The organism is Streptomyces sp. NPDC031474 (assembly GCF_055581185.1).
In genome coordinates, this window is the sequence record NZ_JBVIJX010000038.1 from 1 (window position 1) to 46218 (window position 46218).

The 46218-nt window shown below is 68.8% G+C and carries 45 protein-coding genes and 1 pseudogene; 16 read left to right on the top strand and 30 right to left on the bottom strand.

Annotation, left to right across the window (positions count from 1 at the left end; all coding sequences use genetic code 11):
* Nucleotides 1-272 (bottom strand): FAD-dependent monooxygenase (locus ACZ5SK_RS45100; protein WP_468577849.1); only part of this gene is annotated, 272 nt, incomplete at its 3' end.
* Between the two features lie 106 nt (nt 273-378).
* Between ACZ5SK_RS45100 and ACZ5SK_RS45105 the strand changes: the two genes are divergently transcribed.
* The 4 genes from ACZ5SK_RS45105 to ACZ5SK_RS45120 all read left to right on the top strand — a co-directional run bounded on the left by ACZ5SK_RS45105 (nt 379) and on the right by ACZ5SK_RS45120 (nt 4053).
* Nucleotides 379-1026: a TetR/AcrR family transcriptional regulator gene (locus ACZ5SK_RS45105; RefSeq protein WP_334575739.1), complete on the top strand. Its 648-nt coding sequence runs from the start codon at nt 379-381 to the stop codon at nt 1024-1026.
* A 501-nt stretch (nt 1027-1527) separates the two neighbouring features.
* Entirely contained in the window at nt 1528-1722 is a 195-nt protein-coding gene (locus tag ACZ5SK_RS45110) for a ferredoxin (protein ID WP_334575740.1), read from the top strand.
* The gene (locus ACZ5SK_RS45115; protein ID WP_334575741.1) at nt 1719-2852 is read left to right on the top strand and encodes an NAD(P)/FAD-dependent oxidoreductase; all 1134 of its coding nucleotides are present in this window, start codon (nt 1719-1721) and stop codon (nt 2850-2852) included. The genes ACZ5SK_RS45110 and ACZ5SK_RS45115 overlap by 4 nt, the downstream gene beginning before the upstream one ends.
* A gap of 10 nt (nt 2853-2862) precedes the next feature.
* Entirely contained in the window at nt 2863-4053 is a 1191-nt protein-coding gene (locus ACZ5SK_RS45120; protein WP_334575743.1) for a cytochrome P450, read from the top strand.
* A gap of 416 nt (nt 4054-4469) precedes the next feature.
* Here ACZ5SK_RS45120 and ACZ5SK_RS45125 read toward each other — a convergent pair whose 3' ends face one another.
* Nucleotides 4470-5132 (bottom strand): response regulator transcription factor, encoded by a 663-nt coding sequence (locus ACZ5SK_RS45125; RefSeq protein WP_334575744.1) that lies wholly within the window; start codon nt 5130-5132, stop codon nt 4470-4472.
* On the bottom strand, nt 5129-6640 hold the full coding sequence (locus tag ACZ5SK_RS45130; protein ID WP_334575745.1) for a sensor histidine kinase: 1512 nt from the start codon (nt 6638-6640) through the stop codon (nt 5129-5131). Before ACZ5SK_RS45130 ends, ACZ5SK_RS45125 begins: the two co-directional genes overlap by 4 nt.
* Before the next feature lie 187 nt (nt 6641-6827).
* Here ACZ5SK_RS45130 and ACZ5SK_RS45135 point away from each other — a divergent pair, with 187 nt between their 5' ends.
* Nucleotides 6828-7709, top strand: a complete 882-nt coding sequence (locus tag ACZ5SK_RS45135) for a bifunctional methylenetetrahydrofolate dehydrogenase/methenyltetrahydrofolate cyclohydrolase (RefSeq protein WP_334581099.1) — start codon at nt 6828-6830, stop codon at nt 7707-7709.
* Between the two features lie 68 nt (nt 7710-7777).
* Here ACZ5SK_RS45135 and purU read toward each other — a convergent pair whose 3' ends face one another.
* The 11 genes from purU to ACZ5SK_RS45190 all read right to left on the bottom strand — a co-directional run bounded on the left by purU (nt 7778) and on the right by ACZ5SK_RS45190 (nt 18221).
* On the bottom strand, nt 7778-8635 hold the full coding sequence (gene purU, locus ACZ5SK_RS45140) for a formyltetrahydrofolate deformylase (protein ID WP_468158026.1): 858 nt from the start codon (nt 8633-8635) through the stop codon (nt 7778-7780).
* A 27-nt stretch (nt 8636-8662) separates the two neighbouring features.
* Complete coding sequence (locus ACZ5SK_RS45145; RefSeq protein ID WP_468158027.1) at nt 8663-9925, bottom strand: hypothetical protein; 1263 nt, start codon at nt 9923-9925, stop codon at nt 8663-8665.
* A 134-nt stretch (nt 9926-10059) separates the two neighbouring features.
* Nucleotides 10060-10320 (bottom strand): transposase domain-containing protein, encoded by a 261-nt coding sequence (locus ACZ5SK_RS45150; protein ID WP_457495232.1) that lies wholly within the window; start codon nt 10318-10320, stop codon nt 10060-10062.
* A 162-nt stretch (nt 10321-10482) separates the two neighbouring features.
* Nucleotides 10483-11310 (bottom strand): HpcH/HpaI aldolase/citrate lyase family protein, encoded by an 828-nt coding sequence (locus ACZ5SK_RS45155; protein ID WP_468577853.1) that lies wholly within the window; start codon nt 11308-11310, stop codon nt 10483-10485.
* Nucleotides 11307-12179 (bottom strand): HTD2 family dehydratase, encoded by an 873-nt coding sequence (locus tag ACZ5SK_RS45160; RefSeq protein WP_457495231.1) that lies wholly within the window; start codon nt 12177-12179, stop codon nt 11307-11309. The genes ACZ5SK_RS45155 and ACZ5SK_RS45160 overlap by 4 nt, the downstream gene beginning before the upstream one ends.
* A gap of 32 nt (nt 12180-12211) precedes the next feature.
* The gene (locus ACZ5SK_RS45165) at nt 12212-13576 is read right to left on the bottom strand and encodes an MFS transporter (RefSeq protein ID WP_334575751.1); all 1365 of its coding nucleotides are present in this window, start codon (nt 13574-13576) and stop codon (nt 12212-12214) included.
* Nucleotides 13577-13649: 73 nt separating this feature from the next.
* A complete protein-coding gene (locus ACZ5SK_RS45170; RefSeq protein ID WP_468577855.1) occupies nt 13650-15116 on the bottom strand; it encodes an aldehyde dehydrogenase in 1467 nt (488 codons plus the stop codon).
* Nucleotides 15117-15135: 19 nt separating this feature from the next.
* Entirely contained in the window at nt 15136-15735 is a 600-nt protein-coding gene (locus ACZ5SK_RS45175; RefSeq protein WP_334575754.1) for a thiamine pyrophosphate-dependent enzyme, read from the bottom strand.
* Nucleotides 15735-16271 (bottom strand): phosphonopyruvate decarboxylase, encoded by a 537-nt coding sequence (locus ACZ5SK_RS45180; protein ID WP_334575755.1) that lies wholly within the window; start codon nt 16269-16271, stop codon nt 15735-15737. The genes ACZ5SK_RS45175 and ACZ5SK_RS45180 overlap by 1 nt, the downstream gene beginning before the upstream one ends.
* Nucleotides 16272-16410: 139 nt before the next feature.
* The gene (locus ACZ5SK_RS45185; protein ID WP_334575756.1) at nt 16411-17217 is read right to left on the bottom strand and encodes an alpha/beta fold hydrolase; all 807 of its coding nucleotides are present in this window, start codon (nt 17215-17217) and stop codon (nt 16411-16413) included.
* Nucleotides 17218-17267: 50 nt separating this feature from the next.
* Nucleotides 17268-18221, bottom strand: coding sequence for a LysR family transcriptional regulator (locus ACZ5SK_RS45190; RefSeq protein WP_334575758.1), 954 nt, complete (start codon nt 18219-18221; stop codon nt 17268-17270).
* Between the two features lie 126 nt (nt 18222-18347).
* On the opposite strand from ACZ5SK_RS45190, the gene ACZ5SK_RS45195 reads away from it, so the two are divergent.
* From ACZ5SK_RS45195 to ACZ5SK_RS45210, 4 genes are all read left to right on the top strand, one after another.
* Nucleotides 18348-19547 carry a CaiB/BaiF CoA transferase family protein gene (locus tag ACZ5SK_RS45195; RefSeq protein WP_334575759.1) on the top strand — a complete coding sequence of 400 codons (1200 nt, stop codon included), beginning with the start codon at nt 18348-18350 and terminating at the stop codon, nt 19545-19547.
* A gap of 43 nt (nt 19548-19590) precedes the next feature.
* Nucleotides 19591-20760, top strand: a complete 1170-nt coding sequence (locus tag ACZ5SK_RS45200) for an acyl-CoA dehydrogenase family protein (RefSeq protein ID WP_361707730.1) — start codon at nt 19591-19593, stop codon at nt 20758-20760.
* Between the two features lie 100 nt (nt 20761-20860).
* Nucleotides 20861-21514 (top strand): transposase, encoded by a 654-nt coding sequence (locus ACZ5SK_RS45205; RefSeq protein ID WP_468158031.1) that lies wholly within the window; start codon nt 20861-20863, stop codon nt 21512-21514.
* 817 nt (nt 21515-22331) lie between these two features.
* Complete coding sequence (locus ACZ5SK_RS45210; RefSeq protein WP_334575764.1) at nt 22332-22577, top strand: hypothetical protein; 246 nt, start codon at nt 22332-22334, stop codon at nt 22575-22577.
* Between the two features lie 12 nt (nt 22578-22589).
* Here the strand turns inward: ACZ5SK_RS45210 and ACZ5SK_RS45215 are convergent, their stop codons facing one another.
* The 3 genes from ACZ5SK_RS45215 to ACZ5SK_RS45225 are packed head-to-tail and all read right to left on the bottom strand — an operon-like array spanning nt 22590 to nt 25779.
* Nucleotides 22590-23411 carry a carbohydrate ABC transporter permease gene (locus ACZ5SK_RS45215; RefSeq protein ID WP_334575765.1) on the bottom strand — a complete coding sequence of 274 codons (822 nt, stop codon included), beginning with the start codon at nt 23409-23411 and terminating at the stop codon, nt 22590-22592.
* Nucleotides 23411-24439, bottom strand: a complete 1029-nt coding sequence (locus ACZ5SK_RS45220; RefSeq protein WP_334575766.1) for a carbohydrate ABC transporter permease — start codon at nt 24437-24439, stop codon at nt 23411-23413. Before ACZ5SK_RS45220 ends, ACZ5SK_RS45215 begins: the two co-directional genes overlap by 1 nt.
* The gene (locus ACZ5SK_RS45225) at nt 24436-25779 is read right to left on the bottom strand and encodes an extracellular solute-binding protein (protein WP_334575768.1); all 1344 of its coding nucleotides are present in this window, start codon (nt 25777-25779) and stop codon (nt 24436-24438) included. The genes ACZ5SK_RS45220 and ACZ5SK_RS45225 overlap by 4 nt, the downstream gene beginning before the upstream one ends.
* 599 nt (nt 25780-26378) lie before the next feature.
* Here ACZ5SK_RS45225 and ACZ5SK_RS45230 point away from each other — a divergent pair.
* From ACZ5SK_RS45230 to ACZ5SK_RS45240, 3 genes are read left to right on the top strand one after another with little or no spacing between them, the layout of a single operon-like run.
* Entirely contained in the window at nt 26379-27896 is a 1518-nt protein-coding gene (locus ACZ5SK_RS45230; RefSeq protein ID WP_334575769.1) for an alpha-N-arabinofuranosidase, read from the top strand.
* Between the two features lie 48 nt (nt 27897-27944).
* Entirely contained in the window at nt 27945-30383 is a 2439-nt protein-coding gene (locus ACZ5SK_RS45235; protein WP_468577861.1) for an alpha-L-arabinofuranosidase C-terminal domain-containing protein, read from the top strand.
* 7 nt (nt 30384-30390) lie between these two features.
* Nucleotides 30391-30720, top strand: a complete 330-nt coding sequence (locus tag ACZ5SK_RS45240) for a hypothetical protein (RefSeq protein ID WP_468577863.1) — start codon at nt 30391-30393, stop codon at nt 30718-30720.
* Between the two features lie 42 nt (nt 30721-30762).
* On the opposite strand, the gene ACZ5SK_RS45245 is transcribed toward ACZ5SK_RS45240, so the two are convergent.
* Nucleotides 30763-31200: a hypothetical protein gene (locus ACZ5SK_RS45245; RefSeq protein ID WP_334575773.1), complete on the bottom strand. Its 438-nt coding sequence runs from the start codon at nt 31198-31200 to the stop codon at nt 30763-30765.
* Nucleotides 31201-31411: 211 nt separating this feature from the next.
* On the opposite strand from ACZ5SK_RS45245, the gene ACZ5SK_RS45250 reads away from it, so the two are divergent.
* The 3 genes and pseudogenes from ACZ5SK_RS45250 (at nt 31412) to ACZ5SK_RS45260 (ending at nt 34499) form a co-directional block, all read left to right on the top strand.
* On the top strand, nt 31412-32419 hold the full coding sequence (locus tag ACZ5SK_RS45250; protein ID WP_468577866.1) for a LacI family DNA-binding transcriptional regulator: 1008 nt from the start codon (nt 31412-31414) through the stop codon (nt 32417-32419).
* A gap of 679 nt (nt 32420-33098) precedes the next feature.
* The gene (locus ACZ5SK_RS45255) at nt 33099-33863 is read left to right on the top strand and encodes a LysR substrate-binding domain-containing protein (protein ID WP_468577868.1); all 765 of its coding nucleotides are present in this window, start codon (nt 33099-33101) and stop codon (nt 33861-33863) included.
* Nucleotides 33860-34499: pseudogene (locus tag ACZ5SK_RS45260) on the top strand (VOC family protein). The gene ACZ5SK_RS45255 and the pseudogene ACZ5SK_RS45260 overlap by 4 nt, the downstream one beginning before the upstream one ends.
* A 68-nt stretch (nt 34500-34567) precedes the next feature.
* Here the strand turns inward: ACZ5SK_RS45260 and ACZ5SK_RS45265 are convergent.
* The 11 genes from ACZ5SK_RS45265 to ACZ5SK_RS45315 all read right to left on the bottom strand — a co-directional run bounded on the left by ACZ5SK_RS45265 (nt 34568) and on the right by ACZ5SK_RS45315 (nt 43805).
* Nucleotides 34568-36280: a thiamine pyrophosphate-binding protein gene (locus ACZ5SK_RS45265; RefSeq protein ID WP_334575778.1), complete on the bottom strand. Its 1713-nt coding sequence runs from the start codon at nt 36278-36280 to the stop codon at nt 34568-34570.
* Between the two features lie 117 nt (nt 36281-36397).
* Nucleotides 36398-36706 (bottom strand): hypothetical protein, encoded by a 309-nt coding sequence (locus ACZ5SK_RS45270; protein WP_334575779.1) that lies wholly within the window; start codon nt 36704-36706, stop codon nt 36398-36400.
* A gap of 32 nt (nt 36707-36738) precedes the next feature.
* On the bottom strand, nt 36739-36951 hold the full coding sequence (locus ACZ5SK_RS45275; protein ID WP_334575781.1) for a hypothetical protein: 213 nt from the start codon (nt 36949-36951) through the stop codon (nt 36739-36741).
* A gap of 10 nt (nt 36952-36961) precedes the next feature.
* Nucleotides 36962-37780, bottom strand: a complete 819-nt coding sequence (locus ACZ5SK_RS45280; RefSeq protein WP_334575782.1) for an IclR family transcriptional regulator — start codon at nt 37778-37780, stop codon at nt 36962-36964.
* Nucleotides 37781-37791: 11 nt separating this feature from the next.
* Complete coding sequence (locus ACZ5SK_RS45285; RefSeq protein ID WP_334575783.1) at nt 37792-37947, bottom strand: hypothetical protein; 156 nt, start codon at nt 37945-37947, stop codon at nt 37792-37794.
* A gap of 211 nt (nt 37948-38158) precedes the next feature.
* A complete protein-coding gene (locus ACZ5SK_RS45290) occupies nt 38159-38311 on the bottom strand; it encodes a nuclear transport factor 2 family protein (protein WP_334575784.1) in 153 nt (50 codons plus the stop codon).
* 279 nt (nt 38312-38590) lie between these two features.
* Nucleotides 38591-40363: a CocE/NonD family hydrolase gene (locus tag ACZ5SK_RS45295; protein WP_334575786.1), complete on the bottom strand. Its 1773-nt coding sequence runs from the start codon at nt 40361-40363 to the stop codon at nt 38591-38593.
* A 156-nt stretch (nt 40364-40519) separates the two neighbouring features.
* On the bottom strand, nt 40520-41059 hold the full coding sequence (locus ACZ5SK_RS45300) for a YbhB/YbcL family Raf kinase inhibitor-like protein (RefSeq protein WP_334575787.1): 540 nt from the start codon (nt 41057-41059) through the stop codon (nt 40520-40522).
* A gap of 89 nt (nt 41060-41148) precedes the next feature.
* Nucleotides 41149-41277 carry a hypothetical protein gene (locus ACZ5SK_RS45305; protein WP_361707759.1) on the bottom strand — a complete coding sequence of 43 codons (129 nt, stop codon included), beginning with the start codon at nt 41275-41277 and terminating at the stop codon, nt 41149-41151.
* Between the two features lie 176 nt (nt 41278-41453).
* Nucleotides 41454-42941, bottom strand: a complete 1488-nt coding sequence (locus ACZ5SK_RS45310) for a carotenoid oxygenase family protein (protein WP_361707762.1) — start codon at nt 42939-42941, stop codon at nt 41454-41456.
* A 600-nt stretch (nt 42942-43541) separates the two neighbouring features.
* The gene (locus ACZ5SK_RS45315) at nt 43542-43805 is read right to left on the bottom strand and encodes a hypothetical protein (RefSeq protein WP_361707765.1); all 264 of its coding nucleotides are present in this window, start codon (nt 43803-43805) and stop codon (nt 43542-43544) included.
* 112 nt (nt 43806-43917) lie between these two features.
* Between ACZ5SK_RS45315 and ACZ5SK_RS45320 the strand changes: the two genes are divergently transcribed.
* A complete protein-coding gene (locus ACZ5SK_RS45320; RefSeq protein ID WP_361707767.1) occupies nt 43918-44388 on the top strand; it encodes a Fic/DOC family protein in 471 nt (156 codons plus the stop codon).
* A gap of 258 nt (nt 44389-44646) precedes the next feature.
* Here ACZ5SK_RS45320 and ACZ5SK_RS45325 read toward each other — a convergent pair whose 3' ends face one another.
* Entirely contained in the window at nt 44647-46059 is a 1413-nt protein-coding gene (locus ACZ5SK_RS45325) for a ricin-type beta-trefoil lectin domain protein (protein ID WP_334575792.1), read from the bottom strand.
* Nucleotides 46060-46218 lie beyond the last annotated feature (159 nt).

Consider the following 46218-nt stretch of genomic DNA (forward strand, 5'->3'; position numbering starts at 1 on the left):
GGGCTCGCCGGGATATTCACAAGGTTCTCGCCCTTGCCGTTGACCCACACGTACTGGCACATCGACGAGTCCCGCAGCGCCTCGTCGACATCGCCGGCCGCCTGAATGGTCCGGGCGGTCTCGTCGTCGATGTGGGTGAGCCTGGGCAGCCCGTACAGACCGGGCCAGCGTTCGCAGACCACCACCCGGTGGCCGAGCCGGCCGAGCAGGGACGCTGCGGCGAGGCCGGTCGGTCCGTAGCCGACGACGGCGATGTCATAGTGCGGAGCCATCCGACACCTCCAGATGCACAGCGTGAATTCTCATTCACACTTTTAGTGAAGTGAGATTCACACGAGGCAACATGGACGTCAAGAGACCAGTCGATAAACTGCGCAAATGACCGAGTCCCCCACCCGCCGGCCCACCGCCCTCCGCGAAGGCAGCCGCCGTTCGCAGCAGGACCTCATGCAGGCCGGGTACACCCTGCTCGAAGAGGGCGGAGTGGACGCGCTGACCGTGGCCGCCGTGGCCGAGCGGGCCGGTATGGCGGTCGGCAGCATCTACCGCCGGTTCGGTGACAAGGAAGGCCTTCTGCTGGCCATCCAGCACGCCTTCACCGAAAACCTCCAGGCCGAGATCAGGCAGCGCATGTCCGTGGATCGGCTGCGCCTCCTGCGCGATCCGGCGGTGGCGATCGCCGAGGCGGTCGGCGCGATCATCGACAGCTTCCAGGCGCACGAGGCCCTGCTGCGCGTCTTCCTGCTGCTCGGCACCCGGCACGCAGCCGTACGCCGCGAGGGCTCCCGCGTCAGCGTCGAGGGCAATCGCCACTTCGCCGAGGCGCTGCGTCACACGCCCGTCGCCCATCCGGACCCCGAGGCCGGCCTGGATTTCGCATTCCGCTTGGTCTACGCCACGATCGCGCACCGCATCACCCAGGGCGAGTTCCTGGAGTCCGAGCGCCCACTGCCCTGGAACGAGCTGCGCAGCCACCTGCAGACAGCGGTCGTCTCCTACCTCCTCGGCAGCCCGGAAGGCCGCTGACCCTCGGCTCACCGGTGCACACAACTCGTGCACGAGGCTTGACGCGCCTCAGAGAGTCTGTGAACTTATGCCCATCACCGGCGTGAGCCCAGACTCACATCTTTGCCTCTTCGCTGCCTACGTTCTCGTTGCGCCGGCTGTGACGCTCCCCCGCCTCCGGAACTCCGTCGTGGAACGAGCAGCTCAAAGGAGAGTTGTTGATGCATGCGACCGCGCCCTGCCCACCTCCGACGTCGACCTGTTCGCCGACGGCCTACGACGCCTGAGCTCTGCCGCGCTACGAGCGCGCGTCCACGCCGCTTTGGCCGATCACGACGCTCCTCGTCGGCGCACGGCGTCGGTGACGAAGACCGGTTCAACGACAAGCTCGCCCCGAGGGCCTTGGCGAAGCTCCGTCCCGCATCACCGGCCGCCCTGGCCGGCGAGCCGGTCCGCAAGCTCAACAAGTGATACGAGGCCTGGCCTCGCTCCCCGTCACGCTACGCACGGAAGGACAGTGACATGACCCGGATCGTGGTCGACTTCGACCGCTGCGAGGGCCACGGCCTCTGCGAACAGACCGCGCCCGAGGTGTTCCGACTCGACGACGAGGGGGAACTGCATCTGACGCACGAGAAGGTGGCTCCGCACCACGAGAGCGCCGTCGCCGCTGCCGTACGGGTGTGCCCCGTCGCGGCGCTGAGGGTCCAGCCGTGAGGCGCATCGTCGTGGTCGGCGGTTCCATCGCCGCGCTCACGGCGGCGCAGAGCCTTCGGATCGAAGGCTTTGAGGGCCAGGTGACCGTCCTGTCCGACGAGCCGCATACGCCCTACTCCCGTGTTCCGCTGTCGAAGGGCGTCCTCGCCGGCCGGGAGCCCGCGAGATCCGCGCTGCTCCCCCTGCCGGGCGATGACATCGAGTTCCGTACCAGGGCTCGGGCCGTCGGGCTGGACACGCATGGTCGTTCGGTGACGCTGGCCGACGGCACCGACGTCCCCTACGACGGACTGATCGTCGCGACAGGCGCCCGGGCACGCCGCCTCGGCGGCGACACCGACCTTGTGCTGCGCACCCTGGACGACGCCGAAGCGCTCGCCGTCCGGCTGGCCACCGCGCGCAGTGCGATCGTGCTGGGCGGCGGCTTCCTAGGCATGGAGGTCGCCACGACCTGCCGCACCCTGGGTCTGGAGGTCACCGTCGTCGATCTCGTACCGCCGCTGCTCAGGCTGCTCGGGCCGTGGCTGGCCGACTTCGCCGTCGCGGCCGCCCGTGATCACGGCATACGGGTACAGATCGCGCCGGACGGCGTCGAGGTGCTGGGCGAGCACCGTGTGCGCTGCGGGGAGTCGGTCCTGGAGGCCGACGTGATCGTCTGCGCGGCGGGAGACGTGCCGAACACCGACTGGCTGAGCTCGTCCGGGCTTCCCCTGGACGCCGGCGGCGGCCTCGTCGCGGATGCCTGCTGCCGTGTCGTTCCCGGCGTGGTCGCCGCCGGCGACGTCGTATCGCGGCAGGGACGTCGAACTCCCCACTGGACCAACGCGGTCGAACAAGGAAGAGCGGCCGCGAGGAGTCTGCTGCACGGCGAGTCCGCACGGCCCTACCGACCCGACCCGTACTTCTGGACCGAGCAGTCCGGACTCGACATCAAGATCAGCGGCGAACTCCCGCTCACCGGAGTTCCCGAAATCCTGGCGGGATCGGTGGACGACCGCAGCGCGCTGCTCAGGTGGGTCCATGACGCGGACACGACGACCACCGCCGTCGCCGTCAATCACCGCCTCCCCGTCGTGAAACTCAAGCGGCTCGGCGCCGGAGCGCCGACCTCCGTCCCAGCCCGCGCATAAGGAAGTCACCATGACTGTCCCCCACCACGCTCCCTATGATCCCCTCGATCCCGTACACCACTCCGATCCCGCGGCCCGGCTCGCCGATGCCCGCGATCGCTGTCCGGTGTCCCAGCCACGTCCCGGCGTGCATTTCCTGGCCCGCCACGACGACGTACGGGATGCCCTCACCGACCACCAGGCGTACTTGTCCGTCGACAACTTCTCCCTGGAGGGCGGCACCAGGACAGCCGACCTGCCCGCGGTCCCGATCACCATGGCGGACCCGCCCTACCACACGGCGCTGCGCGCCCGCCTCAGGCGCTGGTTCGCTCCGGCCCGGCTCCGCAAGCAGGAAGCGCGCGTACGCGAGATCGTGGCCGGTGTCCTCGACACATGGCAGCCCGGCCAGAAGGCCGAGGTCTACCACGACCTCGCCCGTCAGATCCCCACCCGGGTGGTGTACGCCTTCCTCGGCCTGCCGGAGCAGGACTGGGAGCGCCTGCACCAGTGGGCCGACGCGATCGACGACAGCCTCCCCGAACTGCGGACCGACATGCCGGAGTTCCAGGCCATCACCGGCTACCTCGGACAACAGCTCGCCGCCCGGGCCGCCTCACCGGCCACCGGCGAGGACGTCCTGGACGGCCTCGCGCATCCTGCGGACGGCGAACCGCCGCTCACCCCGGTCGAGGCGGTCATCCACGCCTTCCAGCTGACCATAGCGGGCACGGACACCACCGCCAGTCTGATCACCAACCTCCTCCACGAGGTGCTCGTGGACCGCACCCACTGGGAACGGCTGCTCGCCGACCGCACCCTCGTTCCAGCGGCGATCGAGGAGTCACTGCGCCACGACGCGCCCCTGCAGTACGTGCTGCGCACCGTCGACGAGGAGCGGGAGATCTCCGGCTGTCCCGTCAAGCCCGGCGATCGCCTCGCGGTCAGTCTCCAGTCCGCCAACTGGGACGAACGGGCCTGGGGCCCGGACGCCGCGGACTACTCGCTCGACCGCCCGGCCGGCCAGGCCACCACCATGGCCTTCGGCTACGGCATCCACACCTGCCTGGGCGCGCCGCTGGCCCGGCTGGAGGCCCGCGTCGTCCTGGAACACCTGCTGGACCGCTTCCCCGATCTGCGGCTCGCCCCCGGCTACCACCGCGAGCCGCCTCCGGGCCTGGTCATGGTCCGCCGCCCGGCTCGACTGGATGTCGTCCTCTGAGAGGTGACGGCCGCCCGCCTCCTCTCCCCTTCCGCCCTGTCTCCCCTCCCCTTCCGCTCTGCCTCTCCTCCTCAGGAAGGCACACGTGCACGGATGAACCGCCGAGGAAGTCAGCCGTCGTCGACGGCCGCGGTTGGCTTGCGCCGCTGCCATGACGTTCACCGGGCGCTCGTCGTAAGCGGCTGTGATGCTCTTTCCGCGACTCAGGATCGCGGGGCGGGTCAGCACATGACGAGGGCGACAAGCGAGGTTCGCCCACCCAGACGTCCCCGGCCACCCCACGGAGGAAATCATGCAAGGTGGCATGTTCGACGTCGAGGGCGCCCGGCTGTACTACGAGGTACGGGGCAGCGCGCCGTACCTGCTGCCGATCACCCGGGCGCCGACGGCGGGTGACGTCCGGACGGAGTGTCGTGCTACGGCTGCACCAGACCCTCGCGTACGGCCACCAGCGCGGCCTGCGTGCGCGAGGTCAGGTCCAACTTTGTCAGGAGCTTGCTGACGTGGGTACGGGCGGTGCGCTCACTTATCCGCAGCTCGTCGGCGATGGCTTGGTTCGAGAGACCCTGGGCGATCAGTACGAGGACCGCGCGTTCTCGGGGGCTGAGGGAGGCGATTCCGCTGGCGGGGGTGACGAGCCGTTGGGTGACCTGCCGGGCAACGGCCGGATCGAGGAACACCTCGTCCCGTTGGGAGGCCCTGATCGCCTCCTCCAGTTCTTCGGAGGACGCGTCCTTGAGGACGTAACCGGACACGCCCCGGGCGAGGGCGGCGTGTACGCGCTCGATCTCCGAGAAGCTGGTCAGGATGACGGTACGAACGTGCGGATACCGGTGGGCGAGCGCTTCCGCGGTCTGGAGGCCGTCCAGCTTCGGCATGTGCAGGTCGAGCAGGACGACGTCGGGGAGTTGGCTGCGGACGTGCATCCCGGCGAGTCTCTCCAGTGCCTCCTGACCGTCGGCCGCCTCCCCGATGAACGTGATGTCGTCGGTGAACTCCAGGAAGCTCGCGATGCCACGCCGTACGACGGCGTGGTCGTCCACGACGAACACCGTGATGTCCGTGCTCTGTCCGCTCATGTCATCCCCTTGTGGCGCTGCTCCGCGCCGTCGTGCGGTACTGGTAGCACGGCCCGCACCCGGGTGCCCCGGGTCTCGGCCGTGACCGTTACCGAACCGCCCCAGCGCAGGGCCCGGTCGCGCATGGAGGCGAGGCCGTAGCCGCTGCGCTCGGCAGCGTCGGACGGCACGCCGCGTCCGTCGTCGACCACGTCGATCCGTAGCAGCGGTGTGTCCGGGTCGCGCCAGGCGTCGACGTGGACGAGGGACGGTCCGGCGTGCTTGACCGCGTTGTGCAGGGCCTCGCTGATGATCTGGTAGACGTCCTCGGTGAAGGCGGGTTCGCTGCCGTCCTCGTCGAGCAGCGGATCGACGGCGAGGTCGATACTGACGTCGTGCCGGCGCTCGATGCCCTCGGCCAGGGCGTGCAAGGCGGGGAGGAGCCCCAGCTTCGCGGAGACGGAGGGCTGGAGAGCGAGCACGACGCCGCGCAGGTCGCGTTGCACGGCTTCCACCAGGCCCGTCACCTCCGCGGCGACGGCGTCCACCCGCGGTGCGAGCGGATCCGTCAGGCGCCGGGCGATCCCGCTGAGCGCCTTGGCCTGCATGCCAATGGAAAAGACATGCTGGACGACCGAGTCGTGCAGGTCTCGGGCCAGCCGTTTGCGTTCCTCGCGCCGGACGGCACCACGCTCCTCGTGGATCAGGGTTGCGTAGTCGACGGCGAGCGCCGCCTGCTCGGCCATCGCGCCCAGGAAGTCCAGGATCACCGGCGTCGCCCCATGGCCGACGGCCAGGTAGACGTTCAGGGCGCCGAGCGCCTTGCCCCGCGAGAGGAGCGGCGTGCTGACGAAGTCCTCCCACTCCAGCTGGGAGACGTAGGCGTGCAACGGCTCCCAGTTCGGGTCCGCGAGCATCTGGGCCCGGCGGCCCGGCAGGACGTACTGCCTTCGCTCGCCCATGCTTCGCGACGTGGCCAGGTCGGCGCCCCGATCACGGGAGGCCATCAGCAGATCGAAGAATGTCTCCACGTCCGAGAAGCCCGCGGATCCCATGAGCTGCAGGCGGTCTCCGCCCGGTGCGAAGGTGATGATCTGGGTGCCGGCGATGCCGGCGGAGAGCTGGATCTCCGCGGCCATCGCGCCGAGGACCTCTTCGAGGGAGCTGTTGGAAGCCGTGCTCGCGGCGGTCCTGGCCAGTGCGGTGACGCGGCGGTGCTGTTGTTGCTGCTCGGTGACGTCCCGGAAACCGACCAGGGTGCCCCGGACACCGAGGTGGACGTCCGCGCCTTCCGTGTATGCGAGCCAGCGGGGTGCCTGTGGATCGGCCGACCAAGCGCACATGTCCTCGCCGGCGTCGGCACCGGCCTCCACCCGGAAGGGTGCCCTGACCCCCGTCAGCTCGCTGCGGGTGCCGCCCAGGATGGCCGCTCCGGCACGGTTGATCCACTGGATGGTCCTGTCGCCGTCCACGAGCGCGACGCCCGTCGGGAGACCGTCGAGTGCGGACTCCCACCCGTTCACCGTCACCAGGGTTCCTTTGCGGTCGTCATGAGTACGTCATTTGTCCTCGCGGGGCGTCCGCGAACAGCCGCGTGGTCGCGTCGTACGCCCGATGCCCTGGCCGGCCCACTGTCCCTAGTGTCGGACAGACGGCGCTCGGAGTGCACCGCCGTCCCCCTTCATCTTCTGCAGAAAGGCGGCCCTCATGGGCGCGATGACGATCCAGGCGGGTCGGCCGGCCACAGCCCACCTCCTGGACGGCAGAGCCACCGCCCGGGCCATCCGGGCGGACCTGACGGAGCGCGTAGCGCGACTCGCCGGGCAGGGAGCGCGGCCCGGCCTCGGCACCGTTCTGGTCGGAAGCGATCCGGGCAGCGCGGCGTACGTCGCCGGAAAACACCGGGACTGCGAGCAGACCGGCATCCGGTCCCTGCGCGTCGAGCTGCCCGAGTCCGCCACCCGGCGAGACGTCCTCGCGGCGGTCGCCGACCTCAACGCCGATCCCGCCTGCACCGGTCTCATCGTCCAGCTTCCGCTGCCTGCCGGGATCGATCGTGGGGTCGTGCTGGAAAGCGTCGATCCGGGAAAGGACGCGGACGGTCTGCACCCCACCAACCTCGGCAGGCTCGTCCTCGGCTCGCCGGCACCCCTGCCGTGCACACCGCGGGGCATCGTCGAACTGCTACGCCGGTACTGCGTTCCGCTGACCGGCGCCGACGTGGTCGTCATCGGCTGTGGGGTGACGGTCGGCCGCCCCCTGGCCCTGCTGCTGACCCGGCAGACGGAGAGCGCGACGGTGACGATGTGCCATGAGGAGACGCGTGACATGTCCGCACACATCAGACGGGCCGACATCGTCATCGCGGCGGCGGGCGCGGCGGAACTCGTACGCGCGGACGACGTGAGGCCCGGTGCGATCGTCCTCGACGTCGGGATCACCCGGACCGAGGCCGGCATCGTCGGAGACGTGGCCGCGGATGTGGCGGGCAGGGCTCACATGCTCGCTCCCATGCCCGGCGGTGTGGGTCCGATGACCCGGGCGATGCTGATGACCAATGTCGTCGAAGCCGCAGAGAGGGCACTGGTCTCCCGCTGAGTCGTCTGTGCGGCTGCCCGGAAACCATCCGCTTCCGGGCAGCCGCCACAGACGGTTGTCACCCGCCGTCAGTCCGGGAAGACCACGGTCGTCCGCCCGTTGAGGAGCACACGGCTCTCCAGATGGTGGCGTACAGCCCTGGCCAGCACCCGCCGTTCGATGTCCCGGCCCTTGCGGACCAGCTGCTCGGGTGTGTCCCGGTGGGTGACGGGCTCGACGTCCTGGGCGATGATCGGTCCCTCGTCGAGGTCACCGGTGACGTAGTGCGCCGTCGCGCCGATCAGTTTCACACCGCGCTCGTACGCCTGGTGGTAGGGCTTCGCGCCCTTGAATCCAGGCAGGGACGAGTGGTGGATGTTGATGCAGCGGCCCTCCAGGCTCGCGGAGAGCTCGTCCGACAGGATCTGCATGTACCGGGCGAGCACGACGAGGTCCACCTGGTACTCGTCGACGAGCGCGAGCAGTTTGGCCTCCTGCTCGGCCTTGTTCTCCCGGTTCATCGGCAGATGGTGGAAGGGGATGTCCGCCAGGTCGATGTGCCGGTACACCTCGCGCGGATGGTTGGACACCACACCGACCACGTCCATGGGCAGCTCACCGATGCGCCAGCGGTAGAGCAGATCCGCGAGGCAGTGGTCGAGCTTCGAGGCCATGATGAGGACCTTCATCCGCGCCTCGTCCCCTGTGACCGTCCAGGACGCGTCGAGCGGGGTGAGGCTCTCGGAGACGTTCGCCTGTATGACGGACTCGTTCACACCGGCGGGAACCGCGAAGGCGAGCCGGCAGAAGAAGCGGCCGGAGAGCGGGTCGTTGAAGTGGCTGGCCTCCTGGATGTTGCCGCCGATCCTGACGAGGCCCGTGGTGACCCGGCTGACGATCCCCGGGCGGTCCTCGCAGGCGAACTTCAGAATGAAAGCAGTGGACATTTCAGCCGCCGTCCTCCTCCGATGTGGTCACGCCTGGTGCAGGTCGGCGCGGCGGCGGTCGGGCTTGTAGGGCGCGGGGGCGACGGTCGCCCGGATCGCCTTCTGCGGTCCGCCGGGTTTTCCCCAGTGGACGGTCACCTCAGTGCCCGGCTCGCTGTGCGCGACGTCGACGGTGCACAGCGAGAGCATCTGCCGGTAGTAGTAGCTGTAGCCGCGAGAGGTGGCGACACCGACGACGTCGTCGCCGGCCGTGACCTTGTCCGCCCACATGAAGCCGCGCTGGTCACGGGGCATGTCCATGAACGGGTAGTGCTCGCCTTGGCGGAACATCGAGGCGAACACGTCCGTCAGGTCGTCACCGTTCCACACCAGGGTCCGCATCACGCGCCGGGGCGCGGCCTTCTCCTCCTCCAGGGCCGCACGGCCAAGGAAGTCGTGGTCGAAGTTGATGTTGCGGGCCCAGCCGAGCTCGACAGGGCTGCGGTAGTAGTCGCTGATCGCGGCACCGTCGTAGGAACCGGCGATGTAAGCGGGATGTGCGAACGCCGGCATCGACGAGATGAAGAACTCGCGGTAGTCGCTCATGTCCTCGTCGAAGATGGCCGGGATGTAGTCGGTGCCGATGGTCGGGAAACACGCCTCCAGGTGGTTGATCATGGCGGTACGGGCGCCGAGCTTGCGAATCCCGAACTCCTGCCCGGCTTCGACGACGGTGTCGTAGACCTCCTGCTTGGCGGCCATCGGACCCTGGAGTTCGAAGCCGATCTCACCGGCCATGCCCTGGCGCAAGGCCCAGACCTCGTGTCCCGCGATCTTCACCGAGTTGACCCACATGAACTTGGTGTCCCGCAGGTTCGAGGCGCCGGTGACCTTCTCCAGCACCCGGACAGAGTCGGGGCCGGAGACCTGGAGGATGAACCAGTCGTCCCGCTCCAGCTTCACGTCGTAGTCGGTCGTACCCAGGTAGTGGCGGACCCAGAAGCCGCCGCGCCCGTGCAGCATGAACTCCTCGTCGCCGAAGCGGGTGAGGATCCCCTCGTGGATGACCTTGCCGCCCTCGTTGGTGTGTACGGCGTGCTTCGACTGGCCGAGGGCGAACTTCGCGAAGCTGTTCACCGTGATGTCACCGAGCATGGTGAGCGCGTCGGGCCCGGTGATCCGGTGCTGCCACAGGAACGACCAGTCCCCGATGTAGCACGTGTTCTTCCACGACATGCTCTCGTCGAGCCAGTCGGTGTACTCGAGCTGCCCGAACCGGCTCCAGGGGTAGCCCTCCGGGGGCGTGCGCATGCTGCTGACCGTGTATTTCATATCGTCCCTCGCTGGTGCGGGTCGGCACCGAAATGCCTGGCGAGGACCGACGGTAGGCCGGTGCGCGGCGGCTCGGGAACGATCGGATGACGTCGCAGAACGGCCACTTGGCCTCACCGACGGCGCGACAAATGACGTAGGCGGGCAGCCGGTCCCCGGTAGGAGTCGTGCTCGAACAGGGCGAGCGCCAGGACGAAGTACACCACCACCCGCGAGGGCAGCAGCCGAAGCCGCCGCTCACGCGTCCCGGTCTCCTCCAGCACCGCGTCCACCAGCGCGAAGTCCACGATCTGCGTCAACTCACCCAGATGCCCGGGCGCGTACACACCCCCGGCCGTCTCGATCCTCCGCGTGATGACACACGTCTCCTGCAACGGGACTCCAGTGCTTGCGCGTGGGTGCTGACAACGATGTCGTACCCCCGACGTCGGCGGACAGCCGGAGGCGGGCGGCGCCCTCAATCGCCGCCTGCCTCCGGCGCGTACACACCGCGGTGCTTCAGTGCCTCGGTGCGGTTCGAGGCCCGTCGGGCCGTGTCAGGGCGCGGTGTGCGGTTCGCGGGCGAGCACCAGGAGGCGCCGTGCACGCTCCAGGACCGGCCGGTCGATCATCTGCCCGTCGACGGTCGTGACGGAGTCACCGGCGCCGAGGACGGTGCGGGCCCAGCGCAGTTCGTCCGCCGTCGGCGCGAATCCGTCGGCCACGTAGGAGAGTTGGTACGGGTGGATGCAGAGCTTGCCCGTGAAGCCCAGGCGTCGGGCGTGGGCGATGTCGGCGTCGAGGGCCTCCGTGTCCCGTACGGCGGTGGTGACGCCGTCGACCGGCGGGCCGATGCCGGCGGCGGCCGAGGCGAGGACCAGTCTGGAGCGGGCGCAGGTCAGTGCCGTGCGGTCGTCGTGGGCGACGCCGAGCTGGGCGGCGAGGTCGACGTTGCCGAAGGCGGCCCGGGCGACACCGGGCGTGGCGCACACCTCGTGGGCCCGCTCCACGCCGAGGGCCGTCTCGATGAGCGGCACGAGAGCACACCGTCCAGCCGTACGGGTGGCGAGTTCCGCGAGTACGGCGGGGTCCTCGGCCTTGGGCACCATGACCGGGCCGCCGTGGTGGGCGACCATGGTGAGGTCGGCCTCGGACCAAGGGGTACCGGGTGGGTTGATCCGTACGACCGCCCGGTTGCCGAGGGCGAGCCAGGCGGCTGCGTTGTGCCGGGCGCGGTCCTTGTCCTCGGCGGCGACGGCGTCCTCCAGGTCGATGATGACCAGATCGGCGCCGGAGGAGGCCGCCTTGTCGAAGCGGTCGGGCCGGTGTCCCGGGACGAAGAGCAGGCTCGTCGCGGCGGTGATCCGGTCGTGCGGCGAGGTCATTGGAAGGTCACCTCGGCGGTGGCGTGCCGGTCTTCCCGGTGGGTGGCGATGTGCAGATCGGCGCGATCGTCCGCGGGGGCGCCGCAGGCGGCCAGTCGTTCGCCGGCGAACACCGGCCGCCGGAGCCGGTAGGACAGCGAGCGCACCGGCCGGTCGGGGGCGTGGCGCCGGGGCAGTTCGAGCATGAGCAGGGCGAGCAGCGGGCCGTGGACGACGATTCCCGGGTAGCCCTCCTCGTCCTGGGCGTAGGGCGTGTCGTAGTGGATGCGGTGGGCGTTCGCGGTGAGGGCGCTGAACCGGAACAGCAGGGCCGGATCCGGGCGCAGCGGAAGCTGCCACGGGGCGTCGGGGTGGGGGAAGGCGGATTCGTCGAGGGCGGTCGGGTGCTGTCCCGCCGTGCGCCCGGACCGGTAGACGATGTCCTGCTCCTCCACCAGGCAGACACGGTCCTGTTGGCGAAACTCACGGCGTTCGGTGATGAACAGCATCTCTCCGGTGCGGCCCTGCTTGGCGGTCACCGCGCGGAGGCTGCTGATGCGTTCGGTCGGTTCGCCGAGGCGGAGCGGCCGGGTGATCTCGCAGCGGCCGCCCGCCCACATGCGTTGCCGCTGAGGGAGGGGCGGCGAGAAGTGGCCGCCCCGCGGGTGGCCGTCGGCGCCGAGGTCCCGCCCGGCGGGCCAGGTGAGGAAGTACAGCCAGTGCCACAGCGGGGGGAGGGGATCCCAGGCCTTCGCGACCGGGTCGGGCAGGTTCAGGACGGCCGACAGGGCGGCCACCGGGCCGGTGGGCAGGGGGTCTTCGTCTGTGACCGGACCTGGAGTCCAGGACTCCAGGTATGAGCCGAGAGGGGGTGGGGTTGGATGCGTCATCCTTCTGTCCTTGGGTACGGGCAGGCCTGGGGTCAGGTGAGCGGTGCGGCCTTCGTCGGGGCCGGGGCGGCCGGAGCGTCGGCGGTCTCCAGCAGGGAGGTCCGTGACGGTTCGGGTACGAGGAGGGTGGCCAGGAAGGTCAGGGCGATGCACGCGGTGACGTACCAGAAGAAGGTGGTCTCGTGGCCGCTGTTCTTCAGGGCCAGCGCGATCGGTTCGGTCAGGCCGCCGAAGGTGGCGGTGACCAGGGCGTGCGGCAGGCCCACGCCGAGCGCCCGGACCTTGGTGGGGAACATCTCCGCCTTGATGATGGCGGCCAGCGCCGAGTACCCGCTGAGGAAGGTCAGCGCGACGGTCATCAGGAGGAACGCGATCCACGGACTGCTCGTGTCACCGAGGACGGTCATGATCGGGACGGTCAGGAGCATGCCGCTGACGGAGAAGACGAACATCACCCGGCGGCGGCCGAAGCGGTCGGACAGATGGCCCGCGACGGGTTGCAGCAGCATGTAGACGAACAGGGCGCAGAAGCCGATGACGGAGACCGTCGACTTCGGGATGCCGGCCGTGTTCACCAGGTACTTCTGCAGGTACGTGGCGTACGTGTAGAAGGCGACGGTGCCGCCGATGGCGAGCCCGAAGACCGCGAGGACCTGGCGCGGGTACTCGGTGAACAGGGCGCGCAGTCCCTTGCGTTCCCTGGCGTCCGGATCCTGATGGACGGCCTTCGCCTGTTCCTGCTGGAAGTGCTGGGACTCCTCCATCGTGCGGCGCAGGTACATCACGGCCAGGCCCGCCAGCGCGCCGATCACGAACGGGATGCGCCAGCCCCAGCTCTCCAACTGGCCGTCGGTGAGCAGGTTCTGCAGCACGATGGCCACCAGCAGGGCGGTGAGTTGGCCGAGCACGATGGAGACGTACTGGAAGCTGGAGTAGAAGCCGCGCCGGCCCGGCGGGGCGACCTCGGCGAGATAGGAGGCGCTGGAGCCGAACTCGCCTCCCACGGAGAGCCCTTGGAGCAGGCGAGCCATGACCAGCAGGAAAGGGGCCCACAGGCCGATGGAGGCGTGGCCGGGGGTGAGGGCGATGGTGAGCGATCCGACGCTCATCAGCGTGACCGACAGGGTCAGGGCGCGGCGGCGGCCGTACCGGTCGGCGTACGCGCCGAGCAGCCAGCCGCCGAGGGGGCGCATCAGGAAGCCGACGGCGAAGACGACGGCGGTGGAAAGCAGTTGGGCCGTCTGGTTGCCCTCGGGGAAGAAGGCGGCGGCGAAATAGATGCTGAAGGTGGCGTAGGCGAACCAGTCGTACCACTCGATCAGGTTGCCCAGACAGCCACGTATGACGTTGGCGGTGACCTGGGAGCGTGCGGGGACGGAGGTGCGGCTCTGCGACATGGGAAGCTCCGTTGCTCGTGTCGCGCAGGGGAGGCGAGCGGCCTTTCAGCGCAGGACGAAGTCGAGTGGACCTTCAGCGCAGGACGAAAGGGTTGCCGGTGGGAGCGCCGGTGTTGATCCAGACGCTCTTGTCCTCCAGGTAGGAGGTGAGGGCGGCGATGCCGTTCTCGCGGCCGAGGCCGGAGTCCTTGAAGCCGCCGAAGGGGGTCAGGTAGCTGACCGCGCGGTAGGTGTTGACCCAGACCGTGCCGGAGCGGATGTGGTCGGCCATGCGGAACGCGCGGCCGATGTCGGCGGTCCACACGCCGGCGCCGAGGCCGTAGCGGCTGTCGTTGGCGATCGCGACCGCCTCGTCCTCGTCCTTGAAGGGGATGACGCAGAGGACGGGTCCGAAGACCTCTTCCTGGGCGATGCGCATGTTGTTGCGCACGCCGGTGAAGACGGTCGGTTCGACGAACCAGCCGCCACGGTCGGCGGCCTTGCCGCCGAGGGCGAGCCGGGCGCCCTCCTGCTGTGCGATGCCGATGTAGTCGAGGACCTTGGCGTACTGGGCGGGTGTGGTGATCGGCCCGACCTGGGTGTTCTCGTCCATCGGATCGCCCATGCGGGCTGTGCCGGCGAGGTCGACCAGGCGGCCCACGACCTCGTCGTGCACGTCCTGCTGGACCAGTAGCCGGGAGCCTGCGATGCAGGTCTGGCCGGTGGCGGCGAAGATGCCGGAGACGGTGCCGTTGACGGCGGCCTCCAAGTCGGCGTCGGCGAACACGATGTTCGGGGACTTGCCGCCCAGTTCGAGGCTGACGTGTTTGAAGTCGCGGGCGGCCGACTCGTTGATACGGCGGCCTGTGGCGTCCGAGCCGGTGAAGCTGACCTTGCGGACCAGCGGGTGCTCGACGAGTGCGGCACCGACGTCCTGGCCGAACCCGGTGACGACGTTGAACACGCCCGGGGGCAGCCCCGCCTCGTGGAATAGGCGGGCCAGCTCCAGGGTGGAGGCAGAGGTGAACTCCGACGGCTTCACCACCACGGTGCAGCCCGCCGCGAGCGCCGGGGCGATCTTCCAGGCCAGCAGCAACAGCGGGGAGTTCCACGGCGTGATGACCGCGACGACCCCGACGGGCTCCTTCTTCGTGCAGGCGAAGTAGCCCTTCTTGTCGAGCGGCGGCACGGCGCCCTCGATCTTGTCGGCGAGTCCGCCGTAGTAGTGGAACCACTGCGGAACGTAGGAGACCTGCCCGTGCATCTCGGTGAAGAGCTTGCCGTTGTCGCGGACTTCGATCTCGGCGAGCCGGCGGGCGTTCGCGGCGATGGTGTCGCCGAGTCGGCGCAGCAGGGCGCCGCGGGCGCCGGCGGTGAGTTCGGCCCAGGGGCCGGTGTGCATGGCGCGGTGGGCGGCGCGGACCGCGTCGTCGACGTCCTGGGGCGTGCCCTTGGCGATCTCGGCCCACGGGGCGCCCAGGTAGGGGTTGTCGGTGGGGAACCACTCACCGTCGGCGGCCGTGCGGGTCTTCCCGTCGATGAACATCTCGTAGCGCTGCATGGAAGGGGGCTCCCGTCGGCTAGAAGGTGCTCAGGCCGAGTGCGGCGCGGAAGGAGTTCTTGTTGGCGACGCCGTCGCGGGGCGGGAGTGCCCGCGGCGGCTCGGTGGTGTCGATCAGGACCTGGGCGTACGTCGTCGTCGAGCGCGCACGGATACGGGAGGCGAGGTCCTCGGTCTGGGCGAGGTCGGTGATGCGCACAGTGTCCTGGATGCCGAAGCCCTGGGCGACGGCGACGAGGTCGGTGCCGAGCTGGGTGTGGCTGGGCTGCATGCCGGTCTCGCCGAAGTGGGCGTTGTCCAGGACGACGAGGGTGAGGTTGGGCGGGAGTTGGGCGCCGATGGTGGCCAGTGTGCCGATGCCCATGAGGTGTTCGCCGTCGCCGGTGATCGCGACGACCGGGCGGTCCGGCTGGGCGAGGGCGAGGCCGAGGGCGAGTGGTGCGGCGGCGCCCATCGCGCCCCAGAGGTAGAAGTTCGTGGGGCGGTCGCCGGCGGCGAAGACGTCGTAGCTGGGCGAACCGAGGCCGGTCACCAGCAGGGTGTCCTCGGGGACACGGGCGAGCAGGCCGGCGACGAAGCGGCGCCGGTCGAGGCGGGGCAGGGTGTCGGTGGCGGTCATCAGTTGCGCTCCCACGTCTTGCGGCCGATCAGCCTCTGTCCGAGGAGGACGGCGACGCGCTCGCCCGCCTCGAACACCGAATCCAGAGCCGCCTCGACGGTCTCCTCGACGTCTTCGGGGTGGTCGGCGCGCAGGACGGTGATGCCCATGAGTTCCAGGGCCTGCTGGGTGGTGCGGCCCATGGGGCTCTGCCAGGGGTTGAACTCGGCGTGCTCGCCGCGCATGGTCACCAGCGTGAGGAAGGGGAACTGGCACATCTGCAGCAGGGAGAACATGTTGACGCAGTTGCCGACGCCGCTGCTCTGCATGAGCAGCACCGCCTTCTGCCCGCCCAGCCAGGCCCCGCTGACGACGGCTACGCCCTCCTCCTCGGTGGTGAGCACCACGTCGTGGATGGCGAGGTCGCGCTGCGCCTCAAGGATGGCGTGGGAGTGGCCGGAGTCCGGGACGTAGGCGATCTGCTGGACGCCGCGCTTCTTCAACGCGGCGAACACGTCCTCCTGCCAGGAAGGGGCTGGGGTTTGTGTCTGACTCATCCGTAGCGACTCCGTGCTCGGTCGGCTCAAGTACCCAGCATCATGAACGCTGATGAACGAGGTTGAACAATAGAAAACTGTGATATCCGTATGCGTCGCGCGCATGCCGAGCGATCGCGGCCCTGTGACCTGGGGTCCGCTATGAGACCCCGCTGAGGAACGCCGCGACGAGAGCACTGGCCTCCGCGCGGCATTCCTCGAAGTAGGCGTGCCGGGCGCCGGGGAACAGGTGTGTCCGGGTGTCGGGGATACGGGCGGCGAGCAGCGGGAGGTTGTCCGGCGGGGTGAGCCGGTCCTGGTCGCCGTGCAGGATCAGGGTGGGCGCGGTGATGAGGGGCAGTACGTCCCAGGCGGCGTGCCCGTTGCTCGCCAGCAGGTGGCCGCGGCGCGCGTGCGGGGGCATGTCGGGGTCGCCGAGCGTGGTGTAGGGGCCGGGATGGGCGGTGCGCCAGGCGGGGGAATACATCAGGTCGATCAGCACCTCGCGGACGGCATCCGGGTCGGCCTGGGCCAGGGCCCGCCGTACCGAGGCGTCGCGCTCCACGGCGTGCGGTCCGCCGGGGGAGGTGCAGCCCAGGACGAGGCGCCGGACCCGGTCCGGGTGATGGGCGGCGACCCACTGGGCGACCCGGCCGCCCATGGAGGTCCCGTAGACGTCGGCGTTCTCGATGCCGAGGCGGTCGAGGACGGCGATCACGTCCTCCGCGAACTGCTCTGTCGCATATGGCCCTTGGGGCTTGTCGCTGGCGCCGGTGCCTCGGTAGTCGAAGGTGATGGTGGAGTGCGTGGCGTGGAAGTCCTCTCGTACGCCGTCCCACCAGTGATGGTTGTTCGCCTGTCCGGCAAGGAGGATCAGCGGGTATCCGTCTCCCCGCTGCTGGCAGGCCAGTGCCGTGCCGTCCTGGGCATGGGCGACGGCGTCGAGCTGGTGACCGGTGTCAGTCATGGGTGTCCCCACAGGTTTCTCGGACGATCCTGGACGTTGCGGCGGGCGAGTCACTCACCCTCGGCGGGACTGTCGTCTCCCCGGACCTGAGCAGAGGGCCATCTGCCTTGCACCACCGCGGAGTTGATCTGGCGGACCAACTCGCGTGCGACGACCTCCACGGCGGGCGGGGTGCGCCCGAACCGCGGTGTGCCGAGGACGACCGAGCGCCACACATGGGGCTCGCTCAGCGGCGCGGCGCTCAGCGTGCCTCGTGCGACATCGTCGGCGATGCCCACACCGGGCAGGACGGTCCAGCCGTGCCCCGCCTGGACGAGTTGCTTCTGCACGCGCATCGAGTTGGTCTGCACGATGACGTCCATGGAGGCCCCGGACCGCGCCGCCGCCGCGTCGATCAGCCGGCGCAGTGCGTGCCCCGAGGCGGGCATGACGAGCGGGTGTTTCGCCGCCTCCGCGAACGGAACGGGATGGTCGGCGCGGAGGCCGGCCGACGCGGGGGCGACCGCCCACAGCCGCTCGCGCAGCAGCGGGTGGGCGTTGAGCGAGGGGGTGCTGTCCAGGTTGTACAGCAGCGTCAGGTCCAGGTCGCCGTCGTCGAGCCACTGCTGCAGGTGCCCCGAGTAGGCGGTCATGAGACGGAGCTCGACGCCGGGATGGTCACGGGCGAGGGTCGTCACGAGCGGCTCGGCCAGCAGGTCGCTGGTGCTCTCCAGCAGACCGAGGGTGACGATGCCGGTCACCACACCCGGGGTCGGCTGCACCTCGGCGCGGGCCCGCTCCAGCTCGTTCAGCGCGCGCCGCGCCCGGTCCACCATGATCGTCCCGGCCTCGGTGGGGCGCATGCCCTGCCCGGTGCGCTCGAAGAGCGGGATGCCGAGTTCCTGCTCCAGGGTGCGGATCTGCCGGGTGACTGCGGGCTGCACCAGGTGCAGCAGGTCCGCGGCGCGCGTGACGCTGCCCACTTCGGCGACCGTGACGATCGCCTTGAGCTGCTTGATGTCCAAGGGGGCTTCTTTCCGCGTCCATCCGGGGCGCGCATGGTGGCATTACATATTGCTATTTCACCTAGACGGCCATGAGCATCGATGATGGTACTCCGGTACGGGACCGCACTCTCTGGAGATCACTTCATGTCCGAGCACCCCGAAGCACTGCCGCTCACCGGCATCACCGTCGTCAGTATCGAGCAGGCGGTGGCCGCTCCCTTCGCCACCCGCCAGCTCGCCGACCTCGGCGCACGGGTGATCAAGGTGGAGCGGCCGGGCGGGGGCGACTTCGCCCGCCGGTACGACACCACGGTGCACGGCCAGTCCAGCTACTTCGTGTGGCTCAACCGGTCGAAGGAGTCCATCACCCTCGACCTGAAGTCGGACGCGGGAGGGGACATCCTGGAGCAACTGCTCGCCGGGGCCGACGTGTTCGTACAGAACCTGGCACCAGGTGCGGCGAGCAGGATGGGCCTGGGCGCCGAGGCCCTCGCCGAGCGCTTCCCTTCGCTGATCCCGTGCTCGATCTCCGGCTACGGCTCCACCGGCCCCTGGGCCGACCGTAAGGCGTACGACCTGCTGGTGCAGTGCCAGACCGGCCTGGTCTCCCTCACCGGCAACGAACACGGCTCCGCCCGGGTGGGGGTTTCGATCGCCGACGTCGCCGCCGGCATGTACGCCTACTCCGGCATCCTCACCGCCCTCTTCACCCGGGCCACCACCGGAGTCGCCCGCGCCGTGGAGGTCTCCCTGTTCGAGGCACTGGCCGAGTGGATGAACCAACCCGCCTACTACACCCGCTACTTCGGCACCCAGCCGCCCCGCATCGGCACCCAGCACGCCACCATCGCCCCCTACGGCGCTTACGCCGCAGCCGACGGCAAGGACGTGCTGTTCTCCATCCAGAACGAGCGGGAATGGGCCGCCCTGTGCGAGCGGTTCCTGGGCCGGCCCGAGCTCGTCACGGATCCGCGCTTCGCCACCGGCTCGGCCCGGGTCGCCCACCGCGAGCAGCTGAACGCGATCGTGGCCGAACGGTTCGGTGAACTGGACAGCCACGAGGTGACGAATCTGCTGGACGCGGCCGGCATCGCCAACGCCGGGGTGAACGACATGAACGAGTTCCTGGCGCACCCGGTGCTCAGCGGCCGGGACCGCTGGCGGGACGTACGGATCCCCGGCGGAGCCGTGGTGCCCGCGCTGCTGCCGCCGGTGGACCTGACCGGTACGGCCCCGCGCATGGACGCCGTCCCCGCAGCCGGGGAACACACCGACACCATCCTGGCCGACCTGGGATACAGCCCGGCCGACATCGACGGCCTGAAGGCCGAGCACGTCATCTGAACCGCCCTTCGCCACCTGCCAGTTCAGCAAGGAGCAGCGCCGCATGAGCACTCTCGACGTCCTGTCCGAGGACGAACAGTTCATTGTCCGTACCGTGCACGACTTCGTCGACAAGGAGGTGAAGCCCGTCGTTCAGGAGCTGGAGCACGCGGGCACCTACCCCGAGGCCCTGATCGAGCAGATGAAGACCCTCGGTATCTTCGGCCTCGCCGTCCCCGAGGAGTACGGCGGCACCCCGGTCTCCACCTCCTGCTACGTCCTGATCACCGAGGAGCTGGCCCGGGGCTGGATGAGTCTGGCCGGCGCGATGGGCGGCCACACCGTCGTCGCCAAGCTGCTGCTGCACTTTGGCTCCGAGGAGCAGAAGCGCCGTTACCTGCCGAAGATGGCCACCGGCGAGATCCGCGCGACCATGGCCCTGACCGAACCCGGCGGCGGCTCGGACCTGCAGGCCATGCGCACCGTCGCCCGCAAGGACGGCGACGGCGGATACGTGGTCAACGGGGCGAAGACCTGGATCACCAACTCGCGGCGCTCCGGCCTGATCGCCCTGCTGTGCAAGACCGACCCGGACGCCGCTCCGGCTCACCAGGGCATCTCGATCCTGCTGGTGGAGCACGGACCGGGGCTGACCGTCTCCCGTGACCTGCCCAAGCTCGGCTACAAGGGCGTGGAGAGCTGCGAGCTGTCCTTCGAGGACTACCGGGCCTCGGCCGACGCCGTCCTAGGCGGATTGGAAGGCAAGGGCTTCGCCCAGATGATGAAGGGCCTGGAGACCGGACGCCTCCAGGTCGCGGCCCGTGCGCTCGGGGTCGGCCGGGCGGCCTTCGAGGACGCGCTCGCCTACGCCCAGGAACGCGAGTCGTTCGGCAAGCCGATCTGGAAGCACCAGTCCATCGGCAACTACCTGGCCGACATGGCCACCTCGCTCACGGCGGCCCGTCAGCTGACCCTCTACGCGGCGCGGGAGGCGGACGCGGGACGCCGGGTGGACATGGAGGCCGGCATGGCCAAACTGTGCGCTTCCGAGACCGCGATGCAGATCGCCCTCAACGCCGTCCGTATCCACGGGGGTTACGGCTACTCCACCGAGTTCGACGTCGAACGCTACTTCCGCGACGCCCCGTTGATGATCGTCGGCGAGGGCACGAACGAGATTCAGCGCAATGTCATCACGGCTCAGCTCGTCAAGCGGGGAGGGCTGGACGCATGAGGATCGTCGTCACTGTGAAGTACGTGCCCGACGCCACTGAGAGACTCTGTCGGGAATCTTGAGGTCGGCAGTTGACGATCGTGACGTTGCGTCAGGCTCGTTGGAACGTCCCGCCCTCGTTTCCCAGGAGCCCGATGCGTCCGTCCAACCTCACTCCGGAGCCGAGATCCCGCCGCTGACCGCCCGGGTTGCCCGCGCGGCCAACCCCAAGGGCACCACCGCGAAATGGGTCCGCGACCGCCTCGACGGCCTCTGGAGTGGCGCGGACTTCACCGCCTGGTACCCGCGTGACGGCCGCCCTGGGCTCTCACCCGCCCAGCTCGCCACCGTCTGCGTGCCGCAGTACGCGATGAACCTCTCCGACCGCCAGGCCGCCGAGTCGGTGCGCTGCCGAAGTCGACCGCGCCGACCGGCTACTGGGCCTCGCACCCACCCGGATCCGACGGGCAGGTCTGCTCAGGGGACGCGTCACGCAGCGCACCGACTCCACCCCCACGTCCTGTCCGCCGCACGGGAGCCGACCCGCCTGGAGCTGGTGACCGAGGCGATTCGCGCCGTGCTGGAAGAGGTGGCCCGCGACGCGCCAGAGGTGCTGGATGAGCTGGTCACGCGGTCTACGCCGTGCCGGTGGCGGCCAGTTGGCCGGCTCGGCCGCGATGTCCCATGGCGGACCGGTCCCACTGACACGGCAGCCTTCTCGCCGCAACGGTGTCCGCCCTCGTCCCCGCGGGCAGGGGCGAGGGCGGATGTCTGATCCATCAGGGCCGACGACCAGACCCTTCTCCCCTCACCACTGCTCGGGCCGGTCAGTAACCGTGGCAGACGCTGCCGGTGCGGTTGCACTCCCACGGCTCATCGGCCTGGGTGTTGCTGTTGCCGCCGGTGAACGCGAAGGCCGCGATCCGAAGACCGTGGCGGCCGCGGCCAGTCCCGCGGCGACACGCGCGGCGAGGCGCGTCTTGGTCGATCCTGCTGATGTCACGCGGATACCTTTCTCTTTCTGTGACGAACCCCCGAAGTACTTGAATCCTAATGTTTCTCCGGGGCGTTCTGTGCGCCTGGGTTCGTCAAGGTCCTGTGCCAGAAGGCGAGTTGTTCTGTGCAGACGCCCGGCGGAGGTGTCCTGAGCGCATGGCCCTCGTCCCGGACGTCGAGGGACCGCTGGACCCCCGCTCCACGGTCGGCGTTGCCCTTCAGCGCCAGGCCCCTGCCCCGCCGTGCCCGAACCGGCCGCAAACAGCGTCCGGTGGCAGCAGCCCTCCGGCGCCCGCCCGACTGCCCCCGGCGTCGGTGAGTGGGGTAGGGGTGGCCGGCGGACGCGCCTTGGGCGCACCTGCACACTTCAGCGAGATTCTTGCGACGAACCGCAGGCATTTACGCCTGGGGGGAATCGCATCGTGTGGTGGCGTCGCGGAGCGTTGCGGGTCCGGGAGGTCGGGCGCGGAACGCCCGTTGGACTGTCCGGCCGAGCGGGGGGTGACGCCGAACGTATGCTCGGCGGGTCACTGAATGGCGGGACGGGTGTGCGGAAGCCGGCTGTTCGTGCGGACGGCTGCGTAGGTTCGGGTGCCATGAAGTTCGTCGATCTCGTACCGCCGCTGCTCCGGCTGTTCGGGCCGTGGCTGGCCGACTTCGCCGTCGCGGCCGCCCGTGATCACGGCATACGGATACGAGTCGCGCCGGACGGCGTCGAAGTGCTGGGCGAATACCGCGTGCGCTGCGGGGAGTCGGTCCTGGAGGCCGACGTGATCGTCTGCGGGGCGGCAGCAGACGTCGTTCATGGAAAGTGCCTGTGCCTGTGCCTGTGCCTGTGCTGAGAGGTGAGTTGGTTACTTGAGTCCGGAGGTGGAGATGCCCGAGACGAAGCCGCGCTGCATGATGAGGAAGAGCGCGAGCACGGGCACGACGTACATCACGGCGCCGGCCGCGACGAGGTTGGACATCTGGGCACCGTGTTCGTTGACGTAGCCGGTGGCGAGCTTGACGGTGAGTGTGGTGCGGTCGGAGTCCAGCAGCAGGGCGGGGGCGACGTAATCGCCCCAGCTCCAACTGAAGGAGATGATCAGGCTGGCGGCGATGACCGGCCAGGACTGCGGCAGGAAGATGCGCCAGAAGATGCGCACGCTTCCGCAGCCGTCGACGATCGCGGCCTCCTCCAGTTCCTTGGGCATGTTGGAGAAGAACTGCCGGAACAGGAAGATGAGGAAGGGGGCGCCTGCCAGGCCCCACAGCACCCACGGCATGTAGGTGTTCAGCAGGTTCATCCTGGCGAACAACAGATAGGTGGGGATCAGGGTGATGATCTGCGGCAGCATCATCGTCGAGATCAGTACCCCGAAGATCACCCGCTTTCCCGGCGCGTCCAGCCGGGCGAAGCCGTATCCGGCCCAGGCCGAGGCGAGCGTGATCAGCACCGAGTAGATGCCGGCGATCGTCAGGGAGTTGCGGGCGTACGCGAAGTACTCAAAGTGGGTTAGCGCGTCCTTGAAGTTTTCCAGACTCGGGTCGTGCGGCCACCAGTGGATGGGCATGACGCGCAGCTCGGAAGAGGCCTTCAGCGCGGTGATGACGAGCCAGCCGAAGGGGCTGAGAAAGAGGACGAGGGCCGCCACCAGGACCATGTAGACGGCACTGCGTCGGGCGAACACCATTACTTGCCTCCGATCGTGCGGGGCTTGTTCTTCGCCTGCTCCGGTTCCACGGAGTAGAAGACAGCGCCCTTGCTCAGCTTGAAGAGGAGCAAGGTGACGGCCATGATGATCACGAAGAGAACCCACAGCATGGCGGAGGCGTAGCCGTAGCGTCCGTTGGCGAAGTACTCGGCGAAGACGTTGATCATGAAGAAGTAGTTGCTCTCCGGAACGTTGCCCACCCCCGCGGGGGTGGGATCAAGCGCGATCAGGAGCGGCGCGAAGCTCTGCAGCGCCGCGATGACCCCGGTGATGACCTGGAAGAACAGCACCGGGGAGAGCAGCGGCAGGGTGATGCGGGTGAACGACTGCCAGGGGCTGGCCCCGTCCACTCGGGCCGCCTCGTGCACCTCTTTGGGTATGTCCTGGAGTCCCGCAAGCGAGATAATCATGACGTTGCCCGCGCCCCACATGGTCAGCATGATCAAGACATAGCGGGCGTACGGATCCACCAGCCAGGTCACCCCGTTGACGCCGAGGGAGTCCAGGGCGCCGTTGGCCGCCCCCGAGTCACGGTCGAAGATCAGTTTGAAGGTGAGGGCCGCACCGACCGGCGGGACGACGGCGGGCAGGTACAGCAGGGTGCGGAACAGGCCGCGGGCCTTGATCGGCTGGTTCACCAGCACCGCCATGATCAGCCCCGCCAGGATCGTGAGCGGCACCGTGATCAGGGTGAACAACCCAGTACGGGCCAGGGAGGAGATCGTCTCCGGGTTGGTGAAAACCTCCCGGTAGTTGTCCAGGCCGACGAAGCGGGAGTTGTCGGAGAGCCCGTCGGAGTTGGTGAAGCTCAGCCACAGGGCGTACCCAAGGGGGTAGACCGTCAGGGCTAGGAAGCCCAGCATCCAGGGGCCGGCGAACAGGTAGAAGTCCCGGGCCCGGCGCGCCCTGAGCGAGCGCCGCCCGCGCGCCGACCGGGCGGCCGGTCCCGAGGGCGGGGACGGCACGCGCGGCCCGGCGGCCCGACCGGTGAGCTGACTGGTGCTCACCTTACGAGCTCCTTGCCCTTGGCGATCTGCTCGTTCATACGCGAGTTCAGTTCATCGGCGACCTTCCCCGCCGAGGTGCCGGACTTGACCGCGCCCGGCAGCACCTTGTTGATGACACCGTCCAGGGCGGCCCTCTGTACGTACGGGGTGAAGGTCAGCGTCGAGAAGTGCTCGAGCTCATGCTGCTGCACCTCGAACGCCTGCTTCTGGAACGGCTTGCCCTGTGGCATCCGCGGACGCAGTGACTTCAGGGCCGGGATGCCCCAGCCGCTGCTCGCCCGGTCCTGGGCGGGCTTGCCGCCGAAGTACCACTCGAAGAACGTCCAGGCCTCGTCCTTGTTCTTGGCGTCCTTGGGGATCCAGCAGCCGGTGGCGCCGAAACAGGGGCTGATGCGGTGGCTGCCCATCTGGGGCGCGGGAGCGAAGCGCGACACGTTGGCGACCTTGGGGTCACTGCCGATCGATCCGCCGAGCCAGTAGCCGTCGCAGGCCATCGCCATCCGCCCGGCCTGGTAGGTGGGCCAGTCCCAGCCGTCCGGGTTGGGGTTGGCGACGCTCGGGCCGATGTCGGCCCGCGCGTACTGCAGGTGCCACTTCAGCGCCTGAAGCGCTTCGGGCGAGGAGAAGTCGACCGAGGCCAGGTCCTCGGCGAACAGACTGCCGCCGGCCGATGCGGTCATACCCATGACCTGGGAGAAGACGCCCAGTCCGGTGGCGCTCAGCCCGTACACCCTCACCTTGCCCAGCCTGCGCTTGACCAGCCGCTTGCCCATGTCCAGCCACTCGTCGTAGGAGAGCGGCTCGGTCTCGCTGGGATAGTCCAGCTTCGCGGCGTCGAACATGTCGGTGCGGTACCAGAACATCTGGTCCTGCGAGTAGTCCTTGGTCATGCCGTAGCGGGGGCCCGTGCCCTGCTTGGTGCCGTCGAAGCGCCAGACGTCGTTGACCGGGTCGAGGTCGGACAGCTTGAGCGCCGTGCTCTTGGCGAAGTACGGGTCCAGGTCGGTCATCAGCCTGCGTGCGGCGAAGTACGAGGTCTCCGACGCACCCCAGCCCGCCACCACGTCCGGCGGGGTCTTCGCGGCCAGCATGGCGTTGAGCTTGGAGTTGTCCTGGACGATGAGCCTGACCTTCATGCCCAGCGCCTTTTCGGCGGCCTTGACGTCGAATTCGTTTTCCACGGCCATGACGGTGAGCGTCGTCTTGCTCTTGCCGCCGGAGTCATCGCCTCCGTCGACCGAGGCGGCGCAGCCGGGCAGGGCTGCCGCGGTGAGCGCGGCGCCGGCGGAGGCTGCGAGGAAGTGGCGCCGTCCGAGGGCACCTGTAGCGGGAAGGGACACGGTGATGAGCCTTTCGTGCGGGTGGTTGCAGCGGGGTGGGGCAGGCGAAACGCTGGGGCTGATCCACGGTGGAAAGAGGGACAAATAGGGTTGGCTGGGGTGTTGAATGTGCACCGAAGGGCGTTGAGGTTTGAAGCGCAGGGCCCGCTCAGTCCACGTGCGCACTCGCCCTCGCGGCAGCCGACCACGGGCGGACGTTCCGCCTGGCGGTTGGGCAGGGCATGGGACGGACACGTCCAGGACAACGGTTTGTATCGATAAAAGCTGGCACCGGGTTGCGGATGCGTCAAGACACGTGCGGGAACTGTTTGGTCGGCGCACTGGTCGCACTGGTCGCAGTGCCGCGACGCCTGGATTGCGCCATCCGGGGAAACCGGCTGCTGAGACTTCGGCGGACAGTAGGTGGTGGCGTCGGAAGACGTCAAGGGGTCTGGCGCGGTGCCCTCCTGAGCGGCCTCCTGGCACGAGGAGGGGCCGGGGAAGGGAGGGTGGCTCCCGGCGGCCAATAATTTCTGCACCTCTCTTGACACGCTCGTAACACGATGTCAATTTTTATCGATACAAACCCTGCTCGCACACCCCACCCCTGGAGTACACCTGTGGCCACCGCCACCGCGATCATCAGCCTCGACATCGAGGGTCCGAAAATCAGCCGCCACGTCTACGGTCACTTCGCCGAGCACCTCGGCCGCTGCGTCTACGACGGCTTCTGGGTCGGCGAGGACTCGCCGATCCCCAACGAGGGCGGCATCCGCCTCGACGTCGTGCAGGCCCTGCGCGCCCTGAACATCCCCAACCTGCGCTGGCCCGGAGGCTGTTTCGCCGACGAGTACCACTGGAAGGACGGCATCGGCCCCAGGGACCAGCGCCCCAAGATGGTCAATACGCATTGGGGCAACGTCGAGGAGAACAACCACTTCGGCACCCATGAATTCATGGCCCTGTGCGAACTGCTCGGCACCGAGCCGTACATCAGCGGCAACGTGGGCAGCGGCACCGTCCAGGAGATGAGCGAGTGGGTCGAGTACCTGACCCGGGACGGCGACAGCCCCATGGTGCGGCTGCGCAAGGCCAACGGCCGCGAGGATCCCTGGCGGGTGAAGTTCTGGGGCATCGGCAACGAGACGTGGGGCTGCGGCGGCAACATGCGCGCCGAGTACTCTGCCGACCTGGCCCGGCAGTACGCCACGTACTGCCGGGACCACGGAGACAACAAGCTCTACCGCATCGCCTCGGGCGCGTCCGACGATGACTACAAGTGGACCGAGACGCTGATGCAGCAGATCAGCTGCTTCGGCTGCGAGGCCACCCCGCGCACCTTCTTCCAGGGCATCTCCTTCCACCACTACACGATGGCCGGCCCCTGGGAGACGAAGGGCAGCGCCACCGTCTTCGACACGGACGACTACTACCGGACGATGGTCTCCGCCCAGAAGATCGACCGCATCCTCACCGGCCACTCCACGGTCATGGACTGCTATGACCCGGGCCGGAAGGTCGGCCTGGTCCTGGACGAGTGGGGCACCTGGTGGGACGTCGAACCGGGCACCAACCCCGGTTTCCTGTACCAGCAGAACGCCCTGCGCGACGCGCTCGTGGCGAGCACGCACTTCGACATCTTCCACAAGCATGCCGACCGCCTGTACATGGCCAACATCGCCCAGACCGTCAACGTCCTGCAGGCGATGGTCCTCACTGACGGCGATTCGCTGGTCCTGACCCCGACCTACCACGTGTTCGAGATGAACAAGGGCCATCAGGACGCCGCCTCGCTCGCCGTGCACCTGCGTACCGAGAACGCCAGCCGCCCGGTGGGGGACGCCGAACTGGACACCCTGTCCGCCTCGGCCAGCGTCAAGGACGGAACCGTCCTCATCTCGCTGTCCAACCTCGACGCCGAGGAGCCCGCCGAGGTGACGCTCGACCTGCGCGGCGCCTCCATCGGTGAGCCGACCGCCCGCCTCCTGACGGCCGACCGGCTCCAGGCCCACAACAGCGCCCAGGCGCCGGGCACGGTCTGCCCCCGCCCCTTCGACGACCTGAAGGTCAACGACCGGGGCCTGACCCTGACGCTGCCGCCTCACTCGTTCCTCACCGTCCAGGCCCCGCTGGCCTGACCAGCACCACCACCCATGACGACAACCAACCGAGGAGTTACGAGGGCGATGAGTGAATCCGCGAGACCCGTCGAGACGGTTGTCGAGGTGGATGCGGCAGCACGAGGCACCGCCATCTCGCCCGATCTGTTCGGGGTGTTCTTCGAGGACCTCAACCACGCGGCGGACGGCGGTCTCTACGCCGAGCTGGTGCAGAACCGGTCGTTCGAGTACACGCCCGCCCACCGGCCGGAATGGCACGCCCTGACCGCCTGGGAACTACTGGAGCGAGACGGCGCCGCCGGGTCGGTCTCGGTTGCCGTCGAAGCGCCGCCGCACCCGGCCAATCCGCATTACGCGGTGCTGCGCACCACCACGGCCAGTACGGCCGGACGCGGGGCAGGGCTGCGCAACGAGGGCTTCGACGGCGTCGCCGTACGGGAGGGCGAACGCTACGACGTCAGCCTCTTCGCCCGCCTGGCAGACGGCACCGCGGACCGTCTGATGACACAGATCGAGAGCCGGGACGGCAGCCGGGTGTACGGCCGGGCGGAGCTGGGTCCGGTGCACGGGTCCTGGGAGCGGCACTCAGCGGTGATCACGTGTGAGGTGACGGACCCGGAGGCCAGGTTCACCGTGGTGGCGGGCGGGATCGGCACCGTACATCTGGACCTGGTCTCGCTCTTTCCGCAGGCCACGTTCCGCGACCGGCCGGGCGGCCTGCGCGCCGACCTGGCTCAGGCCATCGCGGACCTGAAGCCGAAGTTCGTACGTTTCCCGGGCGGCTGCCTCGCGCACGGGGTGGGGCTCGGCAACATGTACCGCTGGCCCCAGACCGTCGGGCCGCTGCAGGCGCGCCGACAGCAGCGCAACCTGTGGGGCTACCACCAGTCGATGGGCCTGGGCTACTACGAGTACTTCCAGTTCTGCGAGGACATCGGCGCCAAGCCGCTGCCCGTCGTACCGGCCGGCGTCTGCTGCCAGAACACCGAGCCGACCGGCCAGGTCGGCATCCCCGAGGAGCAGATGCCCGACTACATCGACGAGGTGCTGGCCCTGGTGCAGTGGGCCAACGGCCCCGCCGACTCCCCATGGGGCGCCCTGCGCGCGGCCGCCGGGCACCCCGAGCCCTTCGGTCTCGAATACCTGGGGGTCGGCAACGAGGACACCATCACCGACACCTTCCGCGACCGCTTCTCCCGCATCCACGACGCGCTGCGCGAGCACCACCCCGAGATCACGGTCGTCGGCACGGTCGGCCCCTCCCCCACCGGCGAGGACTGGGAGAAGGGCTGGGCGTTCGCCCGTGAGAGGAGCGTCCCGGTCGTCGACGAACACTCCTACAAATCCCCGCGCTGGTTCCTGGAGAACACCGGCCGCTTCGACGCGATGGACCGCGGGGGCCCGCACCTGTACATCGGCGAGTACGCGGCCCGGGACAACGACATGCGCAGCGCCGTCGCCGAAGCGACCTACATGATCGCCATGGAGCGCAACGGCGACGTCGTCCGGCTGGCCTCCTACGCACCGCTGCTCGCCAAGCGTGGCCACACCCAGTGGCTGCCGGACCTGATCTACTTCGACAACACGAACGTCTGGCCCACCCTCAATTACCACGTCCAGCGCATGCACTCGGTGCACTCGGGCGACACCGCCCTGCCCGTCACCGTCGTCGGAGCGCCCCGGGCGCGGCCCGTCCCGGAGCCGGCCCGGCACAGTGTCCACATCGGTACGAGTCACGACACCCGCGCCGAGTTCACCGATGCGCGCGTCGGCCCGCTGGGCGCCGACGCGGCACCTGCCCCGGATTTCGCCGACTGGGACGCCGAGTTGGGCCATTGGAAGCCGGGGGGCGACGGCCGCATCCGGCAGACGGCGCACGGAACGGACGCGAGGCTGGTCCTGACGGCCGCCGTGGACGGCCCGTCGTACGCCTTCTCCGTGCGGGCCAGGAAGAACGGCGGCGGCCAGGGCTTCACCATCGGCTTCGCCAGGACTTCCCCCGGCAACTGGTACCAGTGGTCGGTCGGCGACTGGCTCAATCGTGGCATGCGGCTCCAGCGCGTGGACGACGGTGTGCTGCACGACCTCAACGACTCGGTGGACGGCCCCGTCGAGACCGGTCGCTGGTACGACCTGCGGGTCGAGGTGGACGGCCGGCGCATCCGCTGCTACCGCGACGGTGAGCTGATCCACGACTTGGAGGACGACCCGGCGCCCCCGGAGGTCTTCGCCGTCTCAGCCGTCCGCGACAGCTCGGCCGGTGACGTGATCGTCAAGATCGCCAACTCGACGTCCGAGCCCGTCACCGTTCATCTCCGTCTGACCGGCACAGAGGTCGTCACCGGTTTCGAGCGGACCGCGCTCGCCGCACCTCCACACGCCACCAGCATGTTCGGGACCGCCCCGGCCACCCCCGTCGAGGACCGGCTGCCCGGGCCGGTCTGCGACATCCCGCCGCATTCCTTCACCGTTCTCCGCACGCGCCCGGAAGAAGATCGGGAATAGTTCAGCCATGACCCGATCCGCGCGACCGATCGCCGAACGACACTTGCGTCCGCCGATGGGCTGGAACAGCCGGGACTGCTACGGCACCAGGCTGGTCCTCGACGACCACGGCCGCCAGATGCCCGCGCCGAACCGGTTCCCCCCGGCGGCCGACGGCGCGGAATTCGGACCGCTGGCCGACCGCGTGCACCGACTCGGCCTGCGTATCGGCCTGCACATCATGCGCGGCATCCCGCGCCGCACCGTCGCCGCCCGCCTGCCCGTGGCGGGTATGGACTGGACCGCCGACGAGATCGCCGGCACCGGCTCCGTATGCCCCTGGAACTCCGACAACTAGGGTCTGAACCACGACCATCCGGGCGCGCAGGCGTCCTACGACTCACAGGTCGCCCAATTCGCCGAATGGGGGGTCGACTTCATCAAGGTTGACGACATGCTCTTCCCTTACCACGAGCGGGAGATCTCCGCCTACGCCCGGGCCATCGCCCGCAGCGGCCGGCCCATCGAGCCGAGCCTCTCCCCCGGCACCGACGTCTCTCTCGTCAGCGCCCTCAGCCGTCCCGAGCAGATCAGCCTGCTGACGCTGTGGCTCATCTCCCGTTCCCCTCTCATGATGGGCGGCGACCTGCCCACCAGCCCGCCGGAGACGATCGAGCTGCTCACCAACGACGAGACACTCGACGTCCTGTGGCACAGCGGGGACAACCGCGAGGTCCTCCGCGAGAAGGACCTCGTCCTGTGGACCGCCCGCGAACACCGACAGAGGTACCCGCTCCGCCGCCGTGTTCTCCCTTGCCGACAGCCCCAGGCGGGTCACCGTGCCGCTCGGCTCCATCGGTGCCCGCAAGGACGACCGCGTCCGGGAACTGTGAACCCGCACCGACACGACTCACGACGGCCAATGCCTGCGGGCCGACCTCCCCGCACACGGCGCGGCCCTCTACCGCCTCGCACCTGCGAGGCAGGGCTGACGCAGGGCTGAGGTGTAATGGTGAAGGATGTCCTGAGACCGCATACCGGGGGCGAACGTGGCAACGATTCAGGACGTGGCGAAGGCGGCCGGAGTCTCGGCGATGACCGTCTCGAACGTCATCAATGACCATCCCAATGTACGCAAGGCGACGCGGGAGAAGGTCCTCGACGCGATGGCCCGGCTCGACTACCGCGTCAACGTGGCGGCCCGGAATCTGCGCAAGGGCCGAACCGGCACCATCGGTCTCGCTGTCCCCGAGGTGGACAGCCCCTACTACGGACAGTTGGCCGCTGCCATCATCGCCGCTGCCCAGCGGTACAGCCTCCGGGTGTGCATCGAGCAGACCGGTGCGTCGAGGGAGAACGAACTGGACGCGCTGTCCCTGTCGCGCAACCGGCTCTACGACGGGCTCATCCTCAGCACGGTGGGCATGGGACCGGCCGACGTCGAACTGCTCAAGGTGGACCACCCGGTGGTCATCCTGGGCGAGCGGATCTTCGGCGGTCCCGTCGACCATGTGGCCATGCCCAACGTCGACGGGGCACAGGCGGCCACCCAGCACCTGATCGAGCGGGGCTGCCGCCGTATCGCGATGGTGCGCGGGCCGGTGGGAGAGGAAGTCGACGTGTCCAGCCTCCGCTTCACGGGCTACCGGCAGGCCCTGCGGGGCGCCGGCCTGCCCTTGGCCCCCGACCTCGTGCAGAGCATGGAGGCGCTCACCCTGCGCGCTGGTGCGCGATCCGCCAGGGACATGGTCGCGAGCGGGCTCGACTTCGACGGCGTGTTCTGCGTGACCGACACCGTGGCCATAGGCGTGCTGCGTGGTCTGGCCGACGTCGGGGTACGGGTGCCGGAGCAGGTCAAAGTGATCGGATTCGACAACGTCGAGGAGAGCGAGTTCCTCATCCCCTCGCTGTCCACCATCGATCCGGACCACGACATGATGGCGCGGCGGGCGGTCGACCTGCTGGCCGGGCGGATCGGGCAGACCGAGCCCGGGGCGGACCACGAGGAGTTCATCAGCCACTTCTCCGTGGTGATCCGGGAGTCGACAGGCGGCTGAGCCCGGCCGGCTCACTCCGGCGCCTCGTCGGGTGGCCGGAGTATGCGGGCTGTCGGGCTGTCGCTGCTCGGTCTCGGGACGATCTTCGGTCATGCGTCCTACCGCTGGCTTGCGAGTAGCGGCTCTTGGTGGTTTCCGGCGGGATTCAGGTCCCACCGGAGGAGAGGCGGTGGCGGAGCAGTGGGATCCCGGCTCGGCCGCGCATCTGCCTCATGATTTGCTTGGTTCGCGTGTCGACCCCCTCGGTGCGGCCGTTGTCGTAAGGCAGGGTGAGGCCGCCGCCGACGGCAGCGCGGGCCGAGAACGGGCCGCTGAGGGCTGATCCGGAGCACGCACCACCACACGCTCAACCGTCCAGCTCGACGCCGGCCAGATCGCAAAACGCTGGTCCACCGCTCGCGGGCGTTCGGGCTCCATGCTCTTCCTTGGCAGGCCCGTGGGCTCGTACTTTTCCGTAGTCGCTGGTCACCTTGGGCGTCGGTCCCTGCGGTGGGTGGCCTTGGCGTGTGCCGCCTGGCATTGCGAACGCGGAGAGCTGACCGTACCGCTCCCGTGCTCCGGTCCTGACGGCGGCTGCGGTCCAGCACAAGATCTTGCTGTACCTGGTTCACCGACGAGGTGGTCGGCTGTTGATGCTCGTGACGTTCGATGCCGACTTCAAGGCTTCCTGAAGACCCCCTTGGCCACCAGGCTGCTCGACAGCGTCGAGGCCGCCGTCAGCGGCGTCCGCCGTGTGCTCACCGCCGAACGCGACTTCGATCCCACGTGCTCCGAGCGAGAGTTCCGCGTGGCCATGTCGGACCACACCGTCGCCGTACTCGGCAGCGCGCTCTCCACTCTGCTCGACGAACTGGCGCCCAACGTCCGCCTGCGCATCGAACAACTCAACACCGGCCATGTCAGCAGCCCCCTGCACACCCTGCGCACGATCGACGCCGTGGTGCTCCCCTACGGCTATGTCCGCGACCTGCCGCGCCTGGACCTCTGCACCGACGAATGGGTCTGCCTCGTCTCCGCCGACAACCGCGCGGTGGGCGAGCACGTCACCATCGAGCAGCTCTCCGAGCTGCCCTGGGTCGTCTCCTACGACTCCCCGTCCTCGCCCGCCGTGCAGCAGAGGAGGTTCCAGGGCATCGAACCTCGCACCCGGATCGTGGTGGACAGCTTCACCGCGTTGCCCTACCTGATCGCCGGGACCAACCGGATCGCCCTCGTCTACCGCGGGTTCGCCGACCAACTGCCCACCGGGGCAGGGGTGCGGACGGTGTCCTGCCCCTTCAACGCCCACCCGAGCCTCGAAACCGTGTGGTGGCACCCCATGTACGAGGCCGACGCGGGCCACCGATGGCTGCGTACCGTATTCGCTCAAGCCGCACAGACGATCGACAAGCGCCCGCGAGCACGGCCACACGTGAACACAAGACTGAACGGAGAACGACCATGACCGACCGTCTGATCACTCACCTGCGGCACGTGGATCTCGCGGTGCCGGACTACGACAAGCAGGTCGCTTTCTACACGGATGTGGAAGCTGACACCGGTCGCCAGTGACACCGGAATCACGTTCCTGGCCGCGGAGGGCTCCCCGGAGCAGTACACGGTGCGGTTGCGCCAGGACCGCGAGAAGCGGCTGGACCTGATCGCGTTCGGCGCGGTCGACGCCGCCGCGGTGGACGCCCTGGCCGCCCGCCTCGGATCGGCCGGGGTCCGGCTGGTCAGCGAACCCGGCAAGCTCCAGACCCCCGGCGGGCTGTCCCACGTAGTGATCAACTCGGCACAGCCCGAGGTGACCCGCGCGTTCTACGAGAAGCACCTCGACTTCGCACTGTCCGACACCATCACCCACCCCGACATGGGCGAGGTGTTCTGGTTCCTGCGGTGCAACGCCCAGCACCACAGCCTCGCCATCTCCCGCGGCCCGCATCCTTCGGGAGCCATGGCGGAGGCGGGCTGCAGCGCGTCGGATGCGGGGCGCTGGCGCGCGGCGGGTGGCGCGTTCGGGGTCGCGCCGGGTGAAGTAGGCGCCACCGCACTCGCGGTAGGTGACGTTGGTGGGGTGAAGTTTCAACTCGGCCGATGATGCATGCCCCGAACCAAGGCGGCGGTGAGCACTCAACGCAGGGTGAGGTCCTTGGTGTGATGAGCCGCCTACGCGTGGCTCCGGAACGCTTCTTCGGCCCAGTGGGCCACGACGGCACCATTGATCTTGCAGTCGAGGACAAAGACCCCTTCGGGGCGGGACAGCCATGTTGGCAGGCTCCTGGCAAGGTCCTCGCCCGATCGGACGACGCATCCCTGGGCGCCCAGTGCCGTGGCCACGCCGAGGAAGTCGCGGGTGCCGTGCTCCGCGATTTCTGTGGACTCGCCCAGGGGAGCGAAGTGGTGCACCTCGGCGCCGTAGGCCCCGTCGTCGATGACCACGACGAGGATGGGAGCGCCGTGCCGGGCCTGGGAGATAAGGCTGTCGAGTTCGCCGAGGCTCATGAGCAGCCCGCCGTCCCCGACCACCACCACGGTCAGGGAGGAGGGTCTTGCCAGGGAGGCACCCAGTCCAGTCGCCAGCGACAGCCCCAGCGACATGAACGACTGGGTGAACACGAACCCGCGGGGGTCGGTGACGTTCATGTGCATGGGTGCCCAGCCGATGTGTTGGCCGCTGTCGGCGACCAGCGTCCGGCCCGGCGGCAGCAGCCGATCGAGCGCGCACATGAGGGTCCGGGGGTCGATACCGGAGTCATTGCTCTCGTCCGTGAAGTTCCACCCGGGGTCGGCCAGGTCCTCGGCGGAGACGACGGCGCGGTACCCGCGTGGCTCGGGCTGCTCCCGTCCGGACAGACTCCGCGACATGAGGCCCGCTGTCGCTCCTGAGTCACCGACCAGCGCGAGTTGGGCGGGGCGGTGCGCGCTCAGCGCGACCGGGTCGAGGTTCACCGCGATCAGGGGTACGTCGTGGCGGATCAGCTCGTCGTGGCGCGTCGTCCACGGTGTGAGGGACGCGCCGAAGGAGATGACGAGGTCGCTCTCCGGGAGCAGCCTCTGGGCCAAGGGCGAGGAGAAGCCTCCCGAGATGCCGACCGACCACGGGCTCCCCGCGAACATGCCCTTGGCCGGTGCCGTGGTCGCCAGCACCGCACCGCACGCTTCCGCCAGGGACACAAGCTCGGGCTCGGCTTCGACGGCGCCCCGGCCGGCCAGCAGGACCGGTCGTTCGGCCGAGCGGATCATCGCGCAGGCCCTGTCGATGTCCTCCGCACGAGGCACCGGGCGCGCCACCGCTGGAGCGGTCTCGATGACGCCGTGCGTCGGACACGGCTCCGACTGGACGTCCAACGGCAGGCCGAGGACGACGGGTCGTCGTTCCGACACCGCCTGCCGCCACGCTTCTGCGGTCGCCTGGGCGGCGGTCTCGCCCCTCAGGACACGCCTGTACGCCGCGCCGGTCGCGGAAACCAGGCCTTCCTGGAAGACGTGCTGACTGCTGCCGCGGTCCGTGGTGCTCGTCTCACCGGCGACCACAAGCAACGGCGTCCGGCCCTTGACGGCCTCGACGAGGGGGGTGAGCGCGTTGGTCAGTCCCGGGCCCTGGTGCAGGGTAGCCACCCCGACCTTACCGCTGGCCCGCGCCCACCCGTCGGCCATGGCGACCGCGCCGGATTCGTGCCGTGCCCAGACGTACTGGACTCCGTGGACGCTCCTGAGTCTTTCGACGACACGGAAGTTGCTGCTGCCGACGAGACTGAAGGCGACCTCGACGCCGAGATCCGCCAGGGTCGCCGCCACCATGTCGTAGGCGGCGCCGCCGACGGAACTCCCCCGAGCCTTGCCGGCTGTCCGTGCGTCGCGCAGCACCGTGCCGGTCATCGTGCAGTCCTGTACATCGCGGCGCTCAGATGCTGAGGCCGAGCGGGCCGAGTGTGTTCTGGGGCGTTGTGCATTGGCCGCCTCCTTGCTTCCAGTTGGGGTCCGGGCGAGATGCGCTCAGCCTGTCGTGGCCCGTATGACCTGCGGCACACTCTTACCGGCATATGGAAGACACTTTTTGTCTCGGCGCAGGACGACGGTGCAGCCGCCGTTCCGGATGCTGCGGTTCTCGGTGTGCCGGCGAACCGCGCGGGCGAGTGTGCGGTCCTCGACCTCCCTGCCGGCGGCGGCGAACTCGTCGGTGCTCATCGAGTGGTCGACCTCTACCTGCTGCTGGTCCATGATCGGCCCATTGCCGAGGCCGGTGATGACGTAGTGGGCTGTCGCCCCGATCAGCACGTGCGCGCGACGGTTGTGCTGGTCCACACGTCGATGGGCTCGACGCCCGCCCCCCGGGCCTACCCCAGAGGATTCAGACGATGGGATGTGAGCCGTAGTTGCTCGATGTCGGTCTTCAGGAGCGCGGTGAACTCGCTCGCGCAACCCGGCCGTCGTTCATCGGCACGGAAGCACCGTTGGGTGATGATGCGGTCCGGGACGGAGCCGTGGCGCTCCGGGGAGTGGCCGATGCCGATCTTCTCCCACGGGTGCTCGCCGGCGGGAGCCGCCACGGTGACGGGCTCATTTCGCTGCCTCCGGTCGCGCGAGTGAGCGCGAGATGGCTCGCGCGGTGGCCTGGACGATGGGTGCCAGTGCCGGTACCGATGCCTGCTCCGCCGGGACGACGATGGACAGAGCTGCGACGACCTCGCCGTTCGCGCCCCGGATGGGCGCTCCCACCGCGAAGGTGTAGAGGTCCACCTGACGGTCGTTGACGGCGAACCCGCGTGCCCTGACGTCGGCCAGGATCCGCCGTAGCTCCACGGGGGAGGTGACCGTCAGTGGGGAGAAGGACTTGAGGGGTGAGGCCAGCACCTTCTCCTGGACGTCCTGTGGAGCGAAGGCGAGCAGGACCCGCCCCACACCTGTGGGATGCAGGGGGAGACGGCCCCCGACACGGTTGATGACCGGTATGGACCGGTGACCGCTGAGCCGTTCGACGAACACCGATTCCTCGCCCTCCCGGACGGCGAGTTGCACGTTTTCCGAGGTCACCTGGAAGAGGTCCTCCATGAACGGAAGTGCGGCGTCGCGAAGGCTCTCTCGCTGAGGAGCCAGGGAGGCGATCTCCCACAGCTTCAGTCCGATGTGGTAGAGATCGTGCTCGTCACGCTCCAGGAACCCGCACGCCACAAGATCGGCCACCAAACGGTAGGCCGTGGTCAGGGGCAGGCCGCTGCGCCGTGCCAGCTCGCTCAGCGTGAGGGTCGGCCGGTCGTGGGAGAAGGCCTCCAGGAGGCGGGCCGCACGCAGCAGGACCGGGCCGGTGCCCCGGGAAGGGGACTGATCGCCTGCGCCCGGTCCGCGGCTCCCGTGTTCCACCGGTCGCTTCGCGCTCACCGTCCCACCCATCACGCCACCCCGGCGTGGACCGGCACCTTGGCCCACCCCTTCAGCCTGTTGTCGGGCTTGGGCGTCGGCTCCCCGCATCCGTTCGGCTCGTGCGGTACGGCTGTACGCATGCGGGCATCGGTCCGCAAGGCCGGCTTGCTGTACGGGGCTGTCACGGCGGCTCCTCGGTCTGCTCGCGGGCATCGGGCCTGGGCTGCCCGCTGGTGCTTGTCGCTGGGCGCTCGGGGGTTCGGCCCCGCGTCCGGGAGTTCAGAGGTGGCCGACGGCCGTTCCAGCAACGGGTTCCGGCCTGGCACGGGGGTCTCGCCCGCCGCGTCGCGTCTCCGCAGGACAGGACGCGGCGGGGCGGACTTCACGGAGTCGAGCTCAGAACATCGTGTTGTCGTTCGCCGACGTCCCGGGCACGCTCTGGATGATGTCCCAGCGCTCGGCGATCTTCCCGTGCTGAACACGGAAGAGGTCGACGACCGACAACCCGCGATCGCCGGGCGTCAGGACGAAGTGGTGGTGGACGGCCACCTGGCGGGCGCTTTCGCCATGGTCGGAGCCGACGGCTTGGGCGGCCGCTGCCGTGGGGGGTGGCCGCGGCAGCGGGCACGGCGGCGAGGGCCATGGTGAGAGCTCCGGCCACGAGTGCGGCAGCGAGGGGCCTGCGGGCGTATGCGGTGGCAGTCATGGTCAATGCTCCAAATTTGGAAGTTTGAATATTAAAGCAAAATCAGCAAAGCATGATCCGCAGTCCAGCGTCAAGTCGTGCCGGCCGCACGTTGGTTGAACGCGGGGCCTCCCAGCCACGGGTCAGGGAACGACCGGCAGCAGCAGGTGCGAGTCGTACCGGCCGCCGGTGCGAATGCGGTGCTCACCTCGATTGCGGGTCGGGACCTCGAGCCGGCCACCGGGGAGACCCTGCGCCTCCAGCGGACCCACCGGGTGCCCTGCGACCTCGACGACGAGCCGCTCGCCGGCATGGACGACCATCGAGGTGGGCCACAACGAGAGCTCGATGGGCACACACTCGCCGGGCGTGAGCAGTTCCTCGGAGACGTGCGTCAGGAACGGCTCGGAGGGCGTGGACCGCTTCGGGTCCACGGCGCGGTGGGAGACGCGGAGCCTGCCCACCGGACCGGTGTAGCTCAGTGCGGCGGGCAGTTGGCCGTCCGTTTCGAGGGACTGGACGAATGCACGAGCCTCGGGGGCTCGCAGGGTGATGTGGTGCTGCCTCTTTCCGTCCGCGCCTTCCTTGTACACGGCCGCGAACAGATCCATGTCGTCGGCGTCGGCGGCTTCGACCCACAGGTGGAGGTTGAGGTGGCCGGTGATCTCGACGTCCGTGTCGAATGTCGTCGAGAACCTCACGGAGGCACCGAGGTCGGCTCCGTCGTATGCCACGACCTCCGCGCGCTGTCCGGGCTCGGCAGACAGTGCACCGGAGCCGGCGTCCAGGAAGAAGGTTCGCCACTGCTGACTGGGCAGCGGCCAGTTCTCCTCGGGCCTGCCGATGACATCGGTACCACCCGGGTCGAGCACGGACAGGCGTACCCGCGGTGTCTCCGCCCAGTCGTTGTCGACGTCCTTGAGATAACGGTCGAAGAATTTCCGCAGGTCACGCACGTTTACTGGGTCCGCGAGGTCGAGCCACTCCTGGTCGTTGTGCAGCCGGAGCCACTTCTGGGAAGAGGCGATCTCCCGGAACGCCTGGAGCGTCCCGTGCGGATGGATCGGGCTGGTCCAGCTCGCCACGACGTACACCGGGACGGTGATCTGCCCGAGCTCGGGCCGCTTGTCCGCCCAGTAGGCGTTCATGAGCGGGAACCGTTCGATCATCGCGGTCAGGTCCTCGGTGTGGTGCTCGCCGAAGATGTGTGCGGTGATGTCCTCGTCGTGGAACTTGGTGTCCGGAATTCCGCCTCGGGCGACCACTGAGCGGTAGCTGTCGATGAGGCCCTCCCACGGCGCGATGGCTGCCAGATGTGGCGGCCGCAGCGCTGCCGCTGCCCACTGGATCATCGCCAGCTGGGAGTTTCCCGCCATAGCCACTTTGCCGGTGCACCAGTCCCGGGCCGCCAGCCACTCGATGACATCGTGCACCCTCCGCCCTGACGCGGTCCCCTGAAAGGCTTGGTCGCCACCGGAGTGGGAGGTTCCCGCAGCGTCGACCACCGCGATCGCGTAGCCGTGATCGCACCAGTAGCCGGGGTCGGGGGCCTCGAAGGCCTGCAGTCCGGAAAGGTCCCCCGCGGGCACCCCGAACTTGGTGGCCTTGAAGTTCTCGTTCCACCAGCCGCCTCGCTTGCAATACGGGGTGTAGACGAGGATCACCGGTACCCGCTCGTCACCTGTGGGCCGGTAGATGTCCGCGTACAGCACCGTGCCGTCCGGCAAGGTCACCGCCACGTCGTGCTCCAGCAGGATGTTGCAGGGCAGTGGATACGCGCCCTCGTCGTGGACCGAGCCCTTCTCGAGGACGACGGTCCGGGTGTCGAGCGCCGGGACCGGTGGCTCCGACGCCGAAAGTGGGTTGGCCTTGCGGAAGCTCAGGGTCGGCCCGAGCTCCTCCGAGTACTTCTCCATGTGACCCTCGCTGGTCAGGCAGTGGGATGAGGGCGGCCGGCTCGACTGCCGGAAGACCGGTCCGGCGGCGCGGAGAGGCCTGCCGGATCCGGGTGGTACGGCACGTCAGGGCGGCTCCGGCGAGAGACCGGGTCTCCCTCGCCGGAGCCGCGTCTGTCAGGAGGGGGTTTCGGCGGTGGCGGTCAGGATCGCGCGGCCGAGGATGTGGCCTGTCATGTGGAAGCCGAGGTAGGCCGGGGTGGCCTCGGCGTCGACGCCGATGTGCTCGACATCGAGGGCGTGCACGACGACGAAGTAGCGGTGGGGGCCGTGCCCGGCCGGCGGTGCCACGCCGAAGAAGCGGGCCGCTCGGGCGTCGTTGGGCAGTTGGAAGGCGCCGTCGGGCAGACCTGAGCCGGTGTCGTCGCCAGCGCCCTCGGGCAGTTCGGTGACGGTGGCGGGGATGTCGGCCACTGCCCAGTGCCAGAAGCCGGAGCCGGTCGGAGCGTCGGGGTCGTACACCGTCACGGCGTAGCTCTTGGTGCCCTCGGGGGCGCCGCTCCAGGACAGCTGCGGGGAGACGTCCTTGCCGCCGGGGACGCCGACGATGCCCGAGTACTGCTCGATGGACCAGGCGGTGCCGTCGGCAATGGTGGTGCTGGTGACGGTGAAGCTCGGCGCCTCGGGCAGGCGGGCGAAGGGGTCATTGGCAGTCAACGTGTCATTACCTTTCACGAAAGTAGATACACAAACCGTTCCGTGCCTCAGCGCACTCGCGCTGCACACGGGACGGGTCACAGGGCGCGTCACCGCCGTGCGGTGGTGGCGACGTGGCCGTAGCCGGAGGCCGCGAATCCTCCGAAGGAGGGCTGGGGTTCGTCGGCCACGGACTGGTCGCCCACCTGGACGATGCCGGTGCGGGGGCGGCGTGTCACCTTGAGACCGTAGGTGCCGTTCTCGGGAGTTTCCGGTGAAGTGGCATGCGGTCATCCATCTTTGTGCTCGGTCCGGTGGCTGCGGGTCACGCATGGAGCGAGCCGGAGCCCCCGTCGGTGTCGAGGTGTGCGAGGGACCATCAGGTGAGCCGAAGCGGTCTTCTCACCCGACCGGCTCACTTGCGCAGCTCGCTGTCGGGCACCCAGGTGCCGTGGAAGCCGTACCGCAGCCGGAACGGGATCTTCACCGTGGCGACGGGGCCGGCGGCGAGGTCGAGGGCGTCGAGGATGACCAGGTCGTGCCGGTGCTGGTCGCGCCGGCCGACCAGCGCCAGCAGATAGCCCTCACCCTCGTCGGCGTCCGCCGACTTCGGGACGAACACCGGCTCCTCCGGTGCGGCGTGCTCACCGGGAGACCAGTAGGTCATCTCACCGGTGTGGTCGTCGCGATGGAGGAGGCAGTTGAACGGAGGGCCCATCGGCCCGAATTCGCACATGGGCAGGTCGGGACGCAACGAGCCGACCCATCCGTGCCGGTTCTTCTCCATGAGCACCCGGGGGTCGGCCATGGGCATGTCGCCGGGAGAGGCGATGAGCTGCTCGCTGCGGTAGGTGTCGGTCGCGTCGTCCCAGTGGGCGGCGCCCTGGGTGAGGTCGAAGGTCCAGCGGTGCAGGAACGGAGGGGCTTCGTCCATCGGGCCCACGGTGGTCTTCGGGAACTGGGAGAGCCAGCCGGAGTTGGCGGTGAAGTGGTCGGCGACCAGGGTGTCGCCGGCTGTCCAGCCGTTGAGGGAGTGCGTCTCCATAAGGAGTTCGCTGCGGAACCACTTGATGCCGCCCACACCCTCCTCGCGGGGAATGACCACCGCGTAAGCCTCCTGGTTCGGGTCCCAGAAGAAGTACTGCTCCTCCCTCTTCATCCGGTCCGGGTCGGCGACATTGGGCGAGATGGTGAAGAGGAAGTGCTCCCGGGTGACCACCCAGTCGTGCACCATCGCCGAGTACGGCACCTCGAAGGACTGGGTGCGGGTGACCTTGCCGGAGGCGGAGATCTCGTAGAGGTGGATCTGCTTGTCCGGCCGACCGCTGGCGTTGTAGGCGAAGGCGATCAGCTCGCCGGTGCGCGGGTCGTGCTTGGGGTGCGCCGTGAAGGTACGCCCCGGGATCTGCCCGGAGAAGTCGTAGACGCCCTTCGTCTCCAGCGTCAGCGGGTCCAGCTCGTACGGGAGCCCCGCCTCCTTGAGCGCGAGCAGCTTGCCCGCGTGCCAGATGATCGAGGTGTTGGCGTTGCCGTCGTCGATGCCGAAGACGGACGGGTCGTCGGTGTAGGGATTGCGGTAGGCCCCGAACAGGGCCTGACGCGCCTGGCGTTCGAGCTGGAACCGCTGGGTGCGCACGAAACGGGTCTTCAGATCCGCGTGCCCGTTCTCGAACCGCACCATGTGGATCATGCCGTCGCCGTTGATGTAGGTGTCGTTCTCGAACCGCGGGGGGTACTGGGTGTCCGCGGCGTTGCGGTAGTAGGCGCCGTTCAGCTCCGGCGGGATGCGGCCCTCGACCTCCAGGTCGTAGACATCCGCCTCGATCCGCGACGGGGCGAAGAACCCACTGAACTTCGGGGTGTCCGGGAACTGCATGGTTTCTGGGGGCGGCTGGGTACTCACGGTTTGTCCGGGCTCGGGTGTACCGCTGGACTGCGTCGTTGCAGTGGCCATGGCTCTCTCCCCTGTAACAGGCTTGGATCAAGCGAAGGATTCGATGCATGCCGGTTGTTGGCAGCGCTCTGCTGTGAAACCGGGCTCGCAGAGCTGAGATATCGAGGCCGCGTGACACGCCACGCGCGGCTGCGGGGCGGGTTTGCTGTGGGAGCTGTCACGGGGTGGCTCCTCGGTCTGGGAGTTCCAGTGTGATGTCGGCGGGGGCTCGACATGAACGCGGTTCCGTTTTCCGGAAGACAAACCTGGCCCGTCGGTCTGGAAAGCGGGTTGTCGGCGCAGGCAGGCATCGGTGACAGCGATTTCGCGGCGCTCGGCAGCAGGGCTCGCAGGCGCCGGTGTGTGTCGATGGTGGCGGTGATGCCGCTGCGGCCACGCTTCCGCGCCGCCAGGTGACCGGGCCGCATCGGTTCGTGAGAGGAGCCGGAAGGGCGGGGCATGACTGTCCGGGTGGTTTTCGTGGACGACCAGGACGTGATGCGTTCGAGGTTCGCCGCACCGGCGTCGGTCCGGTGCGGTGGCGAGACCGTGTGCCCGGCGACAATCTCGCTAGTGACCGTGATTCTGTGCCACGGGCACCGGTGTCTCGGTCGGGTTCGCTGTGGTGTGCCAGGGGCGGCGGGGTACCGGCATCGTGAGTACGGCTGTGAGGAGCGCGGGGATGGCGAAGGCGTAGAAGCTCCAGTGAAGCGACAGATCGCCGTTGTTGATCAGGGTCAGGATCCAGGCGCCGTAGGTTGGGCCGATGGTGGCGCCGATCCGGCCGACGCCGAGCGAGCACTGCAGCGGTCCTGACGCGGTCTTCGTCGCCATTGGGTTAACGGTCTACTCGATACGCTCGAAAAGGACTGGGCGACCTCGACGCGGACACCCTCGTCTCCCGCGCGATCGCCCGCCACCGACAGACTTCGGAGCGACGGGCAGGGTGAACGATCCGTACGCCATGCCCAACGGCGTGCTGCGCAACAAACTCGGCATCACCGACCATCAGCAGCTCGCGGCAGCAGAGGCGGACATCACCCGGGCGCGCCTCATCATGCTCACCGAACGCCCCCTACCCGGCGCGTACGACCTCGGCCATCTCCGAGCGTTCCACGCCGCCGGAGAGGTCTTCGGCCGTCTCGCCTCCTCCGGTCATCTGCGGGATCTCCACCGGCAGGAATTCGTCATCCAACTGGCCGAGCTGTACGGCGACATGAACGTCCTCCACCTATTCCGCGAGGGCAACGGCCGCGCCCAGCGGGCGTTCCTGGCCCAGCTCAGCGCGGACGCGGGATACGACCTGAACTGGTCGGGCACAGACCCCCAGCGCAACGAGGACGCCTCGGTGAAGAGCTTCCTCGGCGACAACAGCCTGTTGGAGCAGCTGCTCGACGGGCTGGTCACCATGGGCTGACTCCCTGCCCGCCGAGTCGCGACGAACGCCCCGACGAGTGCGCTCTTCCGAGGCGAAGCCGCAGGTGGCGGCAGACGAGTCGGGCTGTACGCACCGTCATCCCCACCACCTCCGTCCAGATCCGCTGTCAGCCGGCCCCTCTGGCGGTCAGACGCTGCTGCATGCCCTGCGGCCGTTTGCGCAGGGGAGTATGCGACGAGGCTTGAGCACCAGGGGCGCCGGACGGGTCCCGGCTGCCTGACGGCGGGAAACCCGAGGTCAGACCGCCAGGTGGAACTGCTGGTTGGTGGTGCCGGTGCAGGACCAGATCTGCAGCCGGGCGTTGTTGGCAGTGGACATCTCGGTGACGTCCAGGCACTTGCCCGAGGCCGCGTTCACCAGGGTGTCCCCGTTGCCACGCTGCCAGACCTGGGCGGCGCTGCCGTTGCAGTCGTACAACTGCACCTTGGTACCGTCCGCCGTGCCGGCGGCAGGGAGGTCCATGCACTTGCCGAGCGCTCGGAGGGTACCGTCGCCGCCCACGGTCCACTGCTGCGCATCAGTGCCGTTGCAGTCGTACATCTGGACGGCGGTGTTGTTGGTGCTGCTGGCCGCGGCGATGTCCACACACTTGCCGCCGAGCCCGGTGATCGGACCGGTGGGCAGCTGGGTGTCGGGCATCACCGGGTTGTTCGCGTTGGTCAGCGTCTCCCAGGCCACGAACAGGTAGTTCGTTCCCCAGGGGCGACCGCGTTCGGTCAGGGCCTGAGTGTTCGCCATGGCGATTCCCTGCCTCGTGTGCAAGGCGTTGAACCCGGTCTCCGTGACCGGGCCGAGGCCACGTACGAGGGGTCCCCTGGTGCACAGATTCGCCGGTTCCGGGGCCGCGCGCAGTTCTTGGGTGGACTGCCATCCCAGAGCTTGCCGCAGGCGTTCTCCCACCTGGGGGTAGAGATCCACGTTCTGCATGAGAGCCGTTTCGGCGATGTGGGACATCGAGGCGATGCTGTAGCCGGTGTGCACGAAGTCCCGGCACGTCTCCTGTGTCATTCCGGTGATGTACCGGGTTGCGGTCTCCCAGTTGAAACCGCCGTCGGGACTCCGACGGGGCGTGGGCCCGTCCGATTCGAGATAGACGAAAGCGGGAACGCGTGCGAGGTACTGGTCGACGGCCTTGTCGAAGGTGACCCCGTCATTGGTGAAGACGGAGATTCCCATCGAGGCCTCGGCCTCGACGAGGTCCCAGTTGCTGGTTCTGTCATCGCCGTTCACCACGACGGGAAGGTAGACAGAACGCAGCATGTTGGCGAAGCGGTCGGCATTCGGCCAGTTGTGATACTGGTACTTCATGAGCTCGGCGGCCTTCACCCACGACGCGGCCGACCACGCCGTTTGAATGCCCGTGTTGGCACCCGTGTGGCCCGTGATCGTGGACGACCAGGCGTCCATGATCTGGATCGACTTCTTGGCGTACCGCTCGTCTCCGTTGATGGCCCACGCGAGTGCGTCGGTGTAGGCGGCGATCGCGTCCTCCCGTTCGTTCGTGCACCCGTTGTTCGGATTGCTGGCCACACCGCAGTTGACGACCGGGCGAGGCGTGGGGACGCGCGAGAGCGAGGCCAGAGGATCACTGATCATGTCGTCGTACGCCCCCTTCCAGGGGGCCGCGCTCTGCTGGACCTTGGTCCGCACGAACTCGAGTTGCGTCGAGGTTATGTTGACTCCCGGGTGCGCGAAACTCCGCGGCGCTGAAACCGGGCCTTGACCCCGAATCCTGAACACGGGTTATGCGGCTTGTGCCAGCGTAGTTGGTGTGCGGTGGAGGGCGTTCTCGAAGGCGATCGGTGATCG

What these genes read in the sequence shown, in the direction of transcription:
- ACZ5SK_RS45105 (WP_334575739.1), top strand. Translation starts at nt 379, where the DNA reads ATGACCGAGTCCCCCACCCGCCGGCCCACCGCCCTCCGCGAAGGCAGC.
- ACZ5SK_RS45110 (WP_334575740.1), top strand. Translation starts at nt 1,528, where the DNA reads ATGACCCGGATCGTGGTCGACTTCGACCGCTGCGAGGGCCACGGCCTC.
- ACZ5SK_RS45120 (WP_334575743.1), top strand. Translation starts at nt 2,863, where the DNA reads ATGACTGTCCCCCACCACGCTCCCTATGATCCCCTCGATCCCGTACAC.
- ACZ5SK_RS45125 (WP_334575744.1), bottom strand. Translation starts at nt 5,132, where the DNA reads ATGAGCGGACAGAGCACGGACATCACGGTGTTCGTCGTGGACGACCAC.
- ACZ5SK_RS45135 (WP_334581099.1), top strand. Translation starts at nt 6,828, where the DNA reads ATGACGATCCAGGCGGGTCGGCCGGCCACAGCCCACCTCCTGGACGGC.
- purU (WP_468158026.1), bottom strand. Translation starts at nt 8,635, where the DNA reads ATGTCCACTGCTTTCATTCTGAAGTTCGCCTGCGAGGACCGCCCGGGG.
- ACZ5SK_RS45145 (WP_468158027.1), bottom strand. Translation starts at nt 9,925, where the DNA reads ATGCGCACGCCCCCGGAGGGCTACCCCTGGAGCCGGTTCGGGCAGCTC.
- ACZ5SK_RS45155 (WP_468577853.1), bottom strand. Translation starts at nt 11,310, where the DNA reads ATGACCTCGCCGCACGACCGGATCACCGCCGCGACGAGCCTGCTCTTC.
- ACZ5SK_RS45160 (WP_457495231.1), bottom strand. Translation starts at nt 12,179, where the DNA reads ATGACGCATCCAACCCCACCCCCTCTCGGCTCATACCTGGAGTCCTGG.
- ACZ5SK_RS45165 (WP_334575751.1), bottom strand. Translation starts at nt 13,576, where the DNA reads ATGTCGCAGAGCCGCACCTCCGTCCCCGCACGCTCCCAGGTCACCGCC.
- ACZ5SK_RS45170 (WP_468577855.1), bottom strand. Translation starts at nt 15,116, where the DNA reads ATGCAGCGCTACGAGATGTTCATCGACGGGAAGACCCGCACGGCCGCC.
- ACZ5SK_RS45175 (WP_334575754.1), bottom strand. Translation starts at nt 15,735, where the DNA reads ATGACCGCCACCGACACCCTGCCCCGCCTCGACCGGCGCCGCTTCGTC.
- ACZ5SK_RS45180 (WP_334575755.1), bottom strand. Translation starts at nt 16,271, where the DNA reads ATGAGTCAGACACAAACCCCAGCCCCTTCCTGGCAGGAGGACGTGTTC.
- ACZ5SK_RS45185 (WP_334575756.1), bottom strand. Translation starts at nt 17,217, where the DNA reads ATGACTGACACCGGTCACCAGCTCGACGCCGTCGCCCATGCCCAGGAC.
- ACZ5SK_RS45195 (WP_334575759.1), top strand. Translation starts at nt 18,348, where the DNA reads ATGTCCGAGCACCCCGAAGCACTGCCGCTCACCGGCATCACCGTCGTC.
- ACZ5SK_RS45200 (WP_361707730.1), top strand. Translation starts at nt 19,591, where the DNA reads ATGAGCACTCTCGACGTCCTGTCCGAGGACGAACAGTTCATTGTCCGT.
- ACZ5SK_RS45210 (WP_334575764.1), top strand. Translation starts at nt 22,332, where the DNA reads ATGAAGTTCGTCGATCTCGTACCGCCGCTGCTCCGGCTGTTCGGGCCG.
- ACZ5SK_RS45215 (WP_334575765.1), bottom strand. Translation starts at nt 23,411, where the DNA reads ATGGTGTTCGCCCGACGCAGTGCCGTCTACATGGTCCTGGTGGCGGCC.
- ACZ5SK_RS45235 (WP_468577861.1), top strand. Translation starts at nt 27,945, where the DNA reads ATGAGTGAATCCGCGAGACCCGTCGAGACGGTTGTCGAGGTGGATGCG.
- ACZ5SK_RS45240 (WP_468577863.1), top strand. Translation starts at nt 30,391, where the DNA reads ATGACCCGATCCGCGCGACCGATCGCCGAACGACACTTGCGTCCGCCG.
- ACZ5SK_RS45265 (WP_334575778.1), bottom strand. Translation starts at nt 36,280, where the DNA reads ATGACCGGCACGGTGCTGCGCGACGCACGGACAGCCGGCAAGGCTCGG.
- ACZ5SK_RS45295 (WP_334575786.1), bottom strand. Translation starts at nt 40,363, where the DNA reads ATGGAGAAGTACTCGGAGGAGCTCGGGCCGACCCTGAGCTTCCGCAAG.
- ACZ5SK_RS45315 (WP_361707765.1), bottom strand. Translation starts at nt 43,805, where the DNA reads ATGGCGACGAAGACCGCGTCAGGACCGCTGCAGTGCTCGCTCGGCGTC.